At 42.3% G+C, this 40739-nt stretch carries 35 protein-coding genes, 1 rRNA gene and 1 riboswitch; of the genes, 31 read left to right on the top strand and 5 right to left on the bottom strand.

The window, feature by feature from the left end; genetic code table 11:
* Positions 1 to 3: 3 nt before the first annotated feature.
* Positions 4 to 120 (top strand): 5S ribosomal RNA (rrf, locus tag M5A78_RS22405).
* Between the two features lie 53 nt (positions 121 to 173).
* Here the strand turns inward: rrf and M5A78_RS22400 are convergent.
* Positions 174 to 1436 (bottom strand): TolB family protein, encoded by a 1263-nt coding sequence (locus M5A78_RS22400; protein ID WP_248737507.1) that lies wholly within the window; start codon positions 1434 to 1436, stop codon positions 174 to 176.
* 136 nt (positions 1437 to 1572) lie between these two features.
* Here M5A78_RS22400 and M5A78_RS22395 point away from each other — a divergent pair, with 136 nt between their 5' ends.
* The 13 genes from M5A78_RS22395 to purD all read left to right on the top strand — a co-directional run bounded on the left by M5A78_RS22395 (position 1573) and on the right by purD (position 14842).
* Complete coding sequence (locus tag M5A78_RS22395) at positions 1573 to 1770, top strand: NETI motif-containing protein (RefSeq protein WP_248737506.1); 198 nt, start codon at positions 1573 to 1575, stop codon at positions 1768 to 1770.
* A gap of 90 nt (positions 1771 to 1860) precedes the next feature.
* Positions 1861 to 1962, top strand: a riboswitch (purine riboswitch).
* 134 nt (positions 1963 to 2096) lie between these two features.
* Positions 2097 to 2585, top strand: coding sequence for a 5-(carboxyamino)imidazole ribonucleotide mutase (gene purE / locus M5A78_RS22390; protein WP_248737505.1), 489 nt, complete (start codon positions 2097 to 2099; stop codon positions 2583 to 2585).
* Entirely contained in the window at positions 2578 to 3726 is a 1149-nt protein-coding gene (gene purK / locus M5A78_RS22385) for a 5-(carboxyamino)imidazole ribonucleotide synthase (RefSeq protein WP_248737504.1), read from the top strand. Before purE ends, purK begins: the two co-directional genes overlap by 8 nt.
* A gap of 3 nt (positions 3727 to 3729) precedes the next feature.
* A complete protein-coding gene (purB, locus tag M5A78_RS22380; RefSeq protein ID WP_248737503.1) occupies positions 3730 to 5028 on the top strand; it encodes an adenylosuccinate lyase in 1299 nt (432 codons plus the stop codon).
* Positions 5029 to 5171: 143 nt separating this feature from the next.
* Positions 5172 to 5885, top strand: a complete 714-nt coding sequence (gene purC / locus M5A78_RS22375) for a phosphoribosylaminoimidazolesuccinocarboxamide synthase (RefSeq protein WP_248737502.1) — start codon at positions 5172 to 5174, stop codon at positions 5883 to 5885.
* A complete protein-coding gene (gene purS / locus M5A78_RS22370) occupies positions 5878 to 6132 on the top strand; it encodes a phosphoribosylformylglycinamidine synthase subunit PurS (protein WP_248737501.1) in 255 nt (84 codons plus the stop codon). The genes purC and purS overlap by 8 nt, the downstream gene beginning before the upstream one ends.
* Positions 6129 to 6812: a phosphoribosylformylglycinamidine synthase subunit PurQ gene (gene purQ / locus M5A78_RS22365; RefSeq protein ID WP_248737500.1), complete on the top strand. Its 684-nt coding sequence runs from the start codon at positions 6129 to 6131 to the stop codon at positions 6810 to 6812. Before purS ends, purQ begins: the two co-directional genes overlap by 4 nt.
* A complete protein-coding gene (gene purL, locus M5A78_RS22360; protein ID WP_248737499.1) occupies positions 6796 to 9021 on the top strand; it encodes a phosphoribosylformylglycinamidine synthase subunit PurL in 2226 nt (741 codons plus the stop codon). Before purQ ends, purL begins: the two co-directional genes overlap by 17 nt.
* Entirely contained in the window at positions 8997 to 10403 is a 1407-nt protein-coding gene (gene purF, locus M5A78_RS22355; protein WP_248737498.1) for an amidophosphoribosyltransferase, read from the top strand. Before purL ends, purF begins: the two co-directional genes overlap by 25 nt.
* A gap of 5 nt (positions 10404 to 10408) precedes the next feature.
* Positions 10409 to 11443, top strand: a complete 1035-nt coding sequence (gene purM / locus M5A78_RS22350) for a phosphoribosylformylglycinamidine cyclo-ligase (RefSeq protein ID WP_248737497.1) — start codon at positions 10409 to 10411, stop codon at positions 11441 to 11443.
* Entirely contained in the window at positions 11440 to 12042 is a 603-nt protein-coding gene (purN, locus tag M5A78_RS22345; protein ID WP_248737496.1) for a phosphoribosylglycinamide formyltransferase, read from the top strand. The genes purM and purN overlap by 4 nt, the downstream gene beginning before the upstream one ends.
* Positions 12020 to 13555: a bifunctional phosphoribosylaminoimidazolecarboxamide formyltransferase/IMP cyclohydrolase gene (purH, locus tag M5A78_RS22340; RefSeq protein WP_248737495.1), complete on the top strand. Its 1536-nt coding sequence runs from the start codon at positions 12020 to 12022 to the stop codon at positions 13553 to 13555. The genes purN and purH overlap by 23 nt, the downstream gene beginning before the upstream one ends.
* A gap of 15 nt (positions 13556 to 13570) precedes the next feature.
* Positions 13571 to 14842 carry a phosphoribosylamine--glycine ligase gene (purD, locus tag M5A78_RS22335; protein WP_248737494.1) on the top strand — a complete coding sequence of 424 codons (1272 nt, stop codon included), beginning with the start codon at positions 13571 to 13573 and terminating at the stop codon, positions 14840 to 14842.
* A gap of 379 nt (positions 14843 to 15221) precedes the next feature.
* Here the strand turns inward: purD and M5A78_RS22330 are convergent, their stop codons facing one another.
* Positions 15222 to 15533, bottom strand: coding sequence for a YgaP family membrane protein (locus M5A78_RS22330; protein ID WP_248737493.1), 312 nt, complete (start codon positions 15531 to 15533; stop codon positions 15222 to 15224).
* 166 nt (positions 15534 to 15699) lie between these two features.
* On the opposite strand from M5A78_RS22330, the gene M5A78_RS22325 reads away from it, so the two are divergent.
* The 8 genes from M5A78_RS22325 (at position 15700) to pruA (ending at position 27582) form a co-directional block, all read left to right on the top strand.
* Entirely contained in the window at positions 15700 to 17445 is a 1746-nt protein-coding gene (locus M5A78_RS22325; protein ID WP_248737492.1) for an adenine deaminase C-terminal domain-containing protein, read from the top strand.
* A gap of 72 nt (positions 17446 to 17517) precedes the next feature.
* Entirely contained in the window at positions 17518 to 18567 is a 1050-nt protein-coding gene (locus M5A78_RS22320; protein WP_248737491.1) for a DUF3048 domain-containing protein, read from the top strand.
* Positions 18568 to 18595: 28 nt separating this feature from the next.
* Entirely contained in the window at positions 18596 to 18910 is a 315-nt protein-coding gene (locus M5A78_RS22315; protein WP_248737490.1) for a YerC/YecD family TrpR-related protein, read from the top strand.
* Positions 18911 to 19299: 389 nt separating this feature from the next.
* Positions 19300 to 19983, top strand: coding sequence for a heptaprenylglyceryl phosphate synthase (locus tag M5A78_RS22310; RefSeq protein ID WP_248737489.1), 684 nt, complete (start codon positions 19300 to 19302; stop codon positions 19981 to 19983).
* A gap of 70 nt (positions 19984 to 20053) precedes the next feature.
* A complete protein-coding gene (gene pcrA / locus M5A78_RS22305; protein WP_248737488.1) occupies positions 20054 to 22318 on the top strand; it encodes a DNA helicase PcrA in 2265 nt (754 codons plus the stop codon).
* A gap of 227 nt (positions 22319 to 22545) precedes the next feature.
* A complete protein-coding gene (gene ligA / locus M5A78_RS22300; protein WP_248737487.1) occupies positions 22546 to 24552 on the top strand; it encodes an NAD-dependent DNA ligase LigA in 2007 nt (668 codons plus the stop codon).
* Between the two features lie 13 nt (positions 24553 to 24565).
* A complete protein-coding gene (locus M5A78_RS22295) occupies positions 24566 to 25729 on the top strand; it encodes a CamS family sex pheromone protein (protein ID WP_248737486.1) in 1164 nt (387 codons plus the stop codon).
* Positions 25730 to 26034: 305 nt separating this feature from the next.
* Positions 26035 to 27582, top strand: coding sequence for an L-glutamate gamma-semialdehyde dehydrogenase (gene pruA / locus M5A78_RS22290; RefSeq protein ID WP_248737485.1), 1548 nt, complete (start codon positions 26035 to 26037; stop codon positions 27580 to 27582).
* Positions 27583 to 27753: 171 nt separating this feature from the next.
* On the opposite strand, the gene M5A78_RS22285 is transcribed toward pruA, so the two are convergent.
* A complete protein-coding gene (locus M5A78_RS22285; RefSeq protein ID WP_248737484.1) occupies positions 27754 to 28563 on the bottom strand; it encodes a hypothetical protein in 810 nt (269 codons plus the stop codon).
* A 236-nt stretch (positions 28564 to 28799) separates the two neighbouring features.
* Here M5A78_RS22285 and M5A78_RS22280 point away from each other — a divergent pair, with 236 nt between their 5' ends.
* The 7 genes from M5A78_RS22280 (at position 28800) to M5A78_RS22250 (ending at position 35733) form a co-directional block, all read left to right on the top strand.
* Complete coding sequence (locus M5A78_RS22280) at positions 28800 to 29027, top strand: hypothetical protein (protein ID WP_248737483.1); 228 nt, start codon at positions 28800 to 28802, stop codon at positions 29025 to 29027.
* Positions 29028 to 29050: 23 nt separating this feature from the next.
* The gene (locus M5A78_RS22275; protein ID WP_248737482.1) at positions 29051 to 30037 is read left to right on the top strand and encodes a hypothetical protein; all 987 of its coding nucleotides are present in this window, start codon (positions 29051 to 29053) and stop codon (positions 30035 to 30037) included.
* 177 nt (positions 30038 to 30214) lie between these two features.
* Positions 30215 to 32635 carry a nitrite reductase large subunit NirB gene (gene nirB, locus M5A78_RS22270; RefSeq protein WP_248737481.1) on the top strand — a complete coding sequence of 807 codons (2421 nt, stop codon included), beginning with the start codon at positions 30215 to 30217 and terminating at the stop codon, positions 32633 to 32635.
* A complete protein-coding gene (nirD, locus tag M5A78_RS22265) occupies positions 32632 to 32952 on the top strand; it encodes a nitrite reductase small subunit NirD (protein WP_248737480.1) in 321 nt (106 codons plus the stop codon). The genes nirB and nirD overlap by 4 nt, the downstream gene beginning before the upstream one ends.
* A 21-nt stretch (positions 32953 to 32973) precedes the next feature.
* Positions 32974 to 34425, top strand: coding sequence for a uroporphyrinogen-III C-methyltransferase (gene cobA, locus M5A78_RS22260; protein WP_248737479.1), 1452 nt, complete (start codon positions 32974 to 32976; stop codon positions 34423 to 34425).
* A 2-nt stretch (positions 34426 to 34427) separates the two neighbouring features.
* Positions 34428 to 35150 carry a sirohydrochlorin chelatase gene (locus M5A78_RS22255; protein ID WP_248737478.1) on the top strand — a complete coding sequence of 241 codons (723 nt, stop codon included), beginning with the start codon at positions 34428 to 34430 and terminating at the stop codon, positions 35148 to 35150.
* The gene (locus M5A78_RS22250; protein WP_248737477.1) at positions 35116 to 35733 is read left to right on the top strand and encodes an NAD(P)-binding protein; all 618 of its coding nucleotides are present in this window, start codon (positions 35116 to 35118) and stop codon (positions 35731 to 35733) included. Before M5A78_RS22255 ends, M5A78_RS22250 begins: the two co-directional genes overlap by 35 nt.
* Positions 35734 to 36817: 1084 nt before the next feature.
* Here the strand turns inward: M5A78_RS22250 and M5A78_RS22245 are convergent.
* Positions 36818 to 37297 (bottom strand): GNAT family N-acetyltransferase, encoded by a 480-nt coding sequence (locus M5A78_RS22245; RefSeq protein ID WP_248737476.1) that lies wholly within the window; start codon positions 37295 to 37297, stop codon positions 36818 to 36820.
* A gap of 219 nt (positions 37298 to 37516) precedes the next feature.
* On the opposite strand from M5A78_RS22245, the gene aceB reads away from it, so the two are divergent.
* Complete coding sequence (gene aceB, locus M5A78_RS22240) at positions 37517 to 39109, top strand: malate synthase A (RefSeq protein WP_248737475.1); 1593 nt, start codon at positions 37517 to 37519, stop codon at positions 39107 to 39109.
* Between the two features lie 69 nt (positions 39110 to 39178).
* Positions 39179 to 40468 (top strand): isocitrate lyase, encoded by a 1290-nt coding sequence (gene aceA / locus M5A78_RS22235; protein WP_248737474.1) that lies wholly within the window; start codon positions 39179 to 39181, stop codon positions 40466 to 40468.
* A 21-nt stretch (positions 40469 to 40489) separates the two neighbouring features.
* On the opposite strand, the gene M5A78_RS22230 is transcribed toward aceA, so the two are convergent.
* A partial coding sequence (locus M5A78_RS22230) for a hypothetical protein (protein ID WP_248737473.1) occupies positions 40490 to 40739 on the bottom strand: 250 nt, incomplete at its 5' end.

Here is a 40739-nt window from a genome sequence, read left to right as displayed (position 1 = left end):
TAGTCTGGCAGCAATGGCGAGAAGGTCACACCCGTTCCCATACCGAACACGGAAGTTAAGCTTCTCAGCGCCGATGGTAGTTGGGGCAGGCGCCCCTGTGAGAGTAGGACGTTGCCAGGCAAATAAAAGACAACCTGATGAGGGTTGTCTTTTTGTATTGTATAAAGGGACATTCAAAATTGCTCGCCTTTATATAAACTAAAAACTTCATCCCAATTCCATCTTGCATAATACGCGCTTGCTAAAGAAATATTCTTAATCCATTGTATTTCCTTCCTATTTTCTGTTCGGGAAGCGAATATATTGGCGGTCTGTGTATCCGTTCTAACCCAAAAGAGCTGACTTTGGAAAAATTGTGGTGCAAAGTCACCTTCATTTTTTGCGGGATAGCTTACTTGTTTAGCTTTTTGGGTAGAGATATTAATTTCATATAGGTTTGGTAATGGTCTTTCATCAAGGTGAGCCTTTTTATTTTCCTTAGAGCGGGAAACGTAGATTGTTCGATCATTTTTCCAAAAAAACCCTTGGTCGACATACCCTTTTGGTGTATAAAGTTCTTTGTTGAAGGAGGGGACATTGACCAGCTTTAATTGTTTATTTAGATTTGCTTCTCTGCCAAAACCACTTATATACCCTAGAAAACCTTTTGTGGTGGCCCATTCAAACCAATCCTCATAATTTAGCATTTCATCCAGCCTTTGAAAAGCTTGTCCATCATGAGATAACAAACAAAGAGTATTACTATCAGCAGATGCGGAAGCAGTTGGGTTTAATAAAAAACTAATCCACTTTTTATCGTGAGACCATTTAAATTGGCTAGTGCTTACATAGATTTCATTTTCTCCGACTTGAACTGTATAAAAATGTTTAAATACAGGCTTTTGCTGATCCGACCTGAGATATATTTTTGATAATATGATATCGGAATTTGGTTGTTTATTTTCCTTAGTGGATGTTAAAAAACCACTGCGATTGGGAAGCCAAGAAAAATTCTCAATATTGTTTGTAATTTGAGTAACGAGGAAATGTCTAGTAGGCTCTGTATTCAAGACAAATAAATCATTGTTAACAAGAAAACCCATTTTATTTTGTCGAGGAGCCCATTGAAAATTGTTATTTACATTTGTTTTCACTTTGAATTGTTTATCCATTTTCAAACTGTATAGCCAGAGGTCGTTAGTAACGAAACTATTCCCCTCCTGTTTGTTTACTTTTAGATAAGCAATCCAGTACCCATCATGAGACCACTTTGGATATCTAACATACTCTCCATGTGTAATTTTGCGCTCCCTGTTTCCCATTTTAATCCACAAGTCATCATTTCTAATAAAAGCAGCTTTGATGTTGTTAGTTTCTGGAGTATCTGCTAAGAAAGGGAAATGAAAAGGGACTATTGTAACGAATAGAATAATGGTAAGAAGTATTATTTTTTTCATTTTACGCTCCTTTTAGTTGAATTGTATGAAGTGAACATATATTATTTTGTTACATATGCATAAGAATCATTTAGGATTCGAAAATAAATATAATCTACTGCAGTTTTAAATCAGTGAAACGAGGGAAGTTATTTTCATGAGTAAAAAGAAAATGCAATTTGAAGTTGCGGATAATGAAAGTATAGAGGACTGCTTGACTAGAATGAAACAGCAAGGTTATGTTCCTGTCCGCCGAACGGAAAAGCCGATTTTTCAAGAAATAAAAAAAGGTAACGAAACTATTTATGAACCTGTTGGCCGTCAAATAGTCTTTGAAGCGATATTGATTGAGTAAAACACGAACATTATAACTATAATTTTTAATAATGTTCGATTTATTTGTTGACAGCCAGATGAATTGCTTGGTAAGATAAAGCTAACGGATTAAACAATTTACCTTTACCCTCGTATATCCATGGGAATATGGCCCATAAGTTTCTACCCAATAACCGTAAATTATTGGACTATGAGGGAAAGTCAATATGTTCGGCACATTAAGGGGACTTCCTTGGCCTCCCTTACTTTCTGTTGCCATGATTATGCCCGGACAAATGGCTTTCTCTTCATGAGATGCTATTTGTTACGGGCATTTTATTTGGTTTTTTTAAAGGGGGATATGAGATGGCAATTCTTGTTGGAGTAATCATGGGGAGTAAATCGGATTGGGAAACGATGAAACATGCTTGTGAGGTGCTAGATCAGTTCGAAATTGCTTATGAAAAAAAAGTTGTTTCGGCCCATCGTACACCGGATTTAATGTTTACTTATGCAAATGGAGCAAGAAAAAGAGGCTTGAAGGTTATTATTGCCGGAGCGGGCGGAGCGGCCCATCTTCCTGGGATGGTTGCAGCCAAAACAACCTTGCCAGTAATCGGCGTTCCGATTCAATCACAAGCTTTAAGTGGTCTAGACTCCTTACTATCAATTGTACAAATGCCGGGCGGTGTACCGGTGGCGACAGTTGCAATTGGAAAAGCTGGTGCAGTGAATGCAGGTTTGCTGTCTGCACAAATTTTAGCAACGGAAGACTTAGAGATCGCTAATAAATTAGAAGCTAGAAGAGAAGCTACCCAACTTGAAGTGCTAGAAAGTAGTGATCAACTTGCATAACAAAACGATCTTACCAGGAGCAACAATTGGGATTATCGGTGGAGGCCAGCTCGGCAGAATGATGGCTCTTGCTGCTAAGGCTCAAGGCTTTCGAATTGCTGTTTTAGAACCTGCTTCAGACTCCCCCTGTGGACAAGTAGCAGATATTGAAGTGATTGGTGCATACGATGACCGTAAAGCCATCAGCAAATTGGCTCAGATTAGTGATGTGGTAACATATGAATTTGAAAACATTGATGCCGATACGTTAAGCTGGCTATGTGCAAGGGCATACGTCCCACAAGGTCCGGAGCTACTAACCATCACACAGGATCGAATAAAAGAAAAAATCGCCATTCAAGAAGCGGGTGCAGAGGTTGCCCCATACGAAATCATCAGCAAAATAGAAGATTTATTTTTAAAAATAAAGACGGTTGGCTATCCAGCTGTCCTGAAAACGTCACGAGGCGGCTATGATGGGAAAGGCCAGTTGGTGATGAAAGACCAGCAAGACTTATTAAAGGGAGAAGCACTTCTTCAACATGGTGCTTGTGTGTTAGAAAAATGGATTCCCTTTGAAAAAGAACTATCTGTCATCGTAACGAGAAAACTTGATGGAGAAACAGCGATTTTCCCTGTAGCCGAAAATGTTCATGAAGAGAATATTTTACATCAAACGATTGTTCCGGCTCGAATTTCACAGAATATAAAGGAAAACGCCATCCAAATAGCAAAGCAGATTGCTGATTCATTTGGATTAGTCGGAACGCTTGCTGTTGAGATGTTTGTAACTTGTGATGGCACACTATATGTTAATGAATTAGCACCACGACCACATAACTCTGGGCATTTTTCAATCGAAGCCTGTGCAACGTCACAGTTTGAACAGCATATCCGTGCTATCTGTAATTGGCCTTTAGGCAGCACGGAGCTATTAAAACCGGCTGTTATGGTCAACCTATTAGGAGAGCATCTTGAAAACCTATATGAGGTCATTCCGACGATGAAAGACTGGAAGATTCATTTGTATGGAAAAAAAGACGCGAAGATAAAACGAAAAATGGGACATGTGACTATTCTAAGTGATAATGTGGAAGAGGCCCTTCATGAGATTGACGGGAGCAGCATTTGGAAGACAGTGAAGGAAAAGATCGGAGGATAAAACATGATTGATCGTTATACAAGACCTGAAATGGGAGCTATCTGGACGGAGGAGAACCGCTTTAATGCCTGGCTTGAAGTCGAAATTCTTGCCTGCGAGGCATGGGCTGAGTTGGGTGACATACCTAAAGAGGATGTGAAAAAGCTTCGCGAAAATGCCTCTTTCAATATTGACAGAATTAAAGAAATTGAAGCAGAAACGAGACATGATGTCGTGGCCTTTACCCGAGCGGTCTCGGAAACTTTAGGTGAAGAACGAAAATGGGTTCATTACGGCTTAACTTCAACGGATGTGGTCGATACGGCCCTGTCCTATGTGCTAAAGCAGGCCAATGCCATTTTACAAAAGGACATCGAAAACTTTATTGAGATTTTAAAAAATAAGGCGGCAGAGCATAAATACACCGTTATGATGGGTCGGACGCACGGTGTTCATGCCGAGCCGACAACTTTCGGGTTAAAGCTTGCCTTATGGTATGAGGAAATGAAGCGAAATCTTGAACGATTTAAACAGGCGGCACAAGGAGTGGAGTTTGGAAAAATATCTGGTGCTGTTGGTACCTATGCTAATATTGACCCGTTTGTGGAACAGTATGTTTGTGAAAAATTGGACCTTGGTCGGGCGCCAATCTCGACGCAAACGTTGCAGCGTGATCGACATGCTCACTATATGTCAACGATTGCTTTGATTGCGACTTCGATTGAAAAATTTGCGGTGGAAGTCCGCGGTCTGCAAAAAAGTGAAACGCGTGAGGTAGAAGAGTTTTTTGCAAAAGGACAAAAAGGCTCATCAGCGATGCCGCATAAACGGAATCCAATTGGATCGGAAAATATGACGGGGATTGCCCGTGTCCTTCGCGGTTACATGCTGACTGCTTATGAAAATGTTCCACTCTGGCATGAACGCGATATTTCACATTCCTCGGCTGAGCGAATCATTTTGCCTGATGCGACGATTGGTTTGAATTACATGCTAAACCGCTTCGGCAATATTGTGAAAAACTTGACTGTTTATCCGGAAAATATGAAACGCAACATGGAACGGACACTTGGCTTAATTTATTCGCAGCGGGTGCTGTTGGCTTTGATTGATAAGGGATTATCCCGAGAAGAAGCATATGACACGGTACAGCCAAAGGCTATGGAGGCATGGGAAAAACAAGTTCCGTTCCGAGGCTTGATTGAAGCAGAGGGAAAAATCACCTCATTGCTTTCACCGGTAGAAATTGCGGATTGTTTTGATTACAACTATCATCTCCAGCATGTTGATACGATTTTTGATCGATTAGGGTTGAATGGATAATGTCCTAAGCGACCGAAACCTTGGAAAAAGAGTGTTACTGACGACTGTAAAGACGAAAAAAGAAATGGGGCAACAACAGAAGGAGTTTTGCCCCTTCATCTAGCCCGAAGATTCCCAATATTGCGAAATAAGGAGTGTCCACAATGAAGGAACTACTTTATGAAGGAAAAGCAAAACGCATTTACAAGACGGATGATGAGCATGTTGTATTAGTGGAGTACAAGGATTCAGCAACTGCTTTTAACGGTCAAAAAAAGGAAATCATTTCTGGAAAAGGCCGTTTGAATAACGAGATTACTAGTTTGTTATTTTTAAAGCTAAAAGAACAAGGAATTGAATCACACTTTATCAAAAGAATTTCCGAAACGGAGCAGTTGGTGAAGAAAGTAACCATCATTCCGCTAGAAGTAGTCGTTCGTAACGTGGCTGCAGGCAGCTTTTCAAAAAGATTGGGAATCGAAGAAGGGGCACCGCTATCAGCGCCAATAGTTGAGTTTTATTTGAAAGATGATGCACTGGGTGACCCGCTGGTAACAGTGGATCATATCCTTGAACTAAAAGCGGCGACAGCCGAAGAGATTACGATTTTACGAGAAAAAGCGCTGGAAGTAGATGCGGTTTTATCGAGCTTTTTTTCAGAACTAGGCATAAACTTAATCGATTTTAAACTTGAGTTTGGGAAAGACCCACAGGGACAAATTTTATTAGCTGATGAAATTTCTCCTGATACATGCCGCTTATGGGATCAAAAAACAAATGAAAAGCTGGATAAAGATGTATTCCGCCGTGATTTAGGAAGTTTAACAGATGCATATAAGACGATTTTAACTAGACTTGGAGGTCATCAGCATGTTTAAAGTCAAAGTATACGTAACATTGAGAGAAAGTGTATTAGATCCGCAAGGCAAGGCTGTAACCCAATCATTAAATTCGTTAAATTATCAAGAAGTTACCGATGTCCGCATCGGTAAATATATGGAACTCATGATTGAAAAATCAGATCGCGACCTTGATGAAGTCGTAAACGAGATTTGTACGAAACTGTTAGCCAATCCAGTTATTGAGGATTACCGCTATGAGGTAGAGGAGTGTGTCGCCCAGTGAAATTTGCGGTTATTGTTTTTCCGGGCTCGAACTGTGATGTCGATATGTTTCATGCGATTCAAGATGAACTTGGCGAGGAAGTCGAATATGTCTGGCACGATACTGAAAGCTTAGCTGAATATGACGGGATTCTCCTGCCAGGCGGTTTTTCTTACGGCGACTATCTCAGGTCGGGAGCGATTGCCCGTTTTAGCAACGTAATGAAAGAAGTTGTAAAAGCGGCAGAAGCTGGCAAGCCAATTCTTGGGGTATGCAATGGATTCCAAATCCTTCTTGAAGCAGGCTTACTGCCAGGTGCAATGAGACGGAATGAAAGTCTATCATTTATTTGCAAACCAGTTGAACTAAAAGTAGAAACCAACAGAACGATATTTACTGCTGAATACGAACAAGGCCAAACCATTACGATTCCGGTCGCCCATGGCGAAGGAAATTACTATTGTGACGAGCAAACGCTCGCTCAATTAAAGGAAAATAACCAAATCGTATTTACTTATCAGCAAAATCCGAATGGCAGTCTAGAGGATATCGCTGGAATTATAAACGAAAAAGGGAATGTTCTTGGAATGATGCCGCACCCGGAAAGAGCGGTAGATGAATTGCTCGGCGGTGCCGACGGATTAAAATTGTTTCAATCAATTGTGAAGACTTGGAGGGAAGCAAATGTTGTTAACGCTTGAACCAAATCCTAATCAGATAAAAACAGAAAAGTTATATCAACAAATGGGTTTGTCCGATGAAGAATTTGCAATGATTGAAGATATTATTGGCCGGACACCGAACTATACCGAAACAGGCCTATTTTCAGTAATGTGGTCCGAACATTGCAGCTACAAAAACTCGAAGCCGGTGTTAAAAAAATTCCCGGTAACAGGTGAAAGAGTCCTTCAAGGTCCAGGTGAAGGTGCTGGGATTGTCGACATCGGCGACGGTCAGGCGGTTGTGTTTAAAATTGAAAGCCATAACCATCCATCCGCGATTGAACCATACCAAGGCGCGGCAACAGGCGTCGGCGGAATCATCCGTGATGTATTTTCGATGGGCGCACGTCCAATTGCCATGCTAAACTCGCTTCGCTTTGGCGAACTGGATTCAGCCAGAGTGCGCTATTTATTTAAAGAAGTAGTCGCAGGTATTGCCGGCTACGGCAACTGCATCGGGATTCCGACAGTCGGCGGTGAGGTGCAGTTTGACCCATCCTATGATGGAAATCCTCTCGTCAATGCTATGTGTGTCGGTCTGATAAATCATGAAGATATTAAAAAAGGTCAGGCCCATGGTCTGGGCAATACCGTGATGTATGTCGGTGCAAAGACCGGACGCGATGGGATTCACGGTGCGACGTTTGCTTCAGAGGAATTAACGGAGCAGTCTGATGAAAAACGTCCTGCGGTGCAGGTCGGCGATCCATTCATGGAGAAGCTGTTGTTAGAAGCATGCTTGGAGCTCATTCATTCGGATGCCCTTGTTGGGATTCAGGATATGGGTGCCGCTGGACTCGCCAGCTCTTCTTCAGAAATGGCCAGCAAAGCCGGGATGGGCATCGAGATGAATTTAGATCTTGTTCCGCAACGCGAAACCGGAATGACTGCTTATGAAATGATGCTGTCTGAATCACAGGAAAGGATGCTCATTGTCGTGAAAAAAGGCAGAGAACAAGAGATCAATGATCTTTTTTCAAAATATGATTTAGAAGCTGTTGCAATTGGAAAGGTAACGGACGATAAACAATTTCGCCTGATCCATAAAGGGGAAGTCGTTGCCGACCTGCCAGTTGATGCATTGGCTGAGGATGCACCGGTTTATCACAAACCATCCAAAGAACCGGCCTACTTTGCTGAATTCCAAGCGACGGAAAATGAAGTTCCGCAGGTCGATGACCTCAAAGATACATTATTAAAATTGTTAAGCCAGCCTACCATTGCCAGCAAGGAATGGATTTATGAGCAATATGATTACATGGTGCGCACCAACACAGTTGTATCACCAGGTTCAGATGCTGCTGTAACCCGTATTAGAGGGACACGTAAAGCACTAGCGATGACCACGGATTGTAATTCCCGCTATGTGTACTTGGATCCAGAAACCGGTGGAAAAATTGCTGTCGCAGAAGCTGCCCGAAACATTGTATGTTCTGGTGCAGAACCATTAGCAATTACCGATAACTTGAATTTTGGGAATCCTGAAAAGCCAGAGGTATTCTGGCAAATTGAAAAAGCAGCCGATGGAATCAGTGAAGCCTGCCGTGTCCTTGAAACACCTGTTATCGGCGGAAACGTATCCTTGTATAACGAAACAAGCGGTACAGCGATTTACCCGACACCTGTTATTGGAATGGTTGGTCTTGTAACCGACCTTGACCATATTACAACTCAACATTTTAAAACAAGTGGCGACCTTATTTATTTAGTAGGGGAAACGAAACCGGAATTTGGCGGCAGTGAGCTGCAAAAATTGTTGTACGGAAAAATTTTCGGAAAAGCACCGGAATTAAATATTGAAATGGAAAAAGAAAGACAAGGTCAGGTTCTAGCTGCGATTCGTGCTGGATTGATTCAATCTGCACACGACTTGTCAGAAGGCGGTTTAGCTGTTGCCCTTTCAGAATGTCTTTTTGCAGGTGAAGGGCTTGGGGCTGATGTGAATATAACAGGAGATTCAATTTCTGCATTATTCAGTGAAACACAATCACGTTTTCTTTTATCAGTGAAAAAAGAACATCAAGCAGAGTTTGAAAGTTTAGTAGACGCGAGTCTTATCGGTGAAGTGAATGAATCGGCTGCACTGCGAGTTCTGAATGGAACTGTTCCTGTTCTTGAGTCTTTAGTTGATGAATTAAAAGCTGCCTGGAAAGGGGCGATCCCATGCTTGCTGAAATCAAGGGATTAAACGAAGAATGCGGCATCTTTGGCGTCTGGGGACATCAGGATGCAGCGCAATTAACCTATTACGGACTTCATAGCCTCCAGCATCGCGGTCAAGAAGGAACTGGTATCGTTGTTTCCGATGGGAAAAAACTTAAAGGGGTTAAAGGTGAAGGGCTAGTGACAGAGATTTTTACGACAGAAGCGATGTCACAATTAACCGGCTCTGCCGCCATCGGCCATGTCCGATATGCGACAGCAGGGGGAGGCGGCTATGAGAACGTGCAGCCGTTATTGTTTCATTCGCAAAGCGGCAGTCTTGCCCTTGCCCATAATGGCAACCTCGTGAATGTCAATTCTTTAAAACATCAGCTTGAAACGCAGGGGAGCATTTTTCAAACCAGCTCTGATACAGAAGTATTAGCCCATTTAATCAGAAGAAGCGGTTTTCCATATATGAACGACAAGGTTAAAAATGCTCTTTCGATGTTAAAAGGGGCGTATGCCTATTTGATTATGACGGAAACAGAGCTAATGGTGGCGCTTGATCCGCATGGTCTAAGGCCGCTTTCGCTTGGGTGTATTGGCGATGCCTATGTGGTCGCATCGGAAACTTGTGCGTTTGATGTTGTCGGAGCCGAATATATCCGCGATATTATGCCAGGGGAACTGTTAATTATTAACCAAAATGGACTCACTTCCGAGCGATTTGCAATGAGTACGACAAAAGCGATCTGCATGATGGAGTATGTTTATTTTTCAAGACCAGATAGTAATATTCAAGGTATCAATGTCCATACTGCCCGTAAAAAATTAGGAAAAAGGCTGGCAATTGAGGCGCCGATTGATGCGGATGTTGTGACAGGGGTACCAGATTCCAGTATTTCAGCGGCGATCGGCTATGCAGAAGCGACGGGGATTCCGTATGAAATGGGGTTAATCAAAAACAAATATGTCGGCAGAACCTTCATCCAGCCTTCCCAGTCACTCAGGGAGCAGGGAGTAAAAATGAAGCTGTCACCGGTTCGCGGTGTTGTGGAAGGGAAACGGGTTATTATGGTCGACGACTCAATCGTCCGCGGTACGACAAGCAGAAGAATTGTTAACATGCTGAAAGATGCCGGAGCGACAGAGGTACACGTGGTGATTAGTTCGCCTCCGATTAAAAATCCATGTTTCTATGGAATTGATACGTCATCAAAAGAAGAATTGATTGCTTCTGATAGGTCGGTCGAGGAAATTCGTCAACTGATTGGAGCAGACTCTTTAACATTTTTAAGTGTGGATGGCATGGTAAAGGCACTTGACCCTGAAGGCATAAATGGTTTTTGCCTCGGCTGCTTTAACGGAAATTATCCAACAGAAATCTATCCTGATACACTTCAGTATTATTATCAAAAGGGGTGACGGTCATGGCAAATGCATATAAACAAGCGGGTGTAAATATCGAAGCAGGCTATGAAGCGGTAACAAGAATGAAAAAGCATGTCCAAAGAACAGCCAGGGCTGGAGTTATTGGGAGCCTCGGCGGCTTTGGCGGCATGTTTGATCTATCTCAGCTTCAGTTAAAAGAGCCGGTTCTGGTGTCAGGCACCGATGGCGTTGGCACAAAGCTGATGATTGCCTTTATGATGGACCGTCACGATACGATTGGCATCGATGCAGTGGCGATGTGTGTCAATGATATTGTCGTCCAAGGGGCCGAGCCACTTTACTTTTTAGATTATATTGCTTGCGGCAAAGCGATTCCTGAAAAAATCGAGGCGATAGTCAAAGGGATTGCCGACGGATGTGAGCAGGCAGGCTGTGCGTTAATCGGCGGAGAAACAGCGGAAATGCCGGGACTCTATCGGGAGGATGAATATGATCTTGCCGGTTTTGCGGTGGGGGCATGTGAAAAGCCGCAATTGATAACCGGTGAAACGATTAAGCCGGGAGATGTGCTGATTGGCTTAGCATCAAGCGGAATCCACAGCAACGGCTACTCGCTTGTCAGAAAGGTGTTTACCAACTGGTCATTAATTGAGTTTGTCGATATCCTCGGTTGTACATTAGGTGAAGAACTGCTTAAACCGACGAAAATCTATGTAAAACCAATTTTGTCCGCTTTGAAGAAATTCCCAATAAAAGGGATGGCCCATATTACCGGCGGCGGTTTTATTGAAAATATTCCACGGATGCTGCCTGCGGGACTCGGAGCGGAACTAAATGAAAAGCGCTGGCATATTCCGTCCGTGTTTAAACTGATTTCCGAGGTTGGACAAATCGATTATCAAGAGATGTATAATATTTTTAATATGGGAATTGGCATGGTGATTGCCGTTGACAAGGATGATGCGGCTGATATGCTGGAACATTTCCGTCAAGAAGGCGAAACTGCTTATGAAATGGGCGTTGTGACGGATCAAGAAGGTTTGAACATCAAAGGCTTTGGTGGGCGCCGATGAAAAATATAGCTGTGTTTGCGTCAGGAAGTGGAAGCAATTTTCAGGCCATCATCGATGCGGTTCAAATGGGAGAGCTGGCGGCGAACCTTTCATTGCTTGTTTGCGACAAAACCGGTGCTTACGCCATCGAAAGAGCCAACACTGCTAGAATTCCTTCTTTTGTTTTTCGTGCACAAGATTATCCTAGTAAGGCAGATTATGAAAAAGAAATATGTTTGCTGTTAAAGAACAGTCATGTTGACTTAATCGTCCTTGCCGGGTATATGCGGCTGATTGGCCCAACGCTGCTAAGAGAATACGAGGGCAGAATCGTGAACATTCATCCCTCGTTACTTCCCGCCTTTCCAGGCAAAGATGCCATCGGTCAGGTCTTGGCCGCAAAAGCGAACTGGAGCGGTGTGACCATCCATTTTGTTGATGAGGGAATGGACACTGGGCCGATTATAGTCCAAGAGCGGGTACGGATTGAGGAAAATGAGTCTCGAGAAAGCTTGCAAAAGAAGATACAAGCGAAAGAACACAAGTTATACCCTTCCATACTACAAATGCTGTTGACAAAAGGAGAGGTTGAACGAGATGAAAAAACTTGCCTTAATTAGTGTTTCGGATAAAAATGGGGTTAGCGAGTTTGCCAAGGAACTAGTCAGCCTCGGCTTTGAAATTATCTCTACCGGCGGGACGAAGAAAATATTACAGGACAACGGGATCCCTGTTCTTGGTGTTAGCGATGTCACCAGCTTTCCGGAAATTTTAGAGGGACGGGTAAAAACGTTAAATCCGTTTATTCATGGAGGCCTACTAGCTAAGCAAGATGATGAAGAGCATCAAAAGCAGCTCGAGGAACATGGAATTGAACCGATCCAGCTTGTTTGTGTCAATCTCTATCCATTCCAACAAACGATTGAAAAGCCGGAGGTAACAGCAGCTGAAGCGATTGAAAATATTGATATTGGCGGTCCGGCGATGCTGCGCGCGTCAGCCAAGAATCATCAATATGTAACTGTTGTTGTTGATCCTATAGACTATGAAAAGGTGCTTGGGGAATTAAAGTCCGGCGGTGAAACGGAGCTTGAAACTCGAATAAAGCTTGCTGCTAAGGTATTCCGCCATACAGCAGCATATGATGCCCTAATTGCCAATTACATGACAAGCCTTGCCCAAGAAGAAACTCCGGAAAAATTGACGGTTACCTATGAATTAAAGCAGTCGCTTAGGTACGGAGAAAACCCGCATCAACAGGCAGCTTTTTATAAAAAACCATTAGGTTCATCGTTCTCGATTGCCTATGCTGAGCAGCTCCACGGAAAAGAGCTTTCCTATAATAATATCAATGATGCCGACGCAGCACTGCAAATTGTAAAAGAGTTTTCGGAGCCGGCGGCAGTAGCCGTAAAGCATATGAATCCATGCGGTGTTGGCACTGGGAAAACAGGATTTGAGGCGTTTGAAAAAGCATTTGCCGCAGATCCCGTTTCGATTTTTGGCGGAATTGTTGCTTTTAACCGTGAAGTTGACGAGAAAACGGCGGGAAAGCTTCGTGAAATTTTTCTAGAAATCATTATAGCGCCTTCCTTCTCGAAAGAGGCGTTAGCTATTTTAACAGCGAAAAAGAATTTAAGGCTATTAACGATTCCGTTTGATCAAGCACAAAAAGCGGAGTTAAAGCTGACGACGATTGAAGGCGGTTTGCTTGTTCAGGAGCAGGATCGCTTCACGTTAGCTGATGGCAACATTACGATTCCCACGAAAAGACAGCCAACGGATGACGAATGGGAAGCGTTAAAGCTCGGTTGGAAGGTTGTAAAGCATGTGAAGTCAAATGCCATTGTTGTCACGCGTGAGGACATGACGATCGGGATTGGTGCAGGGCAGATGAACCGTGTTGGTGCTGCAGAAATTGCCTTGAAGCAGGCAGGTAAAAAAGCAGAAGGTTCGGCACTAGCTTCTGATGCATTTTTTCCAATGGAAGATACCGTTGAAGCCGCGGCTAAAGCGGGAATTACCGCGATTATTCAGCCGGGGGGCTCGATTCGTGACGAGGATTCCATTAAAAAAGCAGATGAATATGGAATAGCGATGGTGTTTACGGGCGTTAGACATTTTAAACATTAAATCGAGGTGAGATGGGTGAAGGTACTAATTATTGGTCGTGGCGGAAGAGAACATGCCATTTGCCAAAAGGTAAGCGAGAGCACGCTCGTTGAAAAAGTATTTGTCGCACCCGGTAATGATGGCATGACCGATGTTGCGGAGCTGGTCCCTCTCGAGGAGTCGAAACACGAACAGCTCATTCAATTTGCCAAAGACCAGGGAGTGGGCTTAACGATTATTGGATCGGAAGTTCCTCTCCTTGAAGGTCTTGCCGATAAATTCGAAGCGGCAGGTTTGAAGGTATTCGGTCCGCAAAAAATAGCAGCAGAGATTGAAGGAAGCAAGTCTTTTGCCAAAGAATTAATGGAAAAATATCAAATTCCAACTGCTGATTATGCTGTTTTTAGTTCGTATGAAGCAGCCCGTCAATATGTCGAAGAAAAAGGTGCCCCAATCGTTATCAAGGCAGATGGTTTAGCTGCCGGAAAAGGTGTTACGGTCGCATTCACAAAAGAGGAAGCATTGTTAGCCTTGGAGGACATGCTAGTAGGTGAAAAGTTTGGAGCTGCTTCTTCCCGTGTTGTCATTGAAGAGTTTTTAAGTGGTGAGGAATTTTCACTAATGGCATTTGTTAATGGAGAAGTGGTCGTGCCGCTGGAAATTGCACAGGATCATAAGCGGGCATTTGATGGTGACAAAGGTCCGAATACTGGCGGGATGGGGGCTTACTCACCGGTTCCTCAGATTGGTACGGATACGGTACAGACCGCCATCGACACCGTCCTTATTCCCGCTGCAGAAGCAATGGTGCAAGAAAACCGCAGCTTCTGCGGGATATTATATGCAGGGCTCATAAAAACAGCCGATGGCCCAAAAGTCATCGAATTTAATGCCCGCTTTGGCGATCCGGAAACACAGGTAGTTTTACCTAGGTTACGATCAGATTTGGTTCAAGTGATTTTAGAGCTGTTGGCTGGAAAACCATCAGAATTAATCTGGGATGATCAGATGATGGTCGGTGTTGTAGTAGCAGCAAAAGGGTATCCGGAGAAGTATGAAAAAGGTGCTTTGTTAACAGGATTAGCTGATTTTACTGATGAAGTAATTACTTTTCATGCAGGATCGGTTAAAAATGAAGCGGGTGAATTTGTTACGGCCGGGGGCAGAGTACTTCTTGTTGGTGCAAAGGCTGAAAACCTGGAGGAAGCACAAGAAAAGGTATATAGCGAGCTGGAAAAATTAGCTTGTAATGATGTATTTTATCGAAAAGACATTGGTTCGAGAGCAATACACTCTGTTAAAGGGTGAAGGGCACAACAAAAAAACTATCATGAGCCTCAACTCCCAACCCAACCATGGAAATAAATTTAGAGAACAAGCCGTAGTCACCTAATAAAGGCGGTGAGAGCAGAGCTAGACTTCACATCTTTCGTCTAGTGAAATGGGTATTTCACTTTAACTGGTTAAAGTGATTCATTTTTGCGGCGCTCCGCCCCTTTTCCACAGAAAAGTATCTAAGAAGTGCTCTTTAGTTCTATAACTAATTTTGTCCTCATGAGCCAATCATGAGGACAATTATTGTGCTTTTATCATTAGTCTTGTCCTCATATGCACTTCATGTGGACAGTATTTCAAATTTTCTCCCCTAGATTGTCTTCATGAAACCTAATTGGTGACTGGTTCACCATTATGAAGGATTGTAAGGTACAGACGAATCTTCATTTAGGTTCGTCAATCCTTCCATCCCATCCATGGAATCGGAATCGGAATCGGCTGAGTTTTCAGGCATCATTTCCTGACATTTATCATATAATGCCGTTACGGGACAGTAACGGACGATTCCTTCCGCCACTTTCATCGCCCCACACAAGGCAGCAATTAAATATGAATCCCGCCAAGGGTGTTTAACAAGCTTCGAGGTACTCCAGGCAAGAATGGTTAACCCAAATGTGATGCGGATTAAAGCGTTTAATAAGCCAATATTTGGTTTGATTGTCATTTTGCTCACTCCTTCACAATATGTTTACAATATTTATCAATTCTTTACAGCTTTAAATGATAAAATATGATAGTATAATAACTAAAGAAATTTTGTAAGGGCTTTCTTTGTTGTTAAATCAAGATTTTATTATATAGATAGTAATATTAAAGGGGAGGGATATCGTATGCTAGAACAACGTTACCGCTGGAAAAATAAGCACTTACGTATGCATGTATCCGTTTTGGATGGGAAAACGTCTCCCACCATATTATTGAAAAACGCTTTGTATTTAAATCAGACCTTTCGCAAGTGGATGAGGGGCAATATTTGGATTTATGAAGATCGGATTGTTTATGTCGGCGAAAATTTGCCTTCGCATATCGAAAGCTGTGAAGTTATTGACTGCACGAATGAAATTCTTGTTCCAGGATATATTGAACCGCATGCCCATCCGTTTCAATTATATAATCCCCAAACACTTGCAGCCTATGCATCCCAGTTTGGGACAACAACGTTAATTAACGACAATATGGCGTTGGTGTTAAATTTGAAAACAAGGGAAGCCTTTTCCTTATTAAAGGACCTTCGTTCGATTCCGACGACGATGTTTTGGTGGTGCCGGTTTGATTCACAAACAGAAATATTGAATGAAGTAGAAATTTTTTCACACAGTAATGTTAAATCATGGCTGGAGCATGATGCGGTCCTGCAGGGCGGAGAGCTAACAGGCTGGCCGAGACTGCTTAATGGCGACGATATGATGCTTCATTGGATTCAGGAAGCAAAGCGGATGCGCAAGCAAATTGAGGGACATTTTCCTGGGGCATCTGAAAAAACCTTAGCGAAAATGATGCTCCTTGGTGCCGATTGTGACCATGAAGCGATGACCGGTGAAGAGGTTTATAACCGTTTAATGCAAGGATATATAGTGTCATTACGCTATTCATCGATTCGCCCTGATTTACCAGAACTTTTGGATGATATAAAGCGATTAGGCATCGAGGCATATGATAGATTACTATTTAATACGGACGGGTCTTCAGCGACTTTTTATGAGCAGGGAATGAACGACCAGATGATTCGCATTGCCATTGAAAAAGGGGTTCCGATTATTGATGCCTATAATATGGCCACTGTTAATATAGCCAGGTACTACAATATCGACCATTTACATGGTCAAATTGCGACTGGCCGCGTAGCCAATATCAACTTCTTATCCAGTATTGAAAATCCTACACCTATTTCAGTACTAGCCAAAGGGGAATGGGTAAAACGGGATGGGGTAAAGGTGGACGATACTTATCCTCCATTGAACTGGCAAGAATATGGCTTGAAGCCGATGGAACTTGATTGGGAATTAACTATGGATGATTTACAATTCTCGATGCCTTTTGGAATCAAAATGGAAAACTCAGTCATCACGAAACCCTACTCCATTGCTATTGATGTTTCAGGGGATGAATTACCACATGATCATGATGAATGTTATTTTACATTAATTGATCGTAAAGGGAAATGGAGGATTAATACGCTGTTAAAAGGCTTTGCTTCAAGATTGTCAGCGTTAGCTAGCTCTTTTTCTAATACAGGCGATATTATTCTAATCGGAAAAAACAAACAAGATATCCTCCACGCTTTTAATAGAATGAAAGAACTGGGTGGCGGGATTGTTATGGTTGAGAATAACGAGATCATATGCGAGCTGCCGCTTCATTTAAGTGGAATAATGTCGGACCTGCCAGTTGAAGAGTTAATGGTTCAAGAAAAAGGCTTGTCTGAAGAGCTGCTAAAACGAGGCTATTCCTTCTCCGATCCTATTTATAGTCTGCTGTTCTTTTCTTCAACCCATTTGCCATATATCCGGATAACTCAACAGGGAATGTATGATGTAATGAATAAAACAGTACTCTTTCCATCAATAATGCGTTAAACTGTAAATAACTAATGAGTTAAAGTGTGAAAGTACTTTTATAGCTTGGAAGGAAATAGGGGTGTTCATTGGATGAAAAAATGGGCTGTCGCCTTTGCTGCTATCCTGTTACTACTATCAGGGTGTAGTGATAAGGAGACCGTAAAAGAACAAGGGAAGAAAGAAAAAACAGTCAACAAAGCCGAGAAAAAAGATGATGAGAAACAGGGAACCCCTAATTTTTACCCATTAACAGGTATTGGCTCTGAAACTAAAACAGATGGAAGAGCCGTTGCTGTCATGATTAATAATCATCCAAAAGCAAGGCCGCAATCGGGTTTGAACAAGGCAGATATTGTCTATGAAGTGCTTGCAGAGGGTGATATTACTCGTTTCCTTGCTGTGTTTCAAAGTGAAAAGCCGGAGAATATCGGACCTGTCCGCAGTGCGCGAAATTATTATATCGACTTGGCTAAAGGGCTGAATGCTCTTTATATCGCACACGGCTGGAGTGAGGAAGCAAAGAAAATGCTTACGGCGAATTATATCGACAATATAAATGGAATGGTCTATGACGGAACCCTTTTTAAACGGTCCAGCACTCGGAAAGCACCTCATAACTCCTATATCACATATGAAAATATTTTAAAGGGCGCTAAGCAAAAAAAATATTCAATGGAAAAAAGTCCGCCTTCCTTTAAGTTTTTATCAGAAGAGGAAGGTAAAAAAGTGACAGGTGAAGAGGCAAAATCAGTGAAGATTAGCTATTCAAAGGGTGGAATATCTGATTCCAGCTTTGAATATGATGCCGCTCTTGGCAAATATAAACGTTATTCAGGTGGAGAGCAAATGGTCGATTTAGGTACAAATGACCCCATCTTACTAAATAATATTTTTATTATTGAAGCCAACCATCAAGTAATCGATTCGGTTGGACGCCGCGATATTGATTTCAAGTCTGGCGGAAAAGCATATTTGCTGCAAATGGGCATGGTCAACGAAGTAGAATGGGCTAATAAGAATGGCCAGATTGTTCCTATTAAAGATGGTGTAGAAGTGCCATTGGTTCAAGGGAAAACGTGGGTCAATGTTGTACCGGCAAACCCTGGGCTACAAAAAAGTGTTTCGTTTAATCTGAAATAACATTTTATCAATTAAAGGAGTAAGGAATATGCAAATAAATAAATTGCGTGGAAAAGAACTTGATCAATTATTTCAAGCCGTTCTTACATTAAAAGATATGGAAGAATGCTATCGTTTCTTTGACGATTTGTGCACAATTAATGAAATACAATCGTTAGCACAGCGGCTAGACGTAGCGCGAATGTTGTCGGACGGAAATACGTACCATAAAATAGAAACAGAAACAGGGGCAAGTACGGCAACTATTTCACGTGTGAAACGTTGTTTAAATTTTGGAAATGACACGTATGAAATGGTTCTTCAACGGATTAAAGATGAAAACAGCAAAACTGTCGAGGAATAAGAAAAGCGGAAGCGTCTAGAGGCGCTTCCGTTTTTCTTACAAGATAAGAAAGTATAAAATTTTCGACTTTGAGAATTGTCCAGCTCCAGCGCCCAGCGGCTAGTGTACTTCGCCCTTTTCCCTACGATAAGTCAACATCGGATCGCTATCGCTCTCCGTGTTTCCTTTATCTCAGTCAAAGTGCTCCAGTCCATACGCAACGGGCGCTTCCGCTTTTCTTACAATAAAAGAATTTATAACATTGGACTTCGAGAAATGTCCAGCTCCAAGGCGCCTTCCGCTTTTCTTACTGGTTATCTTTTCTATAAATTGAATCATTGTTTTATTTTTTTATCGAATCGTCAAATGATATAATGGTGAAATGGATAGATAAATGGGAGGATTTTTAGATGTATGATTTTCGCGAGTGGCGGCATGTGTTTAAACTCGATCCAAATAAAGAAATATCCGATGAAAAGTTAGAGAAAATATGCGAATCAGGTACGGATGCGGTGATAGTTGGTGGAACTGACGGGGTGACACTCGAAAACGTTCTCGACTTAATGTCAAGAATTCGCAGGTATACCGTTCCATGTGTCCTCGAAGTATCAAGTGTTGAGACCGTTACACCTGGATTTGACCTCTACTTCATTCCGACCATCTTAAATAGCAATGATACAAAATGGGTTACAGGATTACACCATCAAGCCGTAAAAGAATTCGGCGAAATTATTGATTGGGAAGAATTTGCCATGGAAGGATACTGTATTTTGAACGAGGATTGCAAGGCGGCAAAATTGACGAACGCCAATGCAAACATTATGACTGATGAAGTTAAGGCCTATGCGATGATGGCAGAAAAGATGTTCAAGCTCCCAATCTTCTATTTAGAATATAGCGGTACGTACGGGGATCCTACATTAGTAGCTGACGTGAAAAAAGTCCTTGAAAGTACGACTCTTTTTTATGGCGGCGGCATTTCTACTGTTGAACAGGCAGCAGAAATGGCCAAGCATGCCGACGTTATTGTCGTCGGAAATGCCCTTTATGAAAACTTTGATCAAGCATTAGCAACAGTGAAAAGTGTTAGATAGAGTTTGCTATAAAATGAAATGAACGATAAAATAAAAATAAGAACAAATGTTTGTAATGGTGGTGAAAGAAGTGCAATTTTTAACTGAAAAGCTATTAAACGGCTTGAACCCAGAGCAGCAAAGTGCTGTTAAAGCTACTGACGGCCCACTTCTATTGATGGCGGGTGCCGGCAGTGGAAAGACGAGAGTGTTAACGCATCGAATTGCTTATTTAATCGTAGAAAAACGAGTTAATCCCTATAACATTCTAGCGATCACGTTTACAAATAAGGCTGCGCGCGAAATGAGGGAAAGAATCGGGAAAATGATGGGTGGAGTTGCCGAAGAAATTTGGATTTCTACCTTTCACTCGATGTGTGTAAGAATCCTACGCAGGGATATCGATCGGATGGGCTTTAACCGCAATTTTACGATTTTGGACACGACCGACCAGCTATCTGTCATTAAAGGAATCCTTAAGGACAAAAATCTTGATCCGAAGAAGTTTGACCCTCGCGCGATCTTAGGGTCTATCAGCTCAGCTAAAAACGAATTGATTGAACCAGAAGAATATGCGAAAACGGCTGGAGGTTACTTTGAACAAACCGTAAGTGACGTTTACGAAGAATATCAAAAAAGGTTACGGAAAAATCAAGCGCTCGATTTTGACGATCTGATTATGATGACGATTCAATTATTTAAGCGCGTACCAGATGTGCTTGAGTATTACCAACGCAAGTTTCAATATATTCATGTCGATGAGTATCAGGATACGAACAGAGCGCAATATATGTTAGTCAAAATGCTCGCAAATCGGTTCCAAAATCTTTGTGTTGTAGGGGATTCTGACCAGTCGATTTACAGGTGGCGCGGAGCAGATATCGCCAATATTCTTTCGTTCGAAAAAGACTATCCGAACGCAACGGTTATTCTCCTCGAGCAAAACTATCGCTCTACCAAAAGAATTCTTTTAGCAGCAAATAAGGTCATCGCCAATAACATGAACCGGAAGGCGAAAAATCTTTGGACAGAAAATGCTGAAGGAAACAAACTGGTTTATTACCGTGCCGATAGTGAGCAAGGTGAAGCACAATTCGTTGCTGGGAAAATTAAAGAATTAACTAGAAACAGCTCCCATAAGCTTGCTGACATTGCCATTCTTTATCGCACAAACGCGCAGTCTCGTGTCATGGAGGAAGTGCTGCTTAAATCGAATATTGAGTACAGTATTGTCGGTGGCACAAAGTTCTATGACAGAAAAGAAATCAAAGACATGCTTGCCTATTTGCGCTTGATTTCCAATCCAGATGATGACATTAGCTTGCAGCGTGTCATCAATGTTCCAAAGCGTGGAATTGGGTCAACCTCGGTCGATAAAATCGCCGATTTTGCAACTATGCATGATATATCACTATACCAAGCAATTGACTCCGTTGAACTGATTGGGCTAAGTCCAAAAACTACAAAAGCAGCACGTGAATTTCGTGATTTAATCCGTAATTATACCAATATGCAAGAGTTCCTTTCGGTAACAGAATTAGTCGAAGAAGTTCTTGAAAAGACAGGTTACCGGGAGATGCTTAAAGCGGAAAAGTCGCTCGAAGCGCAGAGCCGCCTAGAAAACCTTGAGGAATTATTATCTGTTACGAAAAGCTTCGAAGATTCAAGCGAAGATAAAAGTCTAGTGGCTTTCTTAACTGACTTAGCGCTCGTTGCTGACATTGATTCGCTCGATGATGATGGGGAAAAAGCAGATTCAATCACCCTTATGACCTTGCACTCGGCAAAAGGATTGGAATTCCCAGTTGTTTTCTTGATAGGTCTGGAAGAAGGTGTCTTCCCGCATAGCCGCTCTCTGATGGAAGAAGTTGAGATGGAAGAAGAACGTCGCTTGGCTTATGTGGGAATTACCAGAGCAGAGCAATGCTTATTTATCACAAATGCCCAAATGAGAACATTGTTTGGCAGAACTAATATGAACCCGGCTTCAAGGTTTATCGCTGAAATACCAGAAGACCTGATTGAAGGTGTCGAACCGGAGACCCGCATGAATACGCCATTTGGTTCAGGTGGGAGATCATTTGGTTCATCAGGAACCTCTTTTGGAGGGCCAAGAAGTTCATTTGCCACTCCGGCAGCACAAAGAAAACCGGTGACACGACCAGTTTCAGCGGCATCTGGCGGGGAGGAAGTCGGCTGGAAGGTTGGCGATAAAGCCGAGCACGGTAAATGGGGAATTGGAACGGTCGTCAGTGTAAAAGGCCAAGGCGAAGGAACCGAGCTTGATATTGCCTTTCCGAGCCCGGTTGGCATCAAACGCCTGCTAGCTAAATTTGCACCAATTAAAAAGGCATAGCTATCGCACTTGGTAAAAGGGGCGGAGCGCCGTAAAAGCGAAACAGTTTATCCAATCTGAGCGGAAAATGTACATCCTTTTACTTTGAAAAAGTGAAGCCCAGTTTTGCTCGCACCGTATTATTAGGTTAGGATGGTTCTATTAATGGATTTCCAAAGGTGTGAAATGCCATTTGCGTTTTGAATGAGTTAGATAGGTGAGGAAAAAGTTAGGAAAGGGCTGAATAGATGGACCTTCAAATTGCGGAACAGAAAATTGCTGAACTTAGAAGCCTATTAAATCATTATGGCTATGAATATTATGTGTTAGATAAACCATCCGTACCGGATGCTGAATATGACAAATTAATGCAGGAGCTTTTGGAACTGGAAGGGAAATTCCCACAATTAAAGTCACCTGATTCCCCTTCCGAGCGTGTTGGCGGTAAGGTGCTCGATTTATTTGAAAAAGTGGAGCACCGGACGCCGATGTTAAGCCTTGGGAATGCCTTTAATGAACAGGATTTAAGGGATTTTGACCGCCGTATCCGTCAAGCGGTCGGCGATGACTTTTCCTATGTATGTGAGCTGAAAATTGACGGCCTCGCTGTGTCCTTACGCTATGAGGACGGTTTGTTTGTCCAAGGGGCTACCCGTGGGGATGGAACAATTGGAGAAGATATTACGGCGAATTTAAAAACGATTAAATCCATTCCGCTTCGTTTACGGGAACCTGTTTCGTTAGAGGTCCGCGGTGAAGCTTATATGCCAAAGCGTTCGTTTGAAGCCTTGAATCTTGCAAGAGAGGATCGTGGCGAGGAGCTTTTTGCGAATCCTCGGAACGCAGCTGCAGGATCACTTCGACAGCTTGATCCGAAGATTGCCGCTTCAAGAAGACTGGACGTCTTTCTATACGGAGTTGGAAATCCGGATGCCATTACGATAGGGGCTCATAGTGAAGGCTTGGATTACTTGGATCATCTCGGTTTTAAAACGAATAAAGAGCGGCGGAAATGCGCTTCCATTGAGGAAGTTGTCCAGTTTGTTAGTGGATGGGTAGAAAAACGCCCACATCTTCCCTATGAAATTGACGGAATCGTCATCAAAGTTGATTCCCTCAAGCAGCAGGCTGAACTCGGGACAACGGCAAAAAGCCCACGCTGGGCGATTGCGTATAAGTTCCCAGCAGAAGAAGTGGTTACCACTCTTTTAGATATCGAGTTAAGTGTCGGCAGAACCGGGGTCATTACACCTACAGCACTTCTTAAACCTGTAAAGGTAGCCGGAACAACCGTACAGCGTGCATCCTTGCATAATGAGGATTTAATCCGTGAAAAAGATATAAAAATTGGTGATAAAGTCGTCATTAAAAAAGCGGGTGATATTATTCCGGAAGTGGTCAATGTTCTGGAGGATCTGCGGACTGGCGAAGAAGTGGAATTCCATATGCCAACCCATTGTCCGGAGTGTGAAAGTGAGCTTATCCGGCTTGAGGGTGAAGTGGCATTACGCTGTATCAATCCTAAATGCCCGGCGCAAATTCGCGAAGGATTGATTCACTTTGTATCAAGGAATGCGATGAACATTGATGGGCTTGGAGAAAAGGTCATCAGCCAGCTGTTTGCGGAGAAATTAATCAGCGATGTTGCTGACATTTATAAGCTGACAAGTGAACAGCTAATAGCTCTTGAAAGAATGGGCGAAAAATCAGTTTCTAACCTATTAAAAGCCATCGAAGCTTCCAAAAGCAATTCACTAGAAAAGCTGTTATTTGGTCTTGGTATTCGTCATGTCGGAGCGAAAGCGGCCAAAACGCTGGCAATAAGTTTTGATACCATGAATAAACTTGCGATAGCTTCCAAGGACGAATTAATGGCGATTAACGAAATCGGAGATAAAATGGCCGAATCGATTGTTAGTTTCTTCGAACAAGAAGAAGCGAAAGAATTAATCGAAGAATTAGCCGCTGCTGGCGTTAATATGGAATATAAGGGAGCAAGACCAATTTCTCCTGCAGAATTTGACTCTATTTTTGCCGGAAAAACGGTTGTCCTTACAGGAAAGCTGGAGCAGTTATCACGAAATGAAGCCAAGGAAAAGATTGAAGCGCTCGGCGGTAATGTAGCAGGGAGCGTAAGTAAAAAAACACATCTCGTCATTGCGGGTGCTGATGCAGGTTCCAAGTTAGCAAAAGCACAAGAGCTGGGCATTGAAGTATGGGATGAGGAAAAACTTATAGTAGAATTAAATAATTAAGAGGTGTATCGACGTGAGAAAGCTCTCATTGCTCGCTCTCTCCCTTGTTTTTTTGCTGAGTGCCTGCGCACCCAACTTTCAGAAGCAAAATGAAGCTGTCCAAACAAAGGAGAAAGCAACAGGGAAGGCGATTATTCCTAAATATAATATATCTGATAAGTTTTATCGGACGATTTTGCCATTCCAGCCAGGGGAAGCACGCGGGCTGGTCGTTAGTAATATCAATACAAGATATGATTTAAATGAGTTTGAAATGGGCTTGATGAGGATAGCTCAAAATAGTTTTGATACAGAGAAATATTATTTTCAAGAAGGGCAGAAAATCAAAGGAAAGACAGTAAAACTTTGGTTGAATCGCCAGTACACAGATGCACAGCTAAAAGAAAATAAAATCAAAGAATCAGATAATATTGGCTTAAACCCAGTTAATTCCGGAACGGTCGCAGAACCAAGCAGCCCTATCTACTTAGCCCATATTTTAGAGCATGATTATTTAACAAAGGATGATAAGGGGAATGTTGCACTCGCTGGGGTGACGATTGGACTAGCTCTAAATTCTCACTACTATTATAAAGTTCCTCAAGGCAGTGGGACAATCGAAAAAGAGATGAAAATTCCTTTTGCTCAAATGGAAAAGGAAGGAAAGAAAATAGCGGAAGAAGTGGTCAAACGGCTGCGCGATATGAAGGACTTATCAGATGTGCCAATCACAATCGCTTTATTTGAACAACAAACTAAATCCTCCGTTGTGCCTGGCAGATTCATTACCTATACAACCGTTGATAAGGGCAGTTCGAGTTTAAAAAGCTGGGAAAATATTAATGAAAAGCACTATTTATTCCCTTCGACCGATGCCCAAAAAGACCATCGTGATGATTCAATCGCATTTTTAAACTTTAAGCAGGATGTAGAAAAATATTTTCCAAACTTTAATGGTGTAATTGGCAAAGCCTTTTATGTTGGGGATCAGCAGCAGGAATTGAATATCACGATTCCAATCCAATTCTATGGAAAAACAGAGGGAATTGGTTTTACTCAATACGTAACAGGATTAGTGATGGAGCATTTTCCTAAGTATCTTTCTGTTTCGGTAAGTGTAACCTCCGTAAATGGGCCTGAAGCACTCATCGTTAAAAAAGCTAATGATACCGAACCGTTTGTTTATATTTACCAATAAGATCCGGCTGTGAGGCTGGGTCTTTTTCTCTGAAAAAGGGGCGAAGCGTCGCAAAAATGAATGGGTCTATCCAATCGTAGTGAACAATATCCATTTCATGCGACGAATTATGTGAGGCTCAGCTCATTTCTGCTCACTCCGCCTTTATTGTGTTGGTGTACTACACATATCTCATGCATTTCATGATAGGTTGGAAGTTGAAACCAATGCAGGTTTTTTCGAATCTCCTTCATTGCGAGGCGTAAATGAATCATGATAGAATGGACAGTGGATGTAAACGTTTTAATACATAGGAGGTTTAAGAAATGGTACAACCTTATAAGCATGAACCATTTACAGATTTTACAGTGGAAGAAAACCGTCTAGCCTATCTTAAGGCGTTAGAAACTGTCGAAGGTTATTTAGGTCAAGATTATGATCTTGTTATCGGCGGTGAGAGAATTGCAACGGATGACAAAATCATTTCCTACAATCCAGCCAATAAAGAAGAAGTAATTGGCCGCGTTTCGAAAGCAAGCCAGGAGCTGGCTGAAAAAGCTATGCAGGCAGCAGTTGGAGCTTTTAAAACATGGAAAAAAACAAAGCCGGAAGTTCGCGCAGATGTGCTTTTTAAAGCAGCGACAATTATCCGCCGCCGCAAGCATGAGTTTTCTGCACTTTTAACAAAGGAAGCAGGGAAACCATGGAGAGAAGCGGATGCTGATACAGCAGAAGCAATTGATTTCCTTGAATATTATGGCCGCCAAATGTTAACAGTAAAAGATGGCGTACCAGTTCAAAGCCGTCCAAATGAATTCAATCGTTACAATTATATTCCACTAGGTGTAGGAATAATCATTTCACCATGGAATTTCCCATTAGCAATTATGGCAGGTACAACAGTGGCCGCGATTGTTGCCGGTAATACCGTTTTATTAAAACCAGCTTCAACTACACCAATTGTTGCGGCGAAATTTGTGGAAGTAATGGAAGAAGCGGGTCTGCCTAAAGGCGTCTTAAACTTCGTTCCAGGAAGCGGTGCTGAAGTAGGCGACTACTTAGTTGACCATAAAGATACTCGTTTTATCAGCTTTACAGGTTCACGCGATGTCGGTCTGCGCATATTCGAACGTTCGTCTAAATTGAATCCAGGTCAGGTATGGATGAAGCGCCTCATCGCTGAAATGGGCGGTAAAGATACAATCGTTGTTGACAGTGAAGCAGATCTTGAGCTTGCTGCTCAATCGATTGCTGCAGGAGCGTTTGGCTTCTCAGGTCAAAAATGTTCTGCATGTTCACGTGCAGTCATCGTTGAAGATGTATATGATCAAGTGTTGAACCGCGTGGTGGAATTAACCAATCAATTAACAGTCGGTGATCCAACTGAGCAAGGTACATTCATGGGCCCGGTTAATGACAATAATGCCTTCAAAAAAATTATGGAATACATTGAAATCGGCAAGGGTGAAGGCAAGCTGATGGCTGGCGGCGAAGGAGACAATTCTAAAGGCTATTTCATTAAGCCGACTATTATTGCCGATCTTGCACCAAATGCACGCATTATGCAGGAAGAAATCTTTGGTCCAGTGGTTGGTTTCACAAAAGCAAAAGATTTCACGGAAGCAATCGAAATTGCTAACAACACGGAGTACGGCTTGACAGGTGCTGTAATTACAACAAACCGCGCCCATTTGGAACAGGCTCGTGAAGACTTCCATGTTGGTAACCTTTACTTCAACCGTTCTTGTACAGGTGCGATTGTGGGCTATCAGCCATTTGGTGGCTTCAATATGTCCGGAACTGACTCCAAAGCGGGCGGCCCAGACTACTTGTTGCTCCATATGCAAGCTAAAACAACTTCCGAAATGTACTAATATCATAGAAAAAACCTCTTTCCACGGGAAGAGGTTTTTTACTATAGTATTAGAATTAAATTATTAGACATTGAGAATTATCCAGCCCAAGTAGCCAATCGGCTAGTGTATGTCACGCTTCTCCCTACGCCACTAAACGTGCGCCTGGCCTTATGGTGGTTTAGGCTCCTACTATGGCACATTCACGACAAACGGAACGGTAAATACTTTTCCTTCGTATTTAAACTGGCCCCAGACTTTATAAACTCCTTTTTCAGGAAAAATGGTCATAAATATGATATTCGGTCCATTTCCTGATGTGGTCATTGGATGGATGTGTAAGTATTTTTCAGCGTCGGCGCTCATAGCAACCGTATGGCCCATGGCCCCTAAATAGGGCTGCAGGTTTTTTATCGGTTTATTGGTTGCTGCATCATTGATGGTAAACGTCATATGGATAGTCTTGCCTGCAGCAAGTTGACTAAACGTGAGGGAAACCTTTTTGCCATCAACCACTTTGGTAAACTCTTTATCAGGAATGAGCGGTTCCTCCTTTGCCGGCTCTCCATCAATATGGAGCCAATGACTTTCCACACTACTATCACCACCGCCCTTTGGAGTAAACTCAGCAATAACCTTGTAGTCCCCTCCAGATGGGAAGGTTTCCGTAATATCAAATTCCCCATTCCCATGATATTTTGGGTGGATGTGGGAAAAATAAGCTAAATCTTTACTAACAATAAATAAATGCATTTTTTTCTCATGAACAGTTTCAAATGATTGGATTCGTTTATCAGATTTATCCTTTATTAAAATGGAAATGGGAATTTCCTTGTTTGCTTGCGGATGGTCCTCGATTTTCCATTCAGATTTTGTTGGCACCACATTCGTTGGTGTTGCACTCATTGTATGGCTCATAGTCGACTTAGGGACTTTTATGGAATTACAGGCAGATAGGAATACAGTGGAAAATAAAAAAATGACAATAACAATATGTTTCATGGGTCATTCTCCCTTCAAGGCATAGTCCATTTATTTAATGTACATTACCTTATTAAACCAATGCAAGAATTTTATGTAAAAAAGTAACCAAATACACTATAATGATGATAAAATAAGGAAAGCAAGTTGACAATGAAACAATTTAGCTAGGAAATTCGTCTGCTAAAGAAAAGAGAGATTTTACTAGTGTATCTTTGATGTTATTTGAATAACATGCAGGTTTTGGAGGAAAGCAATTGATACCGTTATATTTATTGCATATTACAACTGTTGAGCACAGTGAAAGCTTGCTTTGGACATTTTTAACCTGTAACGTATTTGTCGTCACAGCGGGAATTGTATTTATGTATAAATTATTTACCCAAAAAAAGGTCCGCGGTGCCGGAATCGTGTTTGGAATCGCCATAGCTATTAATTATATCCTAATAGCCATTTTTGGAGATCCATTTGACCTGCTGGGATAAGGTCCGGAGAGGGGATGATGTAATTGAAATATTACCGATTATGGGTTGTTGCCTTTTTATTAAAATTTATTGGGTCTGCCTGGGATGCTTCTTATCACTTTAAGTATTTGTTTGAAGAATATTCGATTCCCCATATTGTCAATACCCTTGGCTTTGCCTTGGGAGCCTATTTATTATTTCAGGAGTGGCGGCGCTCACATTACATGGATCAATTTTCACGAAATCTGATAACAATTGGATATGTATTGTTCCTAATCGGAATTCCCTTAGATTTTACCTATCACATTGCCTATGGAATTGATTTAACAACGTGGAGTCCGACCCATTTTATTTATTACATTGCCACAGGTATTATGATTTTTGGGGTCTGGCGCGGCTACTATAGGTTTACTAGAGATGTGAAACCGACCTGGAAGTCGATGCACACGTGGTTTGCGATGTTTTTACTTGAATGCTTGATGTTTCCGAATATGCAGCAGGAAAATGGAGCTATTTCTTATGATCAATATATTCATGGAAAGTCTATTGCCTCAAAGGAGATTCTCGAACTCATCTCAGACCCTGCGTCACAAATTTTTGGTGGTATCCCGGAGTGGGTTTATCCGATTTATTCTGTGTTAATGGTTGCCCTGCTGACGGTCATAATCATTCGGATTTTCCGCGACTTTAACATACCTGTCATGGGTGCAGTGCTTTATATCTTGCTTAGATTTGTCGGGAAGGCCACTTTTGCGGCGGTTGGTTATCCGACCTCCTATGTACCAATCACCCTTTTATTTATCCCGCTTTTCTATTTATTGTTTAGAAAAACTAACTGGATGGCTGGGTTAGCAGGCAGTTTGGTTTACTTCCTTGTACTATATGGCATCCATAAATCCGGTATGCTGATAACGCCGCCGCTGGAATTATGGGAGCTTGTCCCTGTTGCCATAATGGGTGTCCTAGTTCCAGTTATAATTGCACGTGTAAAACCTGTTCCACTGTTTAAAAAAAATAAACAACCAGCGTAACAAGAAGAGGGTGCCTGACACTCTCTTTTTTTATGACAAATATGTGAAATTCTTCACATATAGTGGTTAAAAAGTGACGTACCTCACAATTTTTTAAGACTCATGGATTTACAATTTAACTATATAGAAACCTTATTAATCATAAAAAAAGATTAAACATATAGGGAGAGACCCAAAATGAAAAAACTAGTGATGATTGGAAACGGAATGGCTGGAGTTAGAACGATTGAAGAAATCCTCAAAACGGCACCAGAGCAATTTGATATAACTATTTTTGGACAAGAACCATACCCAAACTACAATCGGATTAAATTATCTAATATCCTTCAGGGTGATACAAACTTTGAAGAAATTATCATTAATCCATTGGAATGGTACAAAGAAAATCAAATTCAATTATTTACAGGCGAAGCAGTTGTGAAAATTGATGTTGAAGCAAAACGTGTTATCAGTGACCAAGGCCGTGAAGTCGACTATGATGAGTTGATTATCGCGACAGGCTCGAATTCTTTCATCCTGCCCATTCCGGGTGCAGACAAAATAGGAGTAACAGGATTTCGTGATATAAAAGATTGTGAAATGATGATTAAATCAGCAGCACAATATAAAAAGGCCGTAGTGATTGGCGGCGGACTGCTAGGTCTTGAAGCAGCAAGAGGACTGTTGAATCTTGGGATGAAGGTTGACGTTGTTCACCTCATGCCCAATTTAATGGAGCGCCAGTTGGACCCAATTGCCTCTCATATGCTGAAAAATGAACTCGAAGCTCAAGGCATGAACTTTTTAATGGAAAAAGAAACCGTCGAAATCCTTGGCGACGAACGTGTAACAGGTCTGCGTTTTAAAGACGGTTCTGAAGTCGATGCCGATCTTGTTGTCATGGCGATAGGGATAAAATCTAATAAAGAAGTGGCAAAGAACTGTGGAATTTACGTCAATCGAGGAATTGTCGTCAATGATTTCATGGAAACCAGCGTACCACATGTATATGCGGTTGGAGAATGTGCTGAGCACAGAGAAATGGTCTATGGTTTGGTGGCGCCCTTATATGAACAAGGGAAAGTACTCGCCAACCGCATTAGCGGACTGGTCGGAGAACCTTATCAAGGCTCGATAACGGGGACACAGCTAAAGGTGGCAGGTATTGACTTGTTCTCAGCCGGAGAGATTTTTGAAGATGGTTCGACCAAATCAATCATGGTTTACAACGAATATGACGGCATTTATAAAAGGGTGTTAACAAGAAATAACTTGATTGTAGGGATTGTTCAATATGGTGACACAAAGGAAAGTACCAAGCTGTTCCGAATGCTAACGAAAAAAGAAGATATCAGTGGGACGGCAATTTTCCAAACAGAGTGTGGAACAGGGGACAGTAACGATGTTGCCGCGATGCCAAATGATGAATTGGTTTGTGGCTGTAATGGTATCACAAAAGGTGCGATTGTAGAGGCTATTCAAACACAAGGACTTACAACTCTTGATCAGGTCAGCCATTGTACGAACGCCGGTCGTTCTTGCGGCCGCTGTAAGCCAATGGTCAGCCAAATTCTTAAATATACACTTGGAGATCAATTTGATGCAGCTACTGCTCAGAAAACAAGCATTTGCGGATGTACCACTGTAAGCCGCGAGGAGTTGGTGGAGGAAATCAAGGCGAAGGGCTTAACAAGTGTGAAAGAGGTCATGAACGTCCTTGAGTGGAACAATGAGGAAGGCTGTACGAAATGCCGTCCTGCTATCAACTATTACCTTGGTATGATTCACATGGATGAATACAAGGATGACCGTGATTCCCGACTTGTCAATGAAAAGATGCACGCCAACATTCAAAAGGATGGAACATACTCCGTTGTACCGAGAATGTATGGCGGCATCACCACAGCGGCAGATTTGAAAAAAATTGCCGAAGTGGCTGAAAAATTTAATGTTCCTTTAGTAAAATTAACAGGTGGACAACGGATTGGTTTGTTCGGCGTGAAGAAAGAAGACCTTCCAGGTATGTGGGAGGAGCTGGATATGCCGTCCGGTTATGCTTACGGAAAAACACTTCGCACCGTAAAAACCTGTGTTGGCGCGCAATTCTGTCGCTACGGCACACAGGATTCGATGGCACTCGGAATTGAACTCGAAAAGAAATTTGAGCGTCTTGATACGCCGCATAAAGTAAAAATGGGTGTATCTGCCTGCCCAAGAAACTGCTCCGAAGCTGGAATTAAAGACATCGGCTTTGTCGGCATCGATGGCGGCTGGGAGATTTATGTCGCTGGTAACGGCGGTGTCGACCTTCGCCCTGCTGATTTACTGTGCACGGTGAAAACACAATCTGAGGTTATGGAAATGACCGGAGCCTACATGCAATACTACCGTGAAACGGCCAACTATTTGGAACGAACATCCAAATGGGTTGAACGTCTTGGACTGAAACATGTGCAGGAAGTCCTTGCAGATCATGAAACTCGTAAAGCATTAAACGAGCGTATGGATAAAACATTGAAAAAGTACATTGAACCTTGGAATGAAGCGATTCAAAGTGAAGAAATTCAAGATAAATATTATGTAAAACACACAATCATGGCAGGGAGTGAAACAAAATGATCAAAACGCTGACCCGAATTCCAGTAGCAAACTATTCGAATTTAAAGGCTAGGGCGGGCTATTCTATTAAAATGGATGACAAAGAAATTGCTTTATTTAAAATCTCAAACGGTAACGTTTATGCACTTGAAAACCGCAGTCCTCACCCAAAAGGTGGGGTCCTTTCGGAGGGACTTGTCAGCGGCGAATTTGTTTACTGTCCCGTCTTTGATTGGAAAATCTCGTTAATAGATGGTAAGGTGCAGGCACCGGACGATGGCCAAGTAACGACTTTTCAAGTGGAAATACATGAGGATATCGTTTTTATCGTTTTATAGAACAACAGGGAAGGAGGCTGCATGATGAAAGCAGGAAAAGTATTTTTAGTAGGAGCAGGACCAGGGGATATTGGTTTAATCACCGTTAAAGGATTGGAAGCCATTAAGCAAGCCGAAGTGATATTATATGACCGTCTTGCTAACCCAAAGCTATTGGATTTCGCCGTGGACGATTGTGAACTGATTTACTGTGGCAAACTACCTGACCGTCATATTTTACGCCAAGAAAACATCAACGACCTTTTGGTTGAAAAGGCATTAGCCGGAAAAACAGTCGTTCGTTTAAAAGGCGGTGACCCTGGCGTTTTTGGCCGCGTTGGTGAAGAAGCGGCAGCTCTTGTACAATACGAAATTCCTTTTGAAATCGTTCCTGGCATTTCATCGGGGATTGCAGCCCCTCTTTATGCGGGAATTCCTGTAACCCATCGTGAATATGCTGAATCCTTCGCAGTGGTAACGGCACATGACAAGTCGAAAGAGGGAAAGCCTTTGCTTGATTGGGAAGGCCTTGCTCGCAGTGTGGATACGATTGCTTTTTACATGGGAGTCGGAAATTTGCCGTTTATTTGTGAGAACCTATTGCGTTATGGAAAACCATCAACCACACCGGTTATTTTAATTCAGTGGGGTACATTCGGCCGCCAAAAGACTTTGCAAGGTACTCTTGCAGATATTTCTGCAAAGGTCTTGGAGGAGAAATTCAGTAATCCTGCGATTATCCTTGTCGGGGAGGTCATTGCTCTTCGGGAAAAAATCAGCTGGTTTGAGAAAAAGCTGTTGTATGGCCGACAAATATTGCTTGCTCGAACGAGTGCCGGCCCTAGTGAATTAGCAAGGGAATTGATGGATCAAGGTGCAGATGTAATTGAATTTCCGAAATGGAAAAAGGTCAAGCTACCTATTAATCTAGCAAAAGTGACAAGCTATGAAAAAATTTTTTTTGCTTCACCAGAAAATGTTGCTGAATTTTTTACAACTGTAATAGAAAGTGGAATGGATATTCGAAAAATACGTGCAGATTTCTATGGAGCATCTATTAAATCGATTAAGGCATTAAAGGAAAGAGGGGTTATCGCAAAGCTCTCAGAGGAAATGCCAGAGTCAGGTGACTTGCTCATTGTCGGTGATGACAGCACGTTGAAAAAAGAATATAGAAATGCAGATATATTAATCACCAGCAAGAAAGAGCTAGACTTTAAATTCGTTCCTATTTTTAAAAGAATGCTAGAGGAAGCGGATATCGATACAGTGGTATTCCCTAGCAGTGGGTCCGTTGAACCGTTTGTGGAAGGATTAAGAGAATGTGGCATAAGCGCTGAGGAGCTCTTAACGAATGTACAGGTTGTCAGTATGGGAAACCAAACAATCGATGCAGTTATGGACTTTGGTCTTCGGTCAATAGGAATGCCAAAAAAGGCAACAAAAGAAGCCTTGGTTGAATTCTTGGCAGCAAAGCAAGTTGAGGATGTGTAGGCATGGAGGCTATCATTTATATTGCCCATGGAAGCAGAAGGGAAGCCGCTAACGAGAAGTTTCGTATTTTTATCAAAAAGGTAATGGAGCAGTCTACTGCTGCCATCCAAGCCTATGGATATCTTGAACATGCCGAACCATCGATCAATCAGGCGATTGCAAGGTGTATTGAACAAGGGGCAGATGAGATCAAAGTTGTCCCTGTTTTCTTGTTGCCGGGTATTCATGCAAACATTGATATTCCAGTTGAATTGGAAAAACATCAAAACATTGTATGCCATTATGGGAAACCACTTGGTGTTGATGACATCATGACTGAGATTCTTGTCACCCGGTTGGCCGAGGCTGGTTTTGCGAAACGAGAAGAAGAGACGGTATTGCTGGTGGGGCACGGTAGCCGGGTACCTGAAGCGGAGGTTGAATTTGAAAAACTAGCAAAACGTTTAGCTAAGAAAATTGACAGAGCTGTTCACACTGCCTACTTAACCACTTCTCCTTTTTATCATGAAACGGCGGAAAGGCTTTTGGGTCAGAAGGTTTATATTCTTCCTCACTTCTTGTTTTCCGGAGGATATAACATCAAAATAAAGAAAGAACTCGATAAGACAGACGGGATGATTTTTTGCAGCCCGGTTGGTTTTGATGATAAATTAATATCGCTAATCGAAAAACGAACCAGTGAGGTGGGGAATGATCACAAATTATCCGATTATGTTACGGCTTGAAGGGAAAAAGGTAGTAGTGGTTGGCGGCGGAAAAGTGGCTGAGCGGAAAGTAACCGGTCTGCTTGAGACAGGGGCACGGGTGATGATGATTAGCCCGGAGGCAACGGATGAGCTTAAAAGGCTTGCAGATGAAGGCAAACTTGATTGGCAGCAAAGGCTATTTTCCCAAGATGATTTGAAAGATGCGTTTCTGATTTTTGTGGCAACAAATGATACGACATTAAACCAGCAAATTAAAGATTCAGCGGGGTGTCACCAGCTTGTCACGATAGCTGATGATCCAGATGGATCGGACTTTCATCTGCCATCCTATTTTCAACGTGGACGCTTAAGCATAGCTGTTGCAACCGGCGGTGCGAGTCCAATGCTTGCCAGGAAAATTCGTGAGCAGCTAGAGCAGCAATTTGATGAGACATATGAGGAGTATTTGGACTTTCTTTTTTTAAAACGGCAATGGATTCTACAGGAAGTAGCAGATGCCACATTAAAAAGAAAACTTTTAACAGCGATTGTTAGTCCAGAGTTTTTAAACAGCAACAATCGGGAAGTTGATTTTCAGCAGTTATACGAAAAGATGATTTAAAAGCGGATACCTTCAATGGGAGGTGCCGCTTTTTTAGAAAGAAAATACTTCTTTTTAGGGGGGATTTTTGGTATTCATTTTGCCCGAAGAAAGGATCTTTGTATGCGTTCTTCGGTCATAAAGAGAGGAAAAGCCGAAGTAGAAGTGCGCTACGTAGGCATTCTCATGCAAAAAGAGAGCAAAAGCCGAAGTAGAAGTGCTCTACGTAGGCATTCTCTAACCAATGAAGACTATTGGTGACCGGAATCGAGGGGGAAACGAAAAAGTGGTAACCAATGAAGACCATTGGTGACCGAAATCGAGGAAAAACGAAAAAGTGGTAACTAATGAAGACTATTGGTGACCGGAATCAAGGGGGAAACGAAAAAGTGGTAACCAATGAAGGCTATTGGTGACCGGAATCAAGGGGGAAACGAAAAAGTGGTAACCAATGAAGACTATTGGTTACCGGAATCAAGGGGGAAACGAAAAAGTGGTAACCAATGAAGACTATTGGTGACCGAAATCGAGGAAAAAACGAAAAAGTGGTAACTAATGAAGGCTATTGGTGACCGGAATCGAGGAAAAAACGAAAAAGTGGTAACCAATGAAGACCATTGGTGACTGAAATCGAGGAAAAAAGAAAAAGTGGTAACCAATGAAGACTATTGGTGACCGAAATCGAGGAAAAAAGAAAAAGTGGTAACCAATGAAGACCATTGGTGACTGAAATCGAGGAAAAAACGAAAAAGTGGTAACTAATGAAGGCTATTGGTGCTCTACGTAGGCATTCGCTTGAAAAAAGAGAGCAAAAGCCGATGTAGAAGTGCTCTACGTAGGCCTTCGCCCGAAAAAAGAGAGGAAAAGCCGAAGTAGAAGTGCTCTACGTAGGTACTCTCCCGAAAAAAGAGAGCAAAAGCCGAAGTAGAAGCGCTCTACGTAGGTATTCGTCCGAAAAAAGAGAGCAAAAGCCGAAGTAGAAGTGCTCTACGTAGGTATTCGTCCGAAAAAAGAGAGCAAAAGCCGATGTAGAAGTGCTCTACGTAGGCATTCGCCCGAAAAAAGAGAGCAAAAGCCGATGTAGAACCGCTCTACGTCCGATTAATTATCTAGGAAGTTTCCTAATCATAGTTTTAAATACAATTTCCTTTTGACAAAACTCCATTTCCTTCACAAAACCAAGTTTTTCGTAAAGATGGATAGCCCGGGTATTAAACGCTGCCACGGTAAGGCGGATAGGGCAGGGACCGTGCACTTCTCTAATATGATTAAGGATGTATGAAAAAAATAAAAGCCCTAACCCTTTACCTGTAAACATTGGATTCATTCCAATGCCGACATCTATGTAATCTTGAGGATAAGCGCTAAAATAGGTTCCATTCGGTACCTTTGCTGATTCTCCGATACAGAAAAATCCAATTAACTCTTCTTGCTGATCTAAAATTGCAAAATATGAGTTATTTAGCAATTCACTTCGTGCGTCCACGCTGAACTCATTGTTATAAAAGTCATAAGGTGCATCATAGCTCCAATTTAATATTTCCTCTGCGAAAATATCATCCATTTCCCTCACAAATAACTGCATAACGCACCTCCTCGCCCCTATAGGTCAGAATACTCATTAGATAAAAACGATATATATCACGCTCTTTGAACTATCTTTATAAAATTAACTATATATCAATAGGGGAATTTTACCTATTTTTATAAAACTTTCAGAAAAGTAGTTCCACTTTTGAAAAATGTGTTATATAATACAAAACTATAAAGGTAATTGTATTATAACAAAGAGGTGATGTAATTCATGTCGACTCAGACGACAGGTATTGAAGTGGTTGGGGCTCTGAAAGCCCAGTATGAAGAAATTTTGACACCCGAAGCATTGAATTTCATTGAAGAATTAGAGCAAAACTTTGGCGCAAGAAGAGTGGAACTGTTACAGTCCAGGCAAAAACGCCAAAAGGAAATCAATCAAGGAAAATTGCCGGATTTCCTTCCTGAGACAAAGCAGATCCGAAATGGCGACTGGACGATTGCGCCACTGCCGCAAGACCTTCAAGACCGCCGGGTCGAAATTACCGGACCTACAGATCGCAAAATGGTCATCAATGCTCTGAATTCAGGTGCAAAGGTATTTATGGCCGATTTCGAGGATGCCACTTCACCGACATGGGAAAATATCATCGAGGGACAAATCAACTTACGAGATGCAGTAAATCGGACGGTTAGTTTTGAAAATCCGAATGGGAAAAAATATGTGCTAAATGAGGAAACAGCAGTACTGTTCGTACGGGCCCGCGGTCTTCACTTAGAAGAAAAACATGTGTTATTGAACGGTAAACCAATCTCAGGAGGTTTTTTCGACTTTGGAATGTACTTTTTCCATAATGTAAAAAATTTATTAGCAAGAGGATCGGGTCCTTATTTTTACCTGCCAAAGCTTGAAAGCCACCTGGAAGCACGACTTTGGAATGATGTATTTGTCTATGCACAGGAGAGACTTGGAATTGCTCAAAGTACCATTAAAGCAACCGTCTTAATCGAAACGATCATGGCTGCGTTTGAGATGAATGAAATTTTATATGAGCTAAAGGAACACTCCGCCGGTTTGAACTGTGGCAGATGGGATTATATTTTCAGTTACTTGAAAAAGTTACGTAACAACGATGATGTCATTCTTCCGGATCGTTCCCAGGTAACGATGACCGCACCGTTTATGCGTTCGTACTCTTTACTAACGATTCAAACCTGTCATCGCCGCAAGGCCCCAGCGATGGGGGGAATGGCTGCTCAAATTCCAATTCGCAATAATCCGCAGGCAAATGAAGAAGCATTCGGAAAAGTTCGCGTTGATAAAGAGCGGGAAGCCCATGACGGTCATGATGGTACATGGGTAGCACACCCTGGGCTTGTGCCAGTAGCGTTAGAAGTATTCAACCGAGAAATGCCGATAGCGAACCAGATTCATACTGCCAAGCAGCAAAAAATCACCGTTACCGCTCAGGATTTACTTGAAGTACCCGGCGGAACAATTACCGAAGCAGGTGTCCGTACGAATATCAATGTGGGCATTCAATATGTGGCTTCCTGGTTATCGGGAAGAGGAGCTGCGCCAATCTACAATTTAATGGAGGATGCGGCAACAGCTGAAATTTCACGGTCCCAGCTTTGGCAGTGGATTCGCCACCCGAAAGGCAACCTAAACGATGGCAGGAAGGTAACGGCTGAGATGTATGAGCAATTGAAACTTGAGGAATTGGAAAAAATCAAGCAGGAAATCGGCGAACAAGCCTATGAAGGAGGAAGGTTTGACGAAGCAGTGAGATTATTTGACGGTTTAATATTAAAAAATGAATTTGTTGACTTTATCACTTTACCTGGATATGAGCTTTTGTAGAAGTTGCCTATGTTTTTTATAAGCTTTAATAAAAATACATTTTACTAGATTGGTAGGAGGAATTTGAAAATGACTGATTCGAGAGTAACTATGTTGCAGGAAAGCTGGGAATTAGATAAGCGTTGGCAAGGGATTACTAGACCGTATACGCCAGAGGATGTCATTAAGCTCCGCGGTTCCGTCGATATTGAACATACATTAGCACGGGTAGGCTCTGAAAAGCTTTGGAAGCTATTAAATGAAGAGGATTATGTAAATGCCCTTGGTGCGTTAACAGGAAATCAGGCAGTGCAGCAGGTTAAAGCAGGGCTGAAAGCCATCTACTTAAGCGGCTGGCAGGTGGCGGCAGATGCAAACCTTTCGGGGCATATGTATCCGGACCAAAGCTTGTACCCAGCGAACAGTGTTCCAAGTGTGGTCAAAAGAATTAATCAAGCATTGCAGCGTGCGGACCAAATCACTCATTCAGAGGGAGACAATTCCGTTGATTGGTTTGCTCCAATTATCGCTGATGCCGAAGCTGGCTTTGGTGGCCAGTTAAACTGCTTTGAATTAATGAAAGGAATGATTGAAGCGGGTGCGTCAGGCGTGCATTTCGAAGATCAGCTTTCTTCTGAGAAAAAATGTGGTCACTTAGGCGGAAAAGTATTGTTACCAACACAAACGGCGGTTCGCAACTTGATTGCCGCACGTTTAGCAGCGGACGTCATGGGCGTTCCAACGGTATTAGTTGCCCGGACGGATGCCAATGCTGCCGATTTAATTACGAGTGATATCGATATGAATGATGCACCGTTCATTACTGGTGAGCGGACTGGGGAAGGTTTCTTCCGAGTTAACGCTGGAATTGAACAAGCGATTGCTCGTGGTTTAGCGTATGCACCTTATGCGGACCTCATTTGGTGTGAAACCTCCGAGCCAAACATTGAGGAGGCAAAACAATTTGCCGAAGCGATCCATGAACAGTTCCCGGGTAAATTGCTAGCATATAACTGCTCACCATCCTTCAATTGGAAAAAGAAACTCACTGAAGAAACGATTGCTACATTCCAAGAGGAGCTTGGAAAAATGGGCTACAAGTTCCAGTTCGTAACCCTTGCCGGCTTCCATGCTTTGAACCACAGTATGTTCGAGCTTGCTCACGGCTACAAAGAGCGCGGGATGGCAGCCTACTCCGAATTGCAGCAAGCTGAATTCGACAGTGAGCAATACGGCTATACAGCTACACGCCACCAGCGTGAGGTTGGTACAGGTTACTTTGACCAAGTATCAATGGTCATCACAGGTGGAACATCTTCAACCACAGCACTGAAAGGTTCAACTGAGGAGGCACAATTTACGGGTGCCACTAAAAAATAAATGTAGTGTAATCCTTCTCTCCTATTGGAGGGAGGGATTTTTTAGTTGCCGCACACTTACTTGCGGATAAGGGGGTGTAACTTGCGTAAAAAGTGGTGCAACTTGCGGATAAGAGGGTGTAACTTGCGAATAAAGTGGCCAACTTGCGGATAATGGACTTCTGTCAATAAAATAGACTTTTTTCTGCCAAGTAGTGGCGTATTTTTTTCTTCCGCGCTTCATTCCCATTTCGCTTGGAGGCCTCGTACCTAAAGGAACAATTAAAAAAACA

The organism is Neobacillus rhizosphaerae (genome assembly GCF_937468385.1).
In the GTDB taxonomy this organism is placed as follows: domain Bacteria; phylum Bacillota; class Bacilli; order Bacillales; family Cytobacillaceae; genus Neobacillus; species Neobacillus rhizosphaerae.
This window is presented reverse-complemented; position numbering and strand designations above follow the sequence as displayed.

Coding starts and splice junctions, on each gene's coding strand:
- cobA (WP_248737479.1), top strand. CDS start 32,974: ATGATGAAAGCAGGAAAAGTATTTTTAGTAGGAGCAGGACCAGGGGAT.
- M5A78_RS22285 (WP_248737484.1), bottom strand. CDS start 28,563: ATGAAACATATTGTTATTGTCATTTTTTTATTTTCCACTGTATTCCTA.
- purM (WP_248737497.1), top strand. CDS start 10,409: ATGGCAAATGCATATAAACAAGCGGGTGTAAATATCGAAGCAGGCTAT.
- purE (WP_248737505.1), top strand. CDS start 2,097: ATGGCAATTCTTGTTGGAGTAATCATGGGGAGTAAATCGGATTGGGAA.
- purC (WP_248737502.1), top strand. CDS start 5,172: ATGAAGGAACTACTTTATGAAGGAAAAGCAAAACGCATTTACAAGACG.
- M5A78_RS22250 (WP_248737477.1), top strand. CDS start 35,116: ATGATCACAAATTATCCGATTATGTTACGGCTTGAAGGGAAAAAGGTA.
- purS (WP_248737501.1), top strand. CDS start 5,878: ATGTTTAAAGTCAAAGTATACGTAACATTGAGAGAAAGTGTATTAGAT.
- M5A78_RS22400 (WP_248737507.1), bottom strand. CDS start 1,436: ATGAAAAAAATAATACTTCTTACCATTATTCTATTCGTTACAATAGTC.
- M5A78_RS22320 (WP_248737491.1), top strand. CDS start 17,518: ATGAAAAAATGGGCTGTCGCCTTTGCTGCTATCCTGTTACTACTATCA.
- nirD (WP_248737480.1), top strand. CDS start 32,632: ATGATCAAAACGCTGACCCGAATTCCAGTAGCAAACTATTCGAATTTA.
- nirB (WP_248737481.1), top strand. CDS start 30,215: ATGAAAAAACTAGTGATGATTGGAAACGGAATGGCTGGAGTTAGAACG.
- purN (WP_248737496.1), top strand. CDS start 11,440: ATGAAAAATATAGCTGTGTTTGCGTCAGGAAGTGGAAGCAATTTTCAG.
- aceB (WP_248737475.1), top strand. CDS start 37,517: ATGTCGACTCAGACGACAGGTATTGAAGTGGTTGGGGCTCTGAAAGCC.
- M5A78_RS22245 (WP_248737476.1), bottom strand. CDS start 37,297: ATGCAGTTATTTGTGAGGGAAATGGATGATATTTTCGCAGAGGAAATA.
- M5A78_RS22325 (WP_248737492.1), top strand. CDS start 15,700: ATGCTAGAACAACGTTACCGCTGGAAAAATAAGCACTTACGTATGCAT.
- M5A78_RS22255 (WP_248737478.1), top strand. CDS start 34,428: ATGGAGGCTATCATTTATATTGCCCATGGAAGCAGAAGGGAAGCCGCT.
- aceA (WP_248737474.1), top strand. CDS start 39,179: ATGACTGATTCGAGAGTAACTATGTTGCAGGAAAGCTGGGAATTAGAT.
- M5A78_RS22315 (WP_248737490.1), top strand. CDS start 18,596: ATGCAAATAAATAAATTGCGTGGAAAAGAACTTGATCAATTATTTCAA.
- pruA (WP_248737485.1), top strand. CDS start 26,035: ATGGTACAACCTTATAAGCATGAACCATTTACAGATTTTACAGTGGAA.
- M5A78_RS22395 (WP_248737506.1), top strand. CDS start 1,573: ATGAGTAAAAAGAAAATGCAATTTGAAGTTGCGGATAATGAAAGTATA.
- purH (WP_248737495.1), top strand. CDS start 12,020: ATGAAAAAACTTGCCTTAATTAGTGTTTCGGATAAAAATGGGGTTAGC.
- purF (WP_248737498.1), top strand. CDS start 8,997: ATGCTTGCTGAAATCAAGGGATTAAACGAAGAATGCGGCATCTTTGGC.
- M5A78_RS22330 (WP_248737493.1), bottom strand. CDS start 15,533: ATGACAATCAAACCAAATATTGGCTTATTAAACGCTTTAATCCGCATC.
- M5A78_RS22310 (WP_248737489.1), top strand. CDS start 19,300: ATGTATGATTTTCGCGAGTGGCGGCATGTGTTTAAACTCGATCCAAAT.
- purL (WP_248737499.1), top strand. CDS start 6,796: ATGTTGTTAACGCTTGAACCAAATCCTAATCAGATAAAAACAGAAAAG.
- purB (WP_248737503.1), top strand. CDS start 3,730: ATGATTGATCGTTATACAAGACCTGAAATGGGAGCTATCTGGACGGAG.
- ligA (WP_248737487.1), top strand. CDS start 22,546: ATGGACCTTCAAATTGCGGAACAGAAAATTGCTGAACTTAGAAGCCTA.